The 48974-nt window shown below is 68.2% G+C and carries 48 protein-coding genes and 1 pseudogene; 44 read left to right on the forward strand and 5 right to left on the reverse strand.

The annotated features are described in order from the left end of the window. From ACIPRS_RS18405 to ACIPRS_RS18525, 25 genes are all read left to right on the forward strand, one after another. Positions 1 to 820 (forward strand): flagellin (locus ACIPRS_RS18405; RefSeq protein ID WP_446539599.1); only part of this gene is annotated, 820 nt, incomplete at its 5' end. Between the two features lie 394 nt (positions 821 to 1214). Further along, positions 1215 to 2579, forward strand: a complete 1365-nt coding sequence (fliD, locus tag ACIPRS_RS18410) for a flagellar filament capping protein FliD (protein WP_446539600.1) — start codon at positions 1215 to 1217, stop codon at positions 2577 to 2579. 54 nt (positions 2580 to 2633) lie between these two features. After that, a complete protein-coding gene (gene fliS, locus ACIPRS_RS18415) occupies positions 2634 to 3050 on the forward strand; it encodes a flagellar export chaperone FliS (protein WP_142124890.1) in 417 nt (138 codons plus the stop codon). Then, positions 3047 to 3352, forward strand: a complete 306-nt coding sequence (locus ACIPRS_RS18420; protein WP_142124891.1) for a hypothetical protein — start codon at positions 3047 to 3049, stop codon at positions 3350 to 3352. The genes fliS and ACIPRS_RS18420 overlap by 4 nt, the downstream gene beginning before the upstream one ends. A gap of 3 nt (positions 3353 to 3355) precedes the next feature. Then, positions 3356 to 3946 carry a PilZ domain-containing protein gene (locus tag ACIPRS_RS18425; protein WP_446539601.1) on the forward strand — a complete coding sequence of 197 codons (591 nt, stop codon included), beginning with the start codon at positions 3356 to 3358 and terminating at the stop codon, positions 3944 to 3946. Between the two features lie 216 nt (positions 3947 to 4162). Further along, positions 4163 to 4795 (forward strand): response regulator, encoded by a 633-nt coding sequence (locus tag ACIPRS_RS18430; protein WP_142124893.1) that lies wholly within the window; start codon positions 4163 to 4165, stop codon positions 4793 to 4795. A 238-nt stretch (positions 4796 to 5033) separates the two neighbouring features. Next, on the forward strand, positions 5034 to 6458 hold the full coding sequence (rpoN, locus tag ACIPRS_RS18435; protein ID WP_446539602.1) for an RNA polymerase factor sigma-54: 1425 nt from the start codon (positions 5034 to 5036) through the stop codon (positions 6456 to 6458). An 18-nt stretch (positions 6459 to 6476) separates the two neighbouring features. Beyond that, a complete protein-coding gene (locus tag ACIPRS_RS18440; protein WP_142124895.1) occupies positions 6477 to 6857 on the forward strand; it encodes a response regulator in 381 nt (126 codons plus the stop codon). After that, the gene (locus tag ACIPRS_RS18445; protein WP_446539603.1) at positions 6850 to 8310 is read left to right on the forward strand and encodes a sigma-54 dependent transcriptional regulator; all 1461 of its coding nucleotides are present in this window, start codon (positions 6850 to 6852) and stop codon (positions 8308 to 8310) included. The genes ACIPRS_RS18440 and ACIPRS_RS18445 overlap by 8 nt, the downstream gene beginning before the upstream one ends. Positions 8311 to 8387: 77 nt before the next feature. Continuing rightward, entirely contained in the window at positions 8388 to 8747 is a 360-nt protein-coding gene (gene fliE / locus ACIPRS_RS18450; protein WP_142124897.1) for a flagellar hook-basal body complex protein FliE, read from the forward strand. 87 nt (positions 8748 to 8834) lie between these two features. Continuing rightward, a complete protein-coding gene (gene fliF, locus ACIPRS_RS18455; RefSeq protein WP_446539604.1) occupies positions 8835 to 10508 on the forward strand; it encodes a flagellar basal-body MS-ring/collar protein FliF in 1674 nt (557 codons plus the stop codon). Next, a complete protein-coding gene (gene fliG / locus ACIPRS_RS18460) occupies positions 10501 to 11511 on the forward strand; it encodes a flagellar motor switch protein FliG (protein WP_446539605.1) in 1011 nt (336 codons plus the stop codon). Before fliF ends, fliG begins: the two co-directional genes overlap by 8 nt. After that, positions 11508 to 12125 carry a FliH/SctL family protein gene (locus ACIPRS_RS18465; RefSeq protein WP_446539606.1) on the forward strand — a complete coding sequence of 206 codons (618 nt, stop codon included), beginning with the start codon at positions 11508 to 11510 and terminating at the stop codon, positions 12123 to 12125. Before fliG ends, ACIPRS_RS18465 begins: the two co-directional genes overlap by 4 nt. Next, positions 12122 to 13519, forward strand: a complete 1398-nt coding sequence (fliI, locus tag ACIPRS_RS18470) for a flagellar protein export ATPase FliI (RefSeq protein WP_192202644.1) — start codon at positions 12122 to 12124, stop codon at positions 13517 to 13519. The genes ACIPRS_RS18465 and fliI overlap by 4 nt, the downstream gene beginning before the upstream one ends. A gap of 18 nt (positions 13520 to 13537) precedes the next feature. Beyond that, positions 13538 to 13990: a flagellar export protein FliJ gene (gene fliJ, locus ACIPRS_RS18475; RefSeq protein ID WP_298119955.1), complete on the forward strand. Its 453-nt coding sequence runs from the start codon at positions 13538 to 13540 to the stop codon at positions 13988 to 13990. Then, positions 13990 to 15252 (forward strand): flagellar hook-length control protein FliK, encoded by a 1263-nt coding sequence (locus ACIPRS_RS18480; RefSeq protein ID WP_446539607.1) that lies wholly within the window; start codon positions 13990 to 13992, stop codon positions 15250 to 15252. Before fliJ ends, ACIPRS_RS18480 begins: the two co-directional genes overlap by 1 nt. 205 nt (positions 15253 to 15457) lie before the next feature. Beyond that, entirely contained in the window at positions 15458 to 16015 is a 558-nt protein-coding gene (locus ACIPRS_RS18485) for a flagellar basal body-associated FliL family protein (protein WP_446539621.1), read from the forward strand. 15 nt (positions 16016 to 16030) lie between these two features. Then, positions 16031 to 17074, forward strand: coding sequence for a flagellar motor switch protein FliM (gene fliM, locus ACIPRS_RS18490; RefSeq protein WP_192202647.1), 1044 nt, complete (start codon positions 16031 to 16033; stop codon positions 17072 to 17074). Beyond that, positions 17071 to 17415: a flagellar motor switch protein FliN gene (gene fliN / locus ACIPRS_RS18495; protein WP_192202648.1), complete on the forward strand. Its 345-nt coding sequence runs from the start codon at positions 17071 to 17073 to the stop codon at positions 17413 to 17415. Before fliM ends, fliN begins: the two co-directional genes overlap by 4 nt. A 4-nt stretch (positions 17416 to 17419) precedes the next feature. Continuing rightward, positions 17420 to 17818, forward strand: coding sequence for a flagellar biosynthetic protein FliO (gene fliO, locus ACIPRS_RS18500; RefSeq protein WP_446539608.1), 399 nt, complete (start codon positions 17420 to 17422; stop codon positions 17816 to 17818). A 1-nt stretch (position 17819) separates the two neighbouring features. Continuing rightward, positions 17820 to 18638, forward strand: coding sequence for a flagellar type III secretion system pore protein FliP (gene fliP / locus ACIPRS_RS18505; RefSeq protein WP_446539609.1), 819 nt, complete (start codon positions 17820 to 17822; stop codon positions 18636 to 18638). A 10-nt stretch (positions 18639 to 18648) separates the two neighbouring features. Further along, a complete protein-coding gene (locus ACIPRS_RS18510) occupies positions 18649 to 18918 on the forward strand; it encodes a flagellar biosynthetic protein FliQ (RefSeq protein WP_192202651.1) in 270 nt (89 codons plus the stop codon). 18 nt (positions 18919 to 18936) lie between these two features. Next, positions 18937 to 19728 (forward strand): flagellar biosynthetic protein FliR, encoded by a 792-nt coding sequence (gene fliR / locus ACIPRS_RS18515; RefSeq protein ID WP_192202652.1) that lies wholly within the window; start codon positions 18937 to 18939, stop codon positions 19726 to 19728. Positions 19729 to 19940: 212 nt separating this feature from the next. Continuing rightward, positions 19941 to 20531 carry a TetR family transcriptional regulator gene (locus tag ACIPRS_RS18520; RefSeq protein WP_192202653.1) on the forward strand — a complete coding sequence of 197 codons (591 nt, stop codon included), beginning with the start codon at positions 19941 to 19943 and terminating at the stop codon, positions 20529 to 20531. A 119-nt stretch (positions 20532 to 20650) separates the two neighbouring features. Continuing rightward, a complete protein-coding gene (locus tag ACIPRS_RS18525) occupies positions 20651 to 20923 on the forward strand; it encodes a hypothetical protein (RefSeq protein WP_192202654.1) in 273 nt (90 codons plus the stop codon). Positions 20924 to 21005: 82 nt separating this feature from the next. Here ACIPRS_RS18525 and ACIPRS_RS18530 read toward each other — a convergent pair whose 3' ends face one another. Further along, a complete protein-coding gene (locus ACIPRS_RS18530; protein ID WP_337732104.1) occupies positions 21006 to 21635 on the reverse strand; it encodes a hypothetical protein in 630 nt (209 codons plus the stop codon). Between the two features lie 270 nt (positions 21636 to 21905). Here ACIPRS_RS18530 and ACIPRS_RS18535 point away from each other — a divergent pair, with 270 nt between their 5' ends. Then, the gene (locus tag ACIPRS_RS18535) at positions 21906 to 22889 is read left to right on the forward strand and encodes a diguanylate cyclase (protein ID WP_446539610.1); all 984 of its coding nucleotides are present in this window, start codon (positions 21906 to 21908) and stop codon (positions 22887 to 22889) included. A gap of 187 nt (positions 22890 to 23076) precedes the next feature. Here the strand turns inward: ACIPRS_RS18535 and ACIPRS_RS18540 are convergent, their stop codons facing one another. The 4 genes from ACIPRS_RS18540 to ACIPRS_RS18555 all read right to left on the reverse strand — a co-directional run bounded on the left by ACIPRS_RS18540 (position 23077) and on the right by ACIPRS_RS18555 (position 29255). Beyond that, positions 23077 to 26232: an efflux RND transporter permease subunit gene (locus tag ACIPRS_RS18540; protein WP_446539622.1), complete on the reverse strand. Its 3156-nt coding sequence runs from the start codon at positions 26230 to 26232 to the stop codon at positions 23077 to 23079. A gap of 25 nt (positions 26233 to 26257) precedes the next feature. Beyond that, entirely contained in the window at positions 26258 to 27520 is a 1263-nt protein-coding gene (locus ACIPRS_RS18545; RefSeq protein ID WP_446539611.1) for an efflux RND transporter periplasmic adaptor subunit, read from the reverse strand. Continuing rightward, positions 27517 to 28800: a TolC family protein gene (locus ACIPRS_RS18550; RefSeq protein ID WP_446539612.1), complete on the reverse strand. Its 1284-nt coding sequence runs from the start codon at positions 28798 to 28800 to the stop codon at positions 27517 to 27519. The genes ACIPRS_RS18545 and ACIPRS_RS18550 overlap by 4 nt, the downstream gene beginning before the upstream one ends. Before the next feature lie 62 nt (positions 28801 to 28862). Continuing rightward, entirely contained in the window at positions 28863 to 29255 is a 393-nt protein-coding gene (locus tag ACIPRS_RS18555; protein WP_337732109.1) for a hypothetical protein, read from the reverse strand. 111 nt (positions 29256 to 29366) lie between these two features. On the opposite strand from ACIPRS_RS18555, the gene flhB reads away from it, so the two are divergent. The 18 genes and pseudogenes from flhB to ACIPRS_RS18645 all read left to right on the forward strand — a co-directional run. Further along, complete coding sequence (gene flhB, locus ACIPRS_RS18560; RefSeq protein ID WP_446539613.1) at positions 29367 to 30497, forward strand: flagellar biosynthesis protein FlhB; 1131 nt, start codon at positions 29367 to 29369, stop codon at positions 30495 to 30497. Beyond that, complete coding sequence (gene flhA, locus ACIPRS_RS18565) at positions 30494 to 32575, forward strand: flagellar biosynthesis protein FlhA (RefSeq protein WP_446539614.1); 2082 nt, start codon at positions 30494 to 30496, stop codon at positions 32573 to 32575. The genes flhB and flhA overlap by 4 nt, the downstream gene beginning before the upstream one ends. A gap of 48 nt (positions 32576 to 32623) precedes the next feature. Then, positions 32624 to 34321, forward strand: coding sequence for a flagellar biosynthesis protein FlhF (gene flhF, locus ACIPRS_RS18570; protein ID WP_446539615.1), 1698 nt, complete (start codon positions 32624 to 32626; stop codon positions 34319 to 34321). A gap of 55 nt (positions 34322 to 34376) precedes the next feature. Continuing rightward, positions 34377 to 35189 (forward strand): annotated as a pseudogene (locus ACIPRS_RS18575) (MinD/ParA family protein); the annotation flags it as partial. Further along, positions 35186 to 35938, forward strand: a complete 753-nt coding sequence (locus ACIPRS_RS18580) for an RNA polymerase sigma factor FliA (protein WP_192202664.1) — start codon at positions 35186 to 35188, stop codon at positions 35936 to 35938. The pseudogene ACIPRS_RS18575 and the gene ACIPRS_RS18580, both read left to right, overlap by 4 nt. Before the next feature lie 117 nt (positions 35939 to 36055). Then, positions 36056 to 36436, forward strand: coding sequence for a chemotaxis response regulator CheY (locus ACIPRS_RS18585; RefSeq protein WP_192202794.1), 381 nt, complete (start codon positions 36056 to 36058; stop codon positions 36434 to 36436). Then, complete coding sequence (locus tag ACIPRS_RS18590; protein ID WP_142124922.1) at positions 36436 to 37047, forward strand: protein phosphatase CheZ; 612 nt, start codon at positions 36436 to 36438, stop codon at positions 37045 to 37047. The genes ACIPRS_RS18585 and ACIPRS_RS18590 overlap by 1 nt, the downstream gene beginning before the upstream one ends. 36 nt (positions 37048 to 37083) lie before the next feature. Further along, on the forward strand, positions 37084 to 37227 hold the full coding sequence (locus ACIPRS_RS18595) for a hypothetical protein (RefSeq protein WP_337732114.1): 144 nt from the start codon (positions 37084 to 37086) through the stop codon (positions 37225 to 37227). A 27-nt stretch (positions 37228 to 37254) separates the two neighbouring features. Then, positions 37255 to 39003: a chemotaxis protein CheA gene (locus ACIPRS_RS18600; protein WP_192202666.1), complete on the forward strand. Its 1749-nt coding sequence runs from the start codon at positions 37255 to 37257 to the stop codon at positions 39001 to 39003. Positions 39004 to 39247: 244 nt separating this feature from the next. Beyond that, positions 39248 to 39988, forward strand: coding sequence for a flagellar motor protein (locus ACIPRS_RS18605; RefSeq protein WP_192202667.1), 741 nt, complete (start codon positions 39248 to 39250; stop codon positions 39986 to 39988). A gap of 19 nt (positions 39989 to 40007) precedes the next feature. Beyond that, complete coding sequence (motD, locus tag ACIPRS_RS18610; protein ID WP_192202668.1) at positions 40008 to 40970, forward strand: flagellar motor protein MotD; 963 nt, start codon at positions 40008 to 40010, stop codon at positions 40968 to 40970. Then, complete coding sequence (locus ACIPRS_RS18615) at positions 40970 to 41752, forward strand: ParA family protein (protein ID WP_446539616.1); 783 nt, start codon at positions 40970 to 40972, stop codon at positions 41750 to 41752. Before motD ends, ACIPRS_RS18615 begins: the two co-directional genes overlap by 1 nt. Further along, a complete protein-coding gene (locus ACIPRS_RS18620) occupies positions 41749 to 42759 on the forward strand; it encodes a chemotaxis protein CheW (protein WP_446539617.1) in 1011 nt (336 codons plus the stop codon). The genes ACIPRS_RS18615 and ACIPRS_RS18620 overlap by 4 nt, the downstream gene beginning before the upstream one ends. A gap of 104 nt (positions 42760 to 42863) precedes the next feature. Then, complete coding sequence (locus ACIPRS_RS18625; protein WP_142124928.1) at positions 42864 to 43178, forward strand: STAS domain-containing protein; 315 nt, start codon at positions 42864 to 42866, stop codon at positions 43176 to 43178. Further along, positions 43175 to 43540: a response regulator gene (locus ACIPRS_RS18630; protein WP_192202671.1), complete on the forward strand. Its 366-nt coding sequence runs from the start codon at positions 43175 to 43177 to the stop codon at positions 43538 to 43540. Before ACIPRS_RS18625 ends, ACIPRS_RS18630 begins: the two co-directional genes overlap by 4 nt. A gap of 49 nt (positions 43541 to 43589) precedes the next feature. Beyond that, positions 43590 to 45581, forward strand: coding sequence for a chemotaxis protein CheA (locus ACIPRS_RS18635; RefSeq protein WP_446539618.1), 1992 nt, complete (start codon positions 43590 to 43592; stop codon positions 45579 to 45581). 98 nt (positions 45582 to 45679) lie between these two features. Then, the gene (locus ACIPRS_RS18640; protein WP_446539619.1) at positions 45680 to 46870 is read left to right on the forward strand and encodes an OprO/OprP family phosphate-selective porin; all 1191 of its coding nucleotides are present in this window, start codon (positions 45680 to 45682) and stop codon (positions 46868 to 46870) included. Positions 46871 to 47125: 255 nt separating this feature from the next. After that, a partial coding sequence (locus tag ACIPRS_RS18645) for a methyl-accepting chemotaxis protein (protein ID WP_446539620.1) occupies positions 47126 to 48974 on the forward strand: 1849 nt, incomplete at its 3' end.

The following is a 48974-nucleotide window of genomic DNA, read 5'->3' on the forward strand; positions in this document are numbered from 1 at the left end:
GGCCGATTTCAACGGCACCAAGCTGCTGGACGGTTCGTTCACCAGCCAGCTGTTTCAGGTCGGTGCCAATGCGTCGCAGGCCATCGCGATCGACAAGGTTGTCGATGCACAGGCCGATGCACTGGGCGGTGCGATGTTCGCCACCGCCACGTTCACCACGGCCACCCCGGCCGACGGCACCACCGATCTGAAGATCGAAGGCCTGCAGCTGACGAACGCCGACGGCACCGCCGTCACCATCGACACCGTCGAAGTGGCAGCGCAGGGCACGGCCGCGGGTACGCGTGACGCCGCCGCCACCGCGCTGGTCGGCGCGATCAACGCCAAGATCGGCGAGACCGGCGTGCTGGCCGAGCTGGGTGCCAACGGCGCCGTCAACCTGACCTCGGTCAAGGACAGCGTGGATTCGGATGGCGACTTCCTGGGCATCGCCGTGGAAACCGGCACCTGGACCGGCGGTACCGCTCCGGCCGACGTCGCCGCCAGCACCGTCGCGACGACCAAGCAGTACGCCAGCAACCTGGACATCTCGACCTTCAAGGGCGCGCAGCAGGCCCTGGAAATCGTCGACAAGGCACTGACGGCCGTCAACAGCGCGCGCGCCGACCTGGGTGCGGTGCAGAACCGCTTCACCTCGGTGGTCGCCAACCTGCAGACCAGCTCGGAAAACCTGGCCGCTTCGCGCAGCCGCATCCGCGACACCGACTTCGCCAAGGAAACCGCCGAACTGACCCGCACCCAGATCCTGCAGCAGGCCGGTACGGCCATGCTGGCCCAGGCCAACCAGGTGCCCCAGAACGTGCTGTCCCTGCTGCGCTGATACGCGGCACGCTTCATCCACAGTTCCTCCTAGTTACCTGTCGTCACGGACGGATTCGTCTCCCTCCGTTTGGCAGTACCCCAACCCCCTCCGGCGACGGAGGGGGTATTTTTTTGTGGGTGATCGGTGATTGGTGATTGATGGCGGGATTCTGCGAGTTACCGCCTCACCAATCACCAATCACCGCTTTCTGGCACAAACCCTGCATCAGCTCCTGCGCCCGCATTTCTCACCAGTCGCCGGACCCACGGTGGCGGTGGGAGACGGAGAGATGCGGGCTAAAGAACGGCCGCGGCAGGCCGCTACTGAAACTGCACGGGCGGGCCCCATCCGGTACCGGATGCCAGGCCCGCCCGGCCACCCTTTTTCGGAAGGGCACTGACAGGAGACGGCAATGGCAGACTATTCGCTGGGTTATGGCGGCATCGGCACCGGGATGGACATCAACGGCATGGTGTCCCAGCTGGTGGCGGCCGATCGCGCGCCTGCGGAGAACCGCCTGACCCGCATCGAAAGCCAGGCCAAGTTCAAGCTGTCCGCACTGGGCACGGTCAGTTCCGCCTTCAGCAACCTGGACAAGGCCCTGACCGCGCTGAAGGCCGCCACCGCCTTCGATACCCGCACCGTCAAGTCCGCCACCGACACGGTCGTTGGCGCCACGGTGGGCAGCGGGACGCCCAACGGCACGTATGCGGTCGAAGTGGTCGAACTGGCCACCGCCAACAAATGGATCACCAACCAGCCGGTGACCGCCGGCACGACCTTCGGCGCCGGCCAATTGACGCTGACGGTGGGCGGCGAGGCGCTGGCCATCGACATCGCCGCGGACAGCACGCTGCAGGATGTCCGCAGCGCGATCAACGACGCCGCCCGCAGCAAGGGCGTGCAGGCCAGCGTGTTGACGTCCAACGACGGGCTCTACCTGTCCGTGTCGTCCGACAAGACCGGCGCGGCCAACGGCATCTCGCTCGCGTTCACCTCCGGTGGCAGCGACCTGCAGGCGCTGGCCGCCAGCCTGCAGGAACGCGTCCCCGCCGCCGATGCCGAAGTGAAGATCGACGGCCTGACCGTCACCGCCAGCGGCAACAAGATCACCGACGCCGTGCCCGGCCTGACCCTGGACGTGAAGACGAAGGGCACCAGCACCGTCACCGTGTCCACCGACACAGCTGCCGCCAGCAAGCTGATCCAGGATTTCGTGACCGCGTACAACGCGGCCATCGGCGCCATCAACACGTCCACCAAGTACAACGCCGAAAGCGACGAACCTTCGGCCCTGACCGGCGATGCGCAGATGCGCAGCGCTTCGGGCCAGTTGAGGAATGTGCTCAGCGGCGTGCTGGGCGACCTCGCCTCGCAGGGCCTGGACGCCAAGACGCTGGGCCTGCAGACCAAGGGCTATCCATCTTCCGACGGCACCCTGGTATTCGACAGCAGCAAGTTCACCGCCGCGCTGGTCAGCAACCCGGAGAAGATCCGCAGCGCCTTCACCGGCGACAGCGGCTTCGCGGGCAAGCTGCAGGCGGCCGTGGGCAGCTACATCGGCACCAATGGGGCTTTCACCCAGCGCACCAGCGGCCTGAATGCCCAGATCAAGGACGTCGCCACGCAGCGCCTGGCCCTGGATGCGCGCATGGAAGCCGTCGGCAACCGCTACAAGGCCCAGTTCGTGGCGATGGATTCGATGGTCGCCCAGATGAGCAGCACCAGCAGCTACCTGGCCCAGCAACTCGCCTCGCTCGCCAACCAGACCGGATAACCGCCGATCCGAACCGCCGTCGGGTGACGCGCGGGGATCGCAGGAGAAAATGGAATGTCATCGCATTCGTACGCCGCCCAGTACCGCAACACCGGCCTCAGCAGCGCCGTCATGGACGCCGATCCGCACCGCCTGGTGGCCCTGCTGCTCTCGGGCGCCTGCGAACGCCTGCGACTGGCGGACGCATGCATGGAACGTGGCGACCTGGCACGCAAGGGCAAGGCGATCGGCGAAGCGTGCGCGATCATCGGGCACCTCAATGGCTCGCTGGACCATGAGGCGGGCGGCGAAATCGCAGGCAGTCTCTCCGCGCTGTACGACTACGTGCAGACGCGCCTGATCGATGCCAACCTGCACAACGATGCCGCCGCACTGCGCGAATCGCTCGACCTGCTGGGCGAGATCGAGTCCGCCTGGAACGCCATTCCCTCCGAGCAACGTCAGCCCCCGGCCATGGCTGCCGCGCGATGAACGCCACACCGGCCCTCGACGACCTCTTCGCCCAGCTCGACGGCATGCGCCATGCCTTGCACGCGGGCGAACTGGAGGACGTCGAGCGCCTGCTCAACCGTCACGACCACGACGTGCGGGCCTTCCTGCATGCCGATGGTGGCCGCTCGGCCGGCTACGACGCGCTGGCCGTGTTGCTGCGTGCGCAACTGGAACTCCAGAAGTCGATGCAGGATGCGCGCGAACAGGTGCGTATCCGCATGCATGTCAACCAGAGCGCCGACCGCGCCGCGCGCGCCTATCTTTCCGTTGTCGAGGGGTGAGCCATGACCGCTTCGATCATCCTCGTGGAGCACCCTGCCGAGCACGCGCTGTTCGATGGCGCGCTCACCTGCGAGGTGGTGCTGCCTGCGCGCTTTGACGCGGGTGCACGGGTCCTGATGCAGGCCCCGTCGGAGGCCTTGCTGAAAGGATTGGCGGTCGCCGAGGACGTGCGCGGCGAAGACCCGGACGACCGCAAGGAAGCCACCCCCACGCAGCAGCGCATCGAAGCCAAGCTGGACCTGGTGCTGTCGCTGCTCGGCCGGCTGGCGCGCAGCCAGCACGAAACCCTGCCCGCCACCCCGTTGCGCTGGTCGCACCGAGGCCTGCGCCTGGATGTCGTGTCGCCGCAGGAACTGGCCGTCGGCGTCGCCGGCGTGGTGACCGTGCAGCCCGCCACCTGGTTGAGCGACCACATCGAACTGCCCGCCACGCTGCTGGCCCAGGCCGAAGGCTCGCAAGGCATGCAGCATCTCTGGCTGCAGTTCGACACCCTGGGCGCCGGCCTTGCCGAGGCCATGGACCGCCACCTGTTCCGCCTGCATCGCCGCCAGATCGCCGAAGCCCGCCAGTCCCAGCACGCGGCTCGTCCGTAGCCCGCTTTTCGCGCATCCGCGCCCACTGCGGCATCCGCGATGTGCACGCATCACACGCCGCGATTGCGGTATTCGCCCTTTTCACGCGAACACGGTCATCACAAGTGTGACTGATGTCGTGGTTTCACTTTCCCATCGCGATTCTGAATTGGCGCACGGGGACGGCGCGGCTATCGTGACATCACTAAGCAACGCGATATCGACTGGTTCTTCCCTGTGCGTGTACTCATCGTCGACGACCACACCCTGGTCCGCGCCGGCATCGGCCGGCTGCTGCAGTCATTGCCCGACGTGGATGTCGTGGCCGAAGCCTGCAACGCGCAACAGGCGCTGGACATGGCGGCGATCCACCGCCCGGACCTGATCCTGCTCGACCTCTCCCTGCCCGACCGCAGCGGGCTCGACCTGCTTCCGCTGCTGCGCGAATCGCTGCCGCAGACCCGCGTGGTGATCATGTCCATGCACAACGATCCCACCCAGGTGCGCGTGGCGCTGGACCGCGGCTGCGCCGGTTTCGTGGTGAAGGAAGCCGCGCCGATGGAACTGGAACTCGCCCTGCGCGCCGCCGCCAGCGGCCAGGTGTTCCTGAGTCCGCAGGTGTCCTCGAAGATGCTGGCGCCGATGCTCAACCCGCAGCGTCCCACCGGCATCGCCGCGCTGTCGCCACGGCAGCGCGAGATCCTGCGCCAGTTGGGCAGCGGCATGAGCAGCAAGGAAATCGCGGCCCAACTCGGCATCAGCGTGAAGACGGTGGAAACCCACCGTGCGCGGATGATGGAATCGCTGGGCTGCCGTCGCGCCAACGATCTGCTGTTGCTGGCCGCACGCCACCAGAACGAACTGGCCTGAGCCTTGCAGGTACGGCGTGGATGCCCCCCGCCGGCGACGGATTCCCGTTGCCGCACCGCCCTGACGGGCACTTCCCATCGACGATAACCCGACGCTGTAGGGGAAACCCTGACGGCCAGTGGGGCGTGCCCGCAGCACAACCAGAAACGCCCTGATTTTTTTTCCGTCACCGGGCGCCCAAAGTGTTCACACGATGTGAAACCGACCTCGGCACGCCATCGAATCGGGGACAACGGGAATGAAGACGGGACTTTCCACCCAGCTCGGCCAGCAACTCCACCTGACGCCGCAACTGCTGCAGTCGATCCGGCTGCTGCAACTGGACGGCCTGCAGCTGGAGATGGAAGTGCGCCGCGCACTGGACCTCAATCCGCTGCTGGAAGTCGAAGAAGCCCAGGATGCCGAGACGGTCGCCGAGATCGACGTGCTGCCGGCGCAGGACGCCGCCGCCCTCGATGCCGCCGCGTTCGACGAACTGCCCGAATCCAGCCTGTGGGACGTGGCCGGCGCCAACTGGCAGGACGGCGACGACGACCGCATGCAGCGTGTCGAAGCCGGCGAATCCAGCGACCCGCACGTGCGCGTGCTCGACCGCCTGGCGCTGGAACTGGATGGCCGCGCACTGGACGTGGTCGCCTTCTGGCTTGAGCACACCAACGACGCGGGCTACCTGGAGCAGGCGCCCGACACCCTGGCGCTGCTGGCCTCGGCCCGCTTCGACCTGACCACCGACGCCGCGCTGCTGCTGCGCGAGCGCCTGCTGCGCGGGGAATTTCCCGGCCTGGCCGCCGCCGATGTGCGCGAATGCCTGCAGGTCCAGCTGGACTGCCTGCAGGGCCGCGTGCCCGGCCGCCACGTCGCCCGCCGCATCGTCGCCGAAGGCCTGGCGCTGCTGGCCGCACACGAATACGACGCCCTCGCCCGCCTGCTGGACCTGGAACTCGATCAGGTGATGGAAGGCGTACGCCTGGTGCTGTCGCTGGATGCCCGCCCCGGCGCGTCGCTGGCGCCGGCACCGACCGGCTACATCGTCCCGGACGTGGTCGCCTGGCACGCCGACTGCGCCTGGCGCGTGGCCCTGAACCCGGCGACCACGCCGCGCGTGCGGGTCAACCCGATGCAGGAGCGCGCACTGGACCAGGCCGAAGCCTCCGAGGGCGCCGGCAAGCTGCGCGAGCTGCTGCTGGAAGCGCGTTGGCTGACCCGTGGCCTCTCGATCCGTTACGACACCCTGCTGCGGACGGCACGCGCCATCGTCGAGCGCCAGGCCGGTTTCCTGGCCCAGGGCGATGAAGCGATGGCCCCGCTGACGCTGAAGGAAATCGCCGATGCCATCGGCATGCACGAATCCACGATTTCGCGCATCACCACCGGCAAGTACATGCAGACGCCGCGCGGCACGTTCGAGCTCAAGCACTTCTTCGCGGTGCGCCTGGAAGGCGCCAACGTGTCCGGCCCGGCCGTGCGCGCCATGGTGCGCCGCCTGATCGATTCCGAACCGGCCGGCAAGCCGCTGGCCGACGAAGCCATCGCCGGCCTGCTGGCCCGCCAGGGCATCCACATTGCCCGCAGAACTGTGGCGAAGTACCGGGAACAGCTCGATATCGCTCCCGCCCGGGAACGCCGACGCGCTACCGTACCGGTCTTGGCCAAGGCCGGATAAGAACGGAGCACGACCGCAATGAGCAAGATCACCGTATTGCTGGTGGACGATCACGAAGGTTTCATCAACGCCGCCCTGCGCCACCTGCGCAAGGTGGAGTGGCTGGACATCGTGGGCCGCGCCAGCAACGGCCTGGAAGCCATCGAACGCTCGGAGACCCTGCGTCCGGACGTGGTGCTGATGGACCTGGCCATGCCGGAGATGGGGGGCCTGCAGGCTACCCGCCTCATCAAGACGCAGGACGCACCGCCCTTCATCGTGATCGCCAGCCATTTCGACGACGCCGAGCACCGCGAACATGCGATGCGCGCCGGTGCCGACGAATTCGTCAGCAAGCTTTCCTACATCCAGGAAGTCTTGCCCATCCTCGAAAGGTTCAAAGACAGCCGCCATGAGTGAATCCCGCATCCTCGTCATCGACGCCGACGCCACGCGTGCCGAACGCCTGGCCGGCCTGCTCGAATTCATGGACCTGACACCCCGCTGGGTCGCCAGCGCCGGTGACGTGGATGTGCGCCGCCAGCGCCCGCACGACTGGCTGGCGATCGTCGTCGGCACCCTCGACGATGGCAAGGCCGCCGACGCGTTCTTCGCCTGGCTGGGCAAGGCGCAACTGCCGCCGCCGGTGCTGCTGATGGAAGGCGACACCGCCGCCTTCGCCGCCGCGCACGGCTTGCACCACGCCGGTGTATGGACGCTGGAAAGCCCCATCCGCCACGCGCAGCTGGAAGCCTGCCTGCGCCGCGCCAGCCTGAAGCGGCTGGATACCGAACACCAGGCGCAGCAGGTCAGCACCAGCGGGCCGACCGGCAACAGCCCGGCCGTCACGCGCCTGCGCCGCATGATCGAACAGGTCGCCAGCTTCGACACCACCGTGCTGGTGCTGGGCGAATCCGGCACCGGCAAGGAAGTGGTGGCGCGTGCCATCCACGACCAGTCGCCGCGCCGCGACGGGCCGTTCGTCGCCATCAACTGCGGCGCCATTCCGCCGGACCTGCTGGAAAGCGAACTGTTCGGCCACGAGAAGGGCGCCTTCACCGGCGCGCTCAGCGCCCGCAAGGGCCGTTTCGAGATGGCCGAGGGCGGCACGCTGCTGCTGGACGAGATCGGCGACATGAGCCTGCCGATGCAGGTCAAGCTGCTGCGCGTGCTGCAGGAGCGCAGCTTCGAACGCGTGGGCGGCAACCAGACCATCCGCTGCAATGTGCGCGTGATCGCCGCGACCCATCGCAACCTGGAAGCGCGCATCGCCGACGGCCACTTCCGCGAAGACCTGTTCTACCGCCTCAATGTGTTCCCCATCGAGATGCCGGCGCTGCGCGAGCGCGCCGACGACCTGCCCGACCTGGTCACCACCATCGCCGCGCAGCTGGCACGCACCGGCCGCGGGGAAGTGCGCTTCGCCAACGAGACGCTGCAGGCGCTGCGCCTGTACGCGTGGCCGGGCAACGTGCGCGAGCTGACCAACCTGGTCGAACGGCTGGCGGTGCTGCATCCGGGCGGACTGGTGCGCGTGGCCGACCTGCCCAAGCGCTACCAGCCGGAAGGCGTGGAGGCGCTGGTCGCCCAGGCGCCGGCACCTGCACCGGTGACCGCTGCACCGGCCCCGCTGCCGACCGCCGTCGTGGCCGCTGCCGTGTCGCCGGCCGACCGCCTGCCCGAATCCGGCATCGATCTGCGCGAACACATCGCGCAGATCGAGCTGAACCTGATCCGCGATGCACTGGACCGCGCCGGTGGCGTGGTCGCGCACGCCGCGCAACTGCTGGGCCTGCGCCGCACCACGCTGGTGGAGAAGCTGCGCAAGTACGGCATCGAGCGCGAAGAGGTCGCCCTGGCGACGGAAAACTGACTGGCGACGGACGGCGTTTTCGGCACGGGTCTTGCAACTGATCTGACAAGACACCCCGACGACCGAAGCACCCGCCCATGTCCGACGTCTCCTCCATCCTCTCGCAGATCCGCAGTTACCAGCACCAGGTCGGTACGCGTGCCCTCGAGCCGATGCCGAACCCGGGTGCGTTCACCCCGAACCGGGTGGGGCTCGAGCAGCCGGGCGTCAAGGCGCCGAGTTTCGGCGACACGCTGCAGAACGCGCTGCAAGGCGTGAACGAAGCGCAGAAGACGTCCGGTGCACTCGCGCAGGCCTTCGAACTGGGCGACCCGCGCGCGGACCTGGCACGGGTGATGGTGGCCGCGCAGCAGTCGCAGGTGGCCTTCCGCGCCACGGTGGAAGTCCGCAACCGCCTGGTGCAGGCGTACCAGGACGTCATGAACATGCCTTTGTAGGTCCCGACGTTGTAAAGCCCGCCGCCGCAATGCCCGACCGCTGACCGCCCCACTCCACCGAGCCGACCGCGCAGGAACCGCACCACCATGGCCCTGACCCTTTCCAAGGAAGCCCTGAAGGAATCGCTGACCGCCGACAAGGCAGGCGCGGCGCTGACCAGGATCCAGGACGCGCGCGTGTTCAAGCAGATGGGTACGCTGCTGCTGATCGCCGGTGCGGTCGCCGTGGGCATGATGGTGTTCTTCTGGTCGCAGAAACCCGCCTACACACCGCTGTATACCGGCCTGGACGCGAAGGCCACGGCCGAAGCCACCGACATGCTGCGCGCGGCGCAGATCCCGTTCCAGCTGGACCAGGGCACCGGTGCCATCTCCGTGCCGGAAGAAAACCTGCACGACGCCCGCCTGAAGCTGGCCGGCGCCGGCCTGGCCGAAAGCGGTCGCCTCGGCTTCGAGATGATGGAGCGCGATCCGGGCTTCGGCGTCAGCCAGTTCGTCGAGAACGCACGCTACCAGCACGCGCTGGAAACCGAACTGGTCCGCACCATCACCACCCTGCGCCCGGTCCGCGACGCTCGCGTGCATCTCGCCATCCCCAAGCCCAGCGCCTTCACCCGCCAGCGCGAAGTCGCCAGTGCGTCGGTGGTGCTGGACCTGCGCTCGGGCGCCCTGCTGGAACGCAACCAGGTGGATGCCATCGTGCACCTGGTGTCGTCGTCCATCCCCGACCTCGCCCCCGAACGCGTCACCGTGGTCGACCAGAGCGGCCGCATGCTCACCATCAGCGACCCGAACAGCGAGGCCGCGCTCAACGCCGCCCAGTTCGAGCGCGTGCGCAAGCTCGAGACCTCGTTCAACGACCGCATCCGCGAACTGCTGGAACCGCTGACCGGCGCCGGCCGCGTCAACGCCGAAGTCGCGGTGGACATGGACTTCTCGGTCACCGAGGAGGCGCGCGAGACCTTCGCCAATGATCCGGCCAAGATCCGCAGCGAGCAGGTCAGCCAGAACTCCGTCGCCGGCACCGGCCCGGAGGGCGTGCCCGGCGCCACCAGCAACACACCGCCCGGCCCCAACGCGGCCGCCGCACCCAATCCCGCTGCGCCGGTCGAGACCAGCAGCAGCGCCACCCGCAATTTCGAAATGGACCGCACGCTGCAGCACACGCGCCAGCCGGCCGGCCGGGTGCGCCGCGTCACCGCCGCCGTGCTGGTCGACCACGTGCCGCGTACCGGCGAGAACGGCAAGGTGGTGATGACCGCACTGGACGCCGCCACGCTGACCCGCATCGAAGCGCTGGTGAAGGAAGCCGTGGGCTTCGACGCGGCGCGCGGCGATTCGGTGTCGGTGATGAACGCACCGTTCGTGCGCGAAACCGAGGCACCGCAGGACGTGCCGTTCTGGGAAAGCCCGTGGCTGCACAACCCCATGCTGCGCGACATCGCGCGCTACGGCCTGGGCGCGCTGGTGGTGATCGCGCTGCTGTTCGGCGTGCTGCGTCCGGCCATGCGCCAGATCATCCACCCCGCCGCCCGGCGGAAGGTGGAGGACGAGGACGACGGCATCGACGTCACCGTGATGGACGATGACGACATGCAGGCCGGCGCCGTGGCCACGCTGTCGCACGACGCGCTGCCCCCGATGCGCGCCCTGCCCTCCGACGCCTACGAAGACCGCCTGCGCCAGGCGCGCGAGGCGGTGAAGACCGATTCCAAGCAGGTGGCGCAGGTAGTGAAGGACTGGGTGGCCAGCGATGAATAACGTACAGGAACCGGCACTCAACGGCGTGCAGCGCGCAGCCGTGCTGCTGCTCTCCCTCGGCGAGGAAGATGCCGCCGAAGTGCTCAAGCACATGAACGCCAAGGAGGTGCAGAAGCTCGGCATCGCCATGGCCACGATCTCCGGCGTCAGCCGCGAGCAGGTGATGCAGGTCATGGCCACGTTCGGCGAATCGCTGGACAAGCAGACCTCGCTGGGCATGGGCGCCGACGACTACGTGCGCAAGGTGCTGGTGCAGGCACTGGGCGAAGACAAGGCCGGCAGCCTGATCGACCGCATCCTGCTGGGCCGCAACACCACCGGCCTGGACACGCTGAAGTGGATGGACCCGCGCGCGATCTCGGACCTGGTGCGCAACGAACACCCGCAGATCATCGCCATCGTGCTGGCCCACCTGGACAGCGACCAGGCCGCCGACACCCTCAAGCTGCTGCCCGAGCGTACCCGCACCGACGTGCTGCTGCGCATCGCCACACTGGACGGCATCCCGCCGAACGCACTGAACGAACTCAACGAGATCATGGAGCGCCAGTTCGCCGGCAACCAGAACCTCAAGGCCTCCAGCATCGGTGGCGTGAAGGTCGCGGCGAACATCCTCAACTTCATGGACTCCGGCCAGGACCAGGCCATCCTCGGCAACATCACCCAGGTCGACGCCGAGCTAGGCGCACGCATCCAGGACCTGATGTTCGTGTTCGACAACCTGGCCGAGCTGGGCGATCGCGAACTGCAGGCGCTGCTGCGCGAAGTCCCGAACGACCGCCTGGGCCTGGCGCTGCGCGGCGCCGACGCCAAGGTGAAGGAAAAGATCACCCGCAACATGTCCCAGCGCGCCGCGCAGATCCTGGTCGAAGACATGGAAGCCCGCGGCCCGGTGCGCCTGTCCGATGTGGAAGGCGCGCAGAAGGAAATCCTCGCCATCGTGCGCCGCCTGGCTGACCAGGGCGTGATCTCGCTGATGGCCGGTGCCGAGGAAATGGTATGAGCACGCCGTCGCCGCTGCGCTGGATGCCCGCGCCGCTCGATGTCGTCGTCGCGGCACCCGCCCCCGAGCAGGAAGCCCCGCCGCTGGTACCGCCGACGATCGAAGAGATCCAGGCCATCCAGGATGCCGCGTACCGCGAAGGGCTCGAACGCGGGCTGGCAGAAGGCCATGCCGAAGGCTTCGCGACCGGCCAGACCGAAGTCCGCCGGCTGGCCGCACAGATGGAAGGCATCCTCGACAACTTCTCGCGCCCGCTGGACCGGCTCGAGAACGAAGTCGTCGCTGCACTGTCCGAACTCTCCGTCCGCATTGCCGGTGCCCTGGTAGGCCGCGCCTACCAGACCGACCCGGTCCTGCTGCAGGAGTTGGCCACCAGCGCACTGGATGCCGTCGGCGGCGCGCAGCGCGAAGTGGAACTGCGGCTGCATCCCGACGACATCGCGGCCCTGACCCCGGTACTGGCGATGGCCCCGGGTACGCGACTGACGGCGGACACCTCGCTCAGCCGCGGCGACCTGCGCGTGCATGCCGAAAGCGTACGCATCGACGGGACGCTGGAGGCCCGCCTGCGCGGCGCGCTGGAAACCGTGCTCAACCGGAGCACACGCGCATGAGCGCCCAACCGCTGGAATGGCTGACCGCCCGCGACCTGCGCCTGTCCGCGCGCCTGTCGCAGATCAATCCCGAGCTCGGTGGCCGCGGCCTGATCCGCGAAGGCATCCTGCGCCGTGCCGTCGGCCTCACCCTGGAAGCCATCGGCTGCGAAGCGCCGATGGGCGCCACCTGCAAGGTCGAAGTGGTCGACGGCGGCTGGGTGGATGCCGAAGTCGTCGGCTTCTCGGGCGAACGCACCTACCTGATGCCCAGCGCCGAACTGCACGGCCTGCTGCCGAACGCACGCGTGGTGCCCTCGCGGCGGCGCGGCGGCGTCGAGGTGGGCGAAGGGCTGCTGGGGCGCGTGATCGACAGCGATGGCGTTCCGCTGGACGGCCGTGGCCCGATCCGTGCCGAAGGCAGCGTCAGCCTCGCAGGCATGGCGATCAACCCGCTGTCGCGCGAACCGATCACCCAACCCCTCGATGTCGGCGTGCGCGCGATCAACGCGCTGCTGCCCATCGGCCGTGGCCAGCGCGTGGGCCTGTTCGCCGGTTCCGGCGTGGGCAAATCCACACTGTTGGGGATGATGACCCGCTATACCGCCGCCGACGTGATCGTCGTCGGCCTGATCGGCGAACGTGGCCGCGAAGTGCGCGACTTCGTCGAAAGCACGCTCGGCCCGGTGGGCCTGGCACGTGCGGTGGTGGTGGCCAGTCCCGCCGACCGGCCGCCGCTGGCCCGCCTGCAAGGTGCGTATCGTGCCACCGCCATCGCCGAGTGGTTCCGCGACCAGGGCCTCAACGTATTGCTGCTGATGGACTCGCTGACCCGCTTCGCGCAGGCCCAGCGCGAGATCGGCCTGTCGGTCGGCGAGCCCCCCACCACGCGCGGTTATCCGCCGTCGGTGTTCGCGCGACTGCCCGCCTTGGTGGAACGTGCCGGCAATGGTGCGAAGGGGCGTGGTTCCATCACCGCGTTCTATACCGTGCTGACCGAAGGCGACGATCCGCAGGATCCGATCGCCGATGCCGCGCGCGCCATCCTCGACGGCCACATCCTGCTCTCGCGCCGCGTGGCCGACAGCGGCCTGTATCCGGCCATCGATGTGGAATCCTCGGTCAGCCGCGTGGTCACCGAGATCGCCGACGAAACCTGGCGCGACCGCATCCGCAAGCTCAAGCGCCTGCTGTCGGCCTACACCAGCAACCGCGACCTGATCGCCATCGGCGCCTACCAGCGCGGCAACGATCCCACCGTGGATGAAGCGCTGGAACGCTGGCCCGAGATCGTCGAATTCCTGGGCCAGGACGTAGCGCACGCCGCCGACCTGCCCAGCAGCCGTGCCGCCCTCGAATCGCTGGTCCAACGCAACGTCGCTGCCGGTGCCCCCGCACCCCGCAGCCCGCAGTAACGCCAAGGAATCCCCGCCATGATGCAGTCCCGCCGAATCGATCCCCTGCTGCGCCGCGCGCAGGAACACGAGGATTCCGTTGCCCGCGACCTGGCCGAACGCCAGAACACGCTGGCGCAGCACGAGTCGCGCCTGGAGGAACTGCGGCAGTACGCCGAGGACTACGCCAACAGCCAGATGGCCGCCACCAGTCCGGCGCAGCTGGCCAATCGCCGTGCCTTCCTGGAACGCATCGACCAGGCGCTGGCGCAGCAGCTGCAGAACGTCGACCGCAGCCGCAGCAGCGTGGACATCGAGCGCGACCGCCTGCTGCTGGCCAGCCGCGACAAGCAGGTGCTCGAACAGCTCGCCGCCAGCTACCGCGCCCAGGAGCGACAGGTGGTGGAACGGCGCGACCAGCGCGAGATGGATGACCTCGGCGCGCGCCGTGCGCGACTGGCCGCCACCGCACAGGAAAGCGAGGAAGCCTGATGCCATCCCCGATGGCGTCGCTGCCTCCCGCGGGCAAGACCGTGTTCCCCGCTGCCGCAGGCGGTGTCGCACAGGCACGGGAAAGCACACCGGACCCGTCGAAGCCCAGCTTCGACGAGATGGTGCGTCACCCGGCGACGCGTGACGAAGCCCCGGCCCGAAAGCCCGCGCCCCGGCGCGACGAGGGGCAGGAGACCACCGCCCTGCAACAACCGCACGCCGCCAACCGCCACCCCGACGACGCGGCGCGCACGACGGACGATCAGGACATCAAGGAGGCTGGCGTTGCGACGCTGGTGCTGCCGGAGGTTCCGCTACCGGCGGCTGCCATCCCGCAGGCTGATCCCCGCATCACCGTGCCGACCGATCCCCTGGGCAATCCGCTGTTGGGCAATCCACTGCTCGGCGACGTGATCCCTGCAGAAGCCGTCTCTTCCCCCGACGCCGTGTTGGCCGGCGGTCGCGCCACGACGCCGGCTTCTCCGGCGGGCGCCTTGGCTGCCCCGGTCGCCGCAGACACCGGCAACGCGGTTCCGCCCGACCTCCAGAACGCTGCCTCCCCCAACGCAACCGACGCACCTGCGACGGCGTCGCCGACGGCCACCGCCGCGATGGGCCATGTGGCCCGGGCGCCGCTGCAGAACCTGCTCTCCTTCACCGCCCACCTTGCCACCGGCCAGGCCGCCGCCGCGATACCGGACGTGATCAACCTCGGCCGCGACTTCATCGATGCCCTGCGCAGCGACGACGCGGAAACCCCCACGTCGCCCACCGGCACGCTCCTCGCCGGCGTCGGCGCGTCGAACGCCCCGCTCGGCCTCTCGCGCACGGAGACCGTCAATGCGATGGAAGCACCGAGCGCCGACCTGCATGGCGGCCATTTCGACGAGGACGTCGCCGATGCGGTGCGCTGGATGGCCGACCAGAAGATCGGCCACGCGCACATCAAGGTGACCCCGAACGACCTCGGCACCGTGGAGATCCGCCTGCGACTGGACGGCGACCGCGTGCATGCCGACTTCACCAGCGCCCAGGCGGACGTCAGGCAGGCGCTGGAAAACAGCCTGCCCAAGCTGCGCGACATGCTGGGCCAGCATGGCTTCCAGCTCGCCCACGCCGATGTCGGCCAGCAGCATGCCCCGCCGTCGCACGGCGGCACGGCGCAGCACGGTGAAAGCGCCGCAGACACCAGCGACGCCGCAGCCGAGACACCGCGTACCGTCCGCATGACGGCGCGGGGACTGGTGGACGCGTACGCCTGACGGATCGCTGTTCCTGTAGAGCGACGTGAGTCGCGACCGCGGAAATCCGGCGCCATGGGTGCCTGATCATGCGCGCATCCCTGCCTGAACGCGGTTACCGGACCCACGTGACGTGCGGTCGCGACTCACGTCGCTCCTACAGAAGGTACCCCCGTCAAAACCCCGTCGGGCCCTCCTGCCCACCACGGCACGCCGCTTGCATCACCTGGGCAGACCCCTCAGGAGATCCACCGCCGTGGCAGCTGTCGACAAGACCGCAAGCAAATCCAAGGCCGACAAGGCCGACAAGCCCAAGGGCGGCAAGTCGCTGCTGACGATCGGGCTGGTGGCGCTGGTTGCGGCCGGTGCCGCCGGCGGTGGCGCGTGGTACTTCGCCAGCCATGCCGGCAAGGAAGTGAAGGCCGACGCACCCAAGGCCAAGAGCCCGGGCGAAGTACCCGCGCCGGCCCAGTACTTCGCGCTGGAGCCGCCGTTCGTCGTCAATCTCGTCGGCGAAACGGGCGGCGCACGCTACCTGCAGGTCGAAGTGCAGCTGATGACGCGCGATCCCGAAGCGCTCAAGGCCATCGAACTGCATGCCCCCGCCATCCGCGCGCGCCTGCTGATGCTGTTCGCACAGCAGGACGCCGCCGGCCTGATGAGCCGCGAAGGCAAGGAACGCCTGCAGAACACCGCACTCAATGAAGTGAAAGCGCTGCTGGTCGCCGAAACCGGCAAGCCCTCCGCCGACGCCCTGTTGTTCACCAGCTTCGTGATGCAGTGACGGAACCGCGACGCCATGATGACCAGTGACCTGCTGTCGCAAGACGAGATCGACGCCCTGCTCAATGGCGTGGATACCGGCGCGATCGAGACCGAGGAACCGCCGGTCGATCCCACCATCGCGCGCACCTACGACTTCGCCAGCCAGGACCGCATCGTGCGCGGCCGGCTGCCGACGCTGGAGATGATCAACGAGCGCTTCGTGCGCACCTGGCGCATCGGCCTGTTCAACCTGCTGCGGCGATCGGCCGAACTCTCGGTGCGTGGCATCGAGACGATCAAGTTCGGCGATTACCTGCACTCGCTGTACGTGCCCACCAACCTCAACCTGGTCAAGTTCAAACCGCTGCGCGGCGTGGGCCTGATCGTGTTCGAACCCAAGCTGGTGTTCACCATGGTGGACAACTTCTTCGGCGGCGACGGCCGCTACCCGGCCAAGATCGAGGGGCGCGAGTTCACCGCCACCGAGATGCGGGTGATCCAACTGCTGCTGAAGCAGACCTTCACCGACCTGATCGACGCCTGGGCGCCGGTGATGCCGGTGGACTTCGAGTACATCACCAGCGAGGTCAATCCGCACTTCGCCAACATCGTCAGCCCGCGCGAATACGTGGTGGTCAGCCGCTTCCACGTGGAGCTCGACGGCGGCGGCGGCGACCTGCACGTGACGCTGCCGTATTCCATGCTGGAACCGATCCGCGAGCTGCTCGATGCGGGCATCCAGTCCGACCGCGTGCACGACGACGACAGCTTCCGCGTCACCCTGCACGAACAGTTGCGTGGCGCCGAAGTCACCGTCTCCAGCGTACTGGCGGAGAAGCGCATCAACCTGCGCCAGCTGACCCGGCTGAAGGTGGGCGACATCCTGCCCATCGACCTGCCCAAGTCGGTGCCGGTATGCGTCGAACAGGTGCCGGTATTCACCGGCGAGTTCGGCATCTCCAACGGCAACAACGCGGTGAAGATCACCGCCAAGCATCCTCCCGGCAGCCACCACAAGCACACGGCGCCGCCCCGCCATGCCCTGACACCCGTCGCCTTCCAGGACGCCACTCCATGATTCCCGAGAACGAAGACACCCTCGCCGCCTTCGGCGACACCCGCCCGGATGCCTCCGTGCAGGACAACGACAACGACAGCGACATGAGCCTGGACGTGATCCTGGACGTGCCGGTCACGCTGTCGCTGGAAGTGGGCCGCACGCGCATGCCGATCCGCAACCTGCTGCAGCTCAATCAGGGCTCGGTGGTGGAACTGGAACGCGGCGCCGGTGAACCGCTGGACGTATTCGTCAACGGCACGCTGATCGCGCACGGCGAAGTCGTGGTGGTGAACGACCGTTTCGGCGTGCGCCTGACCGACGTGGTCAGCCCCAGCGAACGCATCCGCCGCCTGCGCTGAGTCGATGTCCATGCACGCCTTCGCCCTGCTCGCCACCGCCGCGGCACCCGCACAGAAGATCGGCCAGCACGCGCCGTCCACGCCCGGCATCGGCGGCGCGCTGGTCGGCCTGATCCTGGTGCTCGGCCTGATCCTGGGCATGGCCTGGCTGCTCAAGCGCATGCCGGGCGCCGGCCTGGGCATCCGGCCCAGCGACCAGCTCCGCGTGGTCTCGATGCTGTCGGTGGGTACCAAGGAGCGCGTGATGGTGATCGAGGTGGGCAAGCAGCAGTTGCTGATCGGCGTGACCGCTGGCGGCATCACGGCATTGCACACGCTGCCCGAACCCCTGGTCGTCGCGCCCGCGCCGACGATGCCGAATTTCGCCGAGCTGCTGGCCAAGCGCCTGCGCAGAGAGAGCTGAGATGCGCCGTTTCGTTCTTTCCCTGATCTGCCTGCTGTGGCTGTGCGCGCCTGTCCTGGCGCTGGCGCAGACGGCCCCCGCCACCACACCGGCACAGAACCCCGCGCCTGCGGCGACGCCCGCCGCGCCGACCGCCCCGACCCTGCCTGCCCTGCCCAAGGTCAACGTGGGCCAGATCGGCGACAACACCGTCAGCCTGCCGTTGCAGACGCTGCTGCTGATGACGGCGATCACGCTGATTCCGTCCGCGCTGCTGGCGATGACCGCGTTCACCCGCATCATCATCGTGCTCGGCCTGCTGCGCCAGGCGCTGGGGACCGGACAGACGCCGTCCAACCAGGTGCTGGTGGGCCTGGCGCTGTTCCTGACCATGCTGGTGATGATGCCGGTGGGCGAAAAGGCCTGGGCGCAGGGCATGGCGCCGTACCTCAACGGCCAGATCGATTTCTCCACTGCGTGGACGATGACCACCGGGCCGCTGCGCGACTTCATGCTGGCACAGGTGCGCGAAACCGACCTGATGACGTTCGCCGGTCTTGCCGGCCACGGCAGCTATGCCAGCCCGGCGGACGTGCCGTTCCCGATCGTGGTGGCCTCGTTCATCACCAGCGAACTGAAGACCGCGTTCGAGATCGGCTTCCTGATCTTCATTCCCTTCGTGATCATCGACCTGGTGGTCGCCAGCGTGCTGATGTCGATGGGCATGATGATGCTGTCGCCGATGCTGGTGTCCGCGCCGTTCAAGATCCTGCTGTTCGTGCTGGTGGACGGCTGGGTACTGATCGTCGGCTCGCTGGCCGCCAGCTTCAACGGCGTCTGAGGAACACGCGATGAGTCCCGAACTTGCCCTTACCGAACTGCGTGACGGCCTGGAGATCGCCCTGTGGGTCGGTGGCCCGCTGTTGCTCGTGGTGCTGATCGTCGGCGTGGTGGTCGGCGTGATCCAGGCGGCGACACAACTCAATGAGCCCACCATCGCCTTCGTCGCCAAGGCGATCGCGCTGACTGCGGCGCTGTTCGCCACCGGCAGCTACCTGCTCGGCGTGCTGGTCGAATACACGACCAACCTGTTCCAGCGGTTGCCCCACCTGATCGGCTGACGACGCGGACGCGACGCGATGGATCCCGCGACCCAGATGGTCATCGACGGCCAGCAGGCCTTCGGCATGGTCAACGCCATCCTGTGGACGATGCTGCGCACCGGCGCGCTGCTGATGGCGGCACCGTTGATCGGCACGCGTGCCGTGTCGGTGCGGGTGCGGGTCATCATCGCCGGCGCACTGGCGATGGCGCTGGCACCACTGCTTCCGGGCACGCCGGACCGGATCGCCTTCGACGCCAGCACCGTGCTGAACGTGGCGCGCGAGTTGGCCGTCGGCGCGAGCATGGGCTTCATGCTGCGACTGGCGTTCGAAGCCGGGGCGATGGCGGGCGAACTGATTTCGCAGGGCACAGGCCTGGCCTTCGCCCAGATGTCCGATCCGTTGCGCGGGGTGAACTCCGGTGTCGTCGGCCAATGGTTCTATCTGGCGTTCGGCCTGCTGTTCTTCACCGCCAACGGCCATCTGGCGCTGGTGTCGCTGCTCGTGGACAGTTATCGCTCGCTGCCGATCGGCACCGCGTTGCCGGATGTGCAGCAGATGCTCGAAGTCGCGCCGATGCTGTTCAGCCACATCCTGCGTGCGGCGGTCGGGCTGGCGCTGCCGGTGATGGTCGCGATGCTTGCGGTGAACCTGGCGTTCGGCGTGCTGGGCCGCGCCGCGCCGGCCCTCAATCCCATCCAGTTGGGCCTGCCGACGGCGCTGTTGCTGGGATTGTTCCTGCTGGCGCTGCTGGCAGGCGAGCTGGGGCCGCCGGTACAGCGCATCTTCGATCTCACATTTGATGCAGCGCGGCAAATCAGCGCTTAACGAAACTGCGGTTATCCTCTGACGGGCCACGCGGCGCCTGCCATTCAGGCCCCTGCGTGCGGGTTTCACATGATGTATGCGCCTCCTGTTCCACTAACTGCATGAATTTGTGCAGAATGGGCCAGAGGGAGGCGCCACATACGCCAGCGCACGGAATGGACCCAGGTCCAGGCCGACGCAGGAGAGCTTCCCCCGCGAACCGGAGAATGCCTGTGAGTCCAAGCCCTACCCACAAGCGCCGTACCAGCCAGGAGACCCGGGAAGCCGTGCTCATCGCTGCGCGCAGGCTGTTTTTCACCAAGGGGTTCGACCAGACCACCCTGATGGACCTGGGCGAAGAAACCGGACTCAGTGCCCGCGGCGTGATCCTGCACTTCGAGACGAAGGCGGACATCATCGCCACCCTGCTGATCCGCGACTACACCGCGCGCAAGGCGCCCATGGTGGAACGCCCGCAGGGTTCGACGCATGCCCAGCGCATCCTCGATTTCTATTTCTGGACGGCGCGCGAGGACGCCGCCAACTTCATCGCGTTCCCCGCGCTTTGGAGCGTGTCGGCGCGCTGGTCGCCGAGCGTCGAGGCGGAAATGAACACCGCGCTGCGCCGCATGCGCGAGCCGGTGCGCCAGGAACTCAGCCGCGGCATGGCCGCAGGCGAATTCCGGGGCGTGGACATCCAGCACGCGGACGAGATGATCTGGCAAAGCTACCAGCACGGCCTGCGTGCCGTCTCGGTCAATGGCGGCACCCCGGCCATGGCCGTGCCACAGGTATTCAAGACGCTGGAAGCGCTGACGGCCTGAGCCGCGGCGCGCCTAGGCGCCGTATATCGGAAGCCCGCCCGACATGTCCGGCCACGGGCCATCCCGGGGTGGTTCCAGGTGTCATGCTGCTCGCGCCCGCTCCTGCGCAAGGAACCGCCATGCGCGCCACCTCCTGCGCCCTGCTCGCTTTCTACCTGCTGTGCTGCGTTGGCGCGCTGGGACTGATCCATGTCTCCGAGCATCAACTGCTGGGGCTGCAGCCCGATCCCCTCGCGCACGCATTCGCCTGGTTGCTGGCCTTGCCATGGTCACTGTTGACCCTGCTGCCCATCGCGGGCAGCCCCACGGTGGCCTACGCGTTGACCATCGCCGGCATGCTGCTGAATCTGGCGCTGGGCGTGGTGTGGGTGGTGCGCTGGAAAGCCGGGTGATGCCCGCACGCGCAGGGACAGACGCGACAACGGCCGCGTCGGCGGCCGTTGTCGTGGGTGGGATGGGGCAACGCCGGTGCGATTACTTGTCGCGGCCGTTGCCCTTGTTGCCTTGAGCCTTCCCGCTGTTGCCCTTGCCTGGATGGTCGGCGTGGGCGGGCTTGCCGCCCTGGCTCGCCTGCGCCGGCTTCCGGCCGCCTGCACCCTTGCCCTGGCCGGGACCATGCTTGGACCAGTCCACGCTGGTGCGCTGGTCGATGCGGATGGGGTAGCCCCAGCGGTCATAGGTGCCCACCGCTCCGTTCTTCAAGGCATGGAAGGCCGGCGAACCGGGCTTGATGCCCATCTGCTTGGCGAGGTTGCCCCAACCCTGGCCCGGATTGCGTTCGTAACGTTGCACGACATCCAGGCAGGGAATGCCGAGCGCACGCGCGATGGCGCAGGCGAAGTACACATCGGCGGGGGCCCACCCGCGACGGTCGAGCAGATCCAGGACCAGCGAGCGCGGCGCGCCGTAGTGCCCGGTCATCTCGGAAACGAACGGGTCCCGGTACCGGCGCCCGTAGTCGTTGATCTCTCCCAGGCGGGTGTCGACCCATACATCGCCGGTGCGGATGTTGTAGCCCACGGTCTGCGCATGGACAGGTTCGGCGCCCGCCCAGGCGGAAGCGCATACCGCAAAGATCACGGCCCAGCGTGCGAATGCTCTCATGCCACTTCTCCTGTTTCGGGAGGCCGGAGTGTTGATGCTCCGCACTGAATGCGCAATGACGTACCGAACGCCGTGCCATGCGGAATCCGGCACACGCTGCCGAGCGCTCGCGCACGCCGATGCCAACGCCCAAGCGTGACTCTCATCACGCCCGCCCACGGGCAACCGCATACACTGCGCGGTGGTCCATCTCCGCCTACTTGCCTGCGATCGCGTGAACGTTTGAACGACGAAGAAGCATCCCGCCCCCGGGCGCATCCGGCCCTTGCCATGAAGCCGACCCGCCGCGACTTCCGCCTCGACATCATCGTCCTGCTGGGTTCGATCACGGGCGTCACCATCACCGTCTTCGGCATCTATCGCTGGCTCAGCGGGCAACATGCCCTCGCCTGGCTCGACTTCGCGATCGTCGCCTGCGTCATGCTGCCCGTGCTGTATGCGTGGCGAACCGGCGACAGCACCCGGGCCGGCGCAGCGCTGTGCGTGTTGAACTCGGCAGGCACCCTGGCGGCGTGCCTGCTGGCGGGACACACCGCACTGACATGGATCTACCTGGTGCTGCTGACCAACTTCTTCATCGCGAACCGCTGGCTGGCGGCCTCCGCCAACCTCGTCATCCTGGTCGGCGTGCAATTGCTGCCCGGCTTCTTCCACGACGGGTTCCACGCCACGTCCGTGGCGGTCAGCGTGCTGCTGATCACCGGTTTCTCGTACATCTTCGCCAAGCGCACGCAGGGAGACCGGGCGCGGCTGGAGAAGCTGGCCGCGATCGATGCCCTGACCGGCGTCCCCAACCGGCGCAGCATGGAGCGCGCGCTTGCGGATGCGGTGGACACGTTCCAGCGGACCGGACACAACTACGGGCTGGTCGTGCTCGACCTGGACCGTTTCAAGGACGTCAACGACCAGTACGGACATGCCGCCGGGGATGCCGCCATCGCCGACCTCGCCTCGATCCTGCGCTTCGAGATGCGCCGCAACGACCACGTGTTCCGCTTCGGCGGCGAAGAGTTCGTCGCCTTGCTGGACCTCGACAACAGCCAGGACCTGGAAGCCGCCACGGAGCGCCTGCGCAAGGCCGTGCGCAGCGCCCTGCGCGGCCCCGGCGGGCGCATCACCATCTCGCTCGGCGCAGCGCTGCTGCGCGAGCAGGAAAAGACCTGGCACGACTGGTTTTCGCGCGCCGACGCCGCGCTCTACCGCGCGAAGTCGGCCGGACGCGACAGCTACGTGATCGCCGACGACCTGTTCTAGGCGTGCGTTGAATCGCGTGGCCAATGGGCTGCATCGCACTCATCACCGCCCCGGTTCTTTTGCCGTCGTCCCAGCGAAAGCTGGGACCCATCTGCTCTTGCCCCGAAAGCCCCGCCACTCACAGGCAATGGATTCCAGCCTTCGCTGGAATGACGGGATCGGGATCAGCCCGCCGAGATCGATCCACTCATTGCCTGCTCCACCACCACCGGTAAAGCAGCGGCAGCACCAGCAACGTCAACAGCGTGGACGAGACGATGCCGCCGATCACCACCGTGGCCAGCGGACGCTGCACCTCCGATCCCGCCCCGACATTGAGCGCCATCGGCAGGAAGCCCAGCGATGCCACCAGTGCGGTCATCAGCACCGGACGCAGGCGACCGAGCGCCCCTTCGACGACGGCGGTATCAAGCAGGGTGCCCTGCTCGCGCAGCTTGCGGATGAAGGCGATCATCACCAGCCCGTTCAACACCGCCACGCCCGACAGCGCGATGAAGCCGACACCGGCCGAAATGGAGAGCGGCAAGCCACGCAACGCCAGCGCCACGACGCCCCCGGTCAGCGCCAGCGGCACACCGGTGAACACGATGGCGGCGTCCTTGGCCGAGCCGAACGCCCAGAACAGCAGCGCGAAGATGACCACCAGCGTCGTCGGCACCACGAGGCTCAGCCGCCGGCTGGCCGAGATCAATTGCTCGAACGTGCCGCCGTACTCCACCCAGTAGCCGGCCGGCACCTCCACCCCGGCGCCGATCTTCTCCCGCAGCTCCGCCACGAAGCCGCCCAGGTCACGGCCGCGCACGTTCGCGGTCACCACCACGCGGCGCTTGCCGTTCTCGCGGTTGATCTGGTTCGGTCCCAGCGTGGTCTCGATCTTCGCGACCTCGCGCAGTGGCACGGTACGCGGCGTGCCGGAATCCCACGCAGCGGAGCGCGTGGATTCGTCCTCGTTGTCGCTGCGCCCCAGCGGGATGGGCAGGTCCTGAAGCGCGGACGGATCCTGGCGCAGCGCCTCCGGCAGGCGCACGACGATGTCGAAGCGGCGATCGCCTTCGAACAACTGCCCTGCCACTTCACCGCCCACCGCGGTCGCCACCGTGTGCTGCACGTCGCCGGGGTTCAGCCCGTAGCGGATCAGCGCCTGGCGGTCCGGCGTGATCGTCAGCAGTGGCAGTCCCGTCGCCTGTTCCAGTCGCACGTCGGCCGCGCCGTCGACGGTTTTCGCCACGCGTTCGATCTGCTCACCCAATTCCACCAGTGCATCCAGGTCATCGCCATAGACCTTGATGGCGACGTCCGCGCGCACGCCCGAGATCAGCTCGTTCATGCGCATCTGGATGGGCTGGGTGAACTCGTAGTTGTTGCCGGGAATCTGCTGGACGGCGCGTTCGATCTCCGCCACCAGCGTGGCCTTGGGCTTGCGCGGGTCCGGCCATTCGGCGCGCGGCCTGAGCATGATGAACGTATCGGCGACCGAGGGCGGCATCGGATCGGTCGCCACTTCGGCCGTGCCGAGCTTGCCGAACACGCGGTGCACTTCCGGAAACTGCTTGATGCGTGCCTCCAGCGTCGCCTGCATGCGCACCGCCTGGTCCAGGCTGGTGCCGGGAATACGCATGGCGTGCATGGCGATGTCGCCTTCGTCCAGGCTGGGCACGAACTCGGTGCCCAGGCGCGTGGCGAGTACGCCGCACACCACGACCAGAGACGCCGCACCCGCGCCGACCAGCACGCGGCGGCGCAGCGCCCATGCGAGCGCCGGCGCGTACGCACGCCGCGCCCATTGCATCAGGCGGGTCTCCTTCTCCTGCACGCGACCGCGCATGAACAATGCGACGGCCGCGGGCACGAAGGTCAGCGACAGCACCATCGCACCGGTCAGCGCCAGCACCACCGTGATCGCCATGGGATGGAACATCTTTCCCTCCACGCCGGTGAGGGCGAAGATCGGCAGATACACGGCGGTGATGATGCCCAGGCCGAACAGGCTGGGGCGGATGACCTCCGCCGTTGCCGAGGCAGTGGCATCGAGGCGCTCCTCCTCCGTCAGCAGGCGACCCAGCGCGTGCTGCAGGTCGCCGAAGCGGCGCAGGCAGTTCTCGATGATGATCACGGCGCCATCCACGATCAGGCCGAAGTCCAGCGCACCCAGGCTCATCAGGTTGCCCGACACGCCGCCGCGCACCATGCCCGTCAGCGTGAACAGCATGGCCAGCGGAATCACCGCGGCGGTGATCAGCGCCGCGCGCACGTTGCCCAGCAGCAGGAACAGCACCACGATCACCAGCACCGCGCCTTCCACCAGGTTCTTCGCCACGGTGCGGATGGTGCGGTCCACCAGCGAGGTGCGGTCGTACATGGGTTCGGCGTGCACGCCCGCGGGCAGGCTGCGGTTGGCCTCGGCCAGTCGTGCGGCCACGGCGCGCGCCACGTCGCGGCTGTTGGCGCCGATCAGCATGAAGGTCGTTCCCAGCACGACTTCCTTGCCGTCCATCGTGGCCGCGCCGGTGCGCAGCTCCGGTCCCTCGCCCACCTGCGCCACGTCGCGCACACGGATGGGCACGCCTTCGCGGCGGTCCAGCACGATGTCGCGGATGCCGTCCAGGTCGGCCACCTGGCCCGGCGCACGCACCAGGAACTGCTGGCCGTTGCGCTCGATGTAGCCCGCGCCGACGTTCTGGTTGTTGCTCGCGACAGCCTCCACCACGTCGTGCAGGGTGAACCCCAGCGCGACCAGTCGTGCCGGATCCGGCGTGATGTGGATCTGCCGCGCGAAGCCGCCGATCGTGTTCACTTCGGTCACGCCCGGCACGTTGCGCAGTTGCGGCCGCACCACCCAGTCCTGCAGCGTGCGCAGGTCGGTGGCGGTGTACGGCGTGCCGTCGGCCTTCAGCGCATCGGGTTTTGCTTCCACCGTGTACATGAAGATCTCGCCCATGCCGGTGGCGATGGGTCCCATTCCGGGTTCCAGCCCGGCGGGGAGCTGCGACTTGGCCTGCTGGATGCGCTCGCCGACCTGCTGGCGGGCGAAGTAGAGGTCGGTGCCGTCCTTGAAGACCACGGTCACCTGCGACAGGCCATAGCGGGAAATCGAGCGCGTATGGTCCAGCCCCGGCAGGCCGGCGAGCGCGGTCTCGATGGGATAGGTCACGCGCTGTTCCGCTTCCAGCGGCGAGTAGCCGTCCACCTGCGTGTTGATCTGCACCTGCACGTTGGTGATGTCGGGCGTGACATCGATCGGCAGCCTGCTGAAACTCCAGGCGCCGACCACGACCAGCGCCAACGTCAGTGCCATCATCAGCCAGCGGTGCGCGATGGCGAAGCGCAGGATGCGTTCCAGCAAGCCGTGCGATGCCGGAAGGGAGCGGTCAGTGGTCATGCGATGCCCCCGACTTCTCGATGTCGGCCTTCACCAGGTAACTCTGCTCCACCACCACCTGGTCGCCGGCGTTCAGACCGGACAGCACTTCCACCTGTCGCGCATCGCGCTTGCCGAGTTCGACGGGCCGCACTTCATACGTGTCGCCCACGCGCACGAACACCACCTCCCAGTCGCGGAATGTCTGCAGCGCGGCTACCGGCACCACCAGCGCGGCAGGTTGCTGCTCCACCGTGATGCGTGCCTTGACCGCGGAGCCGGGACGCCACAGTCCATCCGCATTCTCCAGCGTGGCCCGGGCAACCGTACTCTGGCTGGCCGTGGCGGTTCCGGGCAGCACGCGTTCGAGCGTGGTGTGTACGGTGGCGCCGTCGCTCAGCCGGGTCACCGTCACCGGTACGCCGGGCACGATGTGCTGCGCATCCGCGCCGAAGATGTGCAGGTCCACCCACAAGGTGGACAGGTCCGCCACTTCGAACAACGTGGCGCCCTCGCCCACCACGCTGCCCACGGTCGCATGCCGCGCCAGCACGACGCCCGTGATCGGCGAGGTGACGGCATACGTGGTCAGGCTGAGATTGCTTTCCACGCTGGCCATCGTCTGGCCGGCCTGCACGCGGTCGCCCACGTTGGCGGCCAGTCGGCGGATGGGGCCGGGGAAGCGTGCGGCGATGTTGGCCACGCGTCCTTCGACCGGCGTCAGCAGTCCCTGCACTTCATGCTCGTCGGCGATGGTGCCCGCCTGTGCCGGTGCCACGCGGATGCCGGATTCATCGGCGATCTTCGCGGCGATGGTGGTGCGGCCTTCGTGGCTGTCGTAGGTCCAGCGCAACGTGCGTCCTTCGATCTTCGCAACCACCTCGACGTCGAAGGAATGCGGTTCGCCCACCACGGTCTTCGCCAGCAGGCTGCCGTCCGGTTGCGGTGTCAGCGCATGCGTTTCGCGCACGCCGCCCAGGCGGACGAGGCGGACTTCCACGCTGCCCGCGCTTGCGGGCAAGGGCGTGCCGTCACGGTAGAGCCAGGCCTGGTACCTGGGTGGCGTGCCGGTTTCAGCGATCGCCAGCTCGACGGTGAAACCGTCCTGGCTCAGCAGTCGGCCACCGTGTCCACCCCGTGCGGCATCGGCGTCGTCATGCGCGCCGCCTTCTTCGTGGCCGTGGTCGTCCGTGGACGCGCTGTCGGCCGCGCCGCCGCAGCCTGCCAGCATCAGGGAGAGCGCGAGCGCGCGCAGGAGGGGGTGCAGGGTCATGGCGTGCTTCCTTGTTCGGCAGTTGCGGTCCCGGCCACGAGCGCCTGGCCGGTGAGGCGTTGGAGTTCGATCAGCGCGCGGTGTGCTTCGAGCGCTGCCTCGAGTTGCTGGCGGCGGGTCGACGTGGTGTCCGACTGCAACTGCGCCCACTCCAGGTAGCTGATGGCGCCGGCCCGGTAGGCACGCTCGGCCGCCTGTTCGGCGCGCACCAGGCGCGGCAGCACGTCGTCGCGCATGCGCTGCACTTCGAGCTGCGAAACGCGATAGCGGCCGTGGGCGTCGGTGAGCGTCGAGTACAGCGCGATGTCACGCGATTCGCGCTCGATGTCCAGCGCCGCCAGGTCGGCTTCCGCAGCCCTCGCCTCGGGGCCGACGCGGCGCGCGCTTCCCAAGGGCAGCGACACGCTGCCGACCAGTGCCGTGTCGCCGCTTTCCTGCAGCCGGCGCACGCCGACCTGCCAATCGAGGTCTGCCGTCCCGCTGCTGCGCGCCAGGCGCAGGCGCGCCTCGCGCAGGCGGCGCTCGTCGGCGAACTGGGCAAGTTCCGGCGCGCCTTGCAGCAGCGCGGCCAGGGCCTGCGTGTCTTCGATGGCGGGCAGCGCCAGAGGATCGCCTGGCGCCACTGCGAACCCGGGATCGCGCTCGCCCCACAACGCGGCCAGATGCTGGCGCGCGGCGTCCTGCTGCTGCTTCGCACGTGCCGCCGCCATCTCTGCACGCGCCAGTGCGGCCTGCGCGGTGAGGAGCACCGACTCCGGGGACGCGCCCGCCTGCAGCCGCTGTCGTGCGGCCGCCACGGTGCGGCGGCGCTGCGCGATGTCCTGTTCGGCGATCTCGTGTTGCGCGTGCGCGGCGGTGACGGCCAGATAGCGGCGCGCCACCTCCGCCAGCAGGTCAAGGCGTTGCGCTTCGCGCTGCACGGCCAGGGCATCGATGCGTGCCTGTGCCAGCGTGCGGCGGGCATCCAGCTTGCCGCCCCGTTCCAGCACGCCGGCCAATGTCAGCGTGAGTTCGGCCCCGGAAAAACCACGGGCGCCGCCCGTGCCCAGCATGTTCTCCACCTGCATGCCGGCGCTCAACGGCGGGCGCAGGATCGCGGCATCGCGCTCGGCGAGCAGTGCGTCGGTGCGGGCGCCGAACAGGCGCAGGTCGGGATGGACACGGGCAACGCGCGCGATGGCGTCGTCCAGCGTCAGGGATTCAACAGCGGGCGATGGCGCCTGTGCATGCACGCACGGCGCGATCGCGAAGGCGGCCAATGCCGCCAGTCGCAACCACATGGGAATTCTCCGGAAAGTCGGTGATGGAGCGCGGGCGACAGGACGTCAGCCCGGCATGGACATCACGCGCTGATCGGAGGACGCAGCAGGGAGGTGGCCGGCGCGCGTGGCACCGCCATCGTGGCCGCGACGGGCGCAGCGGAAAGCAGCTTCATGGCAGGCACGCGCATCGCCGCGGGCACGATGGCGGTCAGGTGGCCGCAGCAGTGGCTGGCGTGCATCAGGGCGTGCAGAAGATCCCCCTCGCCCGCCTCCCCATCCGCGTGACCATGGTCGTTGCCTGCGGATTCACCCGCATGTTCGCTGACCGCATGCAGATGGTCGCCGCCGCTGCCCAACTCGTGCAGGTCGCCCAGCGAGGCCAGTACCGGGTTCGCCAGCACGGCCAGCAACAGCACCGCCAGCGCGGGCAGGCGCAGCAGCCGGAAGCAATGGCGGCGGAGAAGACGGAGCATCGGCCCGCATCGTAGCGGCTGCCATCGACGTTAGACAATTCCACGTCGCACCGCGGTCGCGAACTGGAACAGGTCTTGCAGTGCCCCCTCCGACCCCGTCGGAAACGCGCCATGTCTGAGCAGGACGAAAGCGGCGAACGCACAGAACTTCCTACCGAAAAACGACGCCGCGAAGCCCGCGAGCAGGGCAACATCCCGCGTTCGCGCGAGCTGGCGACGGCGGCTGTCTTCGGGGCCGGCGTGCTGGCGATCATCGCGATGGGCCCGGGCCTGGCACGCGACACGCTGGGCTGGATGAAGATCGCGCTGACGCCCGACCCCGCGCTGATGCGCCAGCCGGACCAGCTGTTCGGGCATGTCGGCCTACTGCTGCTGAAGCTGCTGGCGGTGGTCGCGCCGGTGGCCGGCATCTGCGTGCTGGCCGGCCTGGCCGCACCGATCGCGATGAGCGGCTTCCAGTTCTCGCAGAAGGCGCTGATGCCGGATTTCAAGCGGCTCAGCCCCGCCGCCGGCCTCAAGCGGCTGTATGGCGCCGAGAGCGTGGCCGAACTGCTGAAGTCGCTGCTGCGCGTGGCCCTGATCGGCGGTGCGGCGGCGATCTGCGTGAAGCTGGGCCTGAACCCGCTGCGGGAACTGCTGACCATGCCGCTGGAACAGGCTGTGCGCAGCGGCCTGACGTTCACCAGCACCCTGCTGCTGGCGACCACCGGCGGCCTGATCCTGCTGGCCGCCATCGACGCGCCGTACCAGAAATGGAACTGGCTGCGGAAACTGAAGATGACGCGCCAGCAACTCCGCGAAGAGATGAAGGAAAGCGAGGGCAGCCCCGAGGTCAAGGGCCGCATCCGCCAGATGCAGCACCAGCTGTCGCAGCGCCGGATGATGGAAGACGTGCCCACCGCCGACGTGATCGTGGTCAATCCGACCCATTACGCGGTGGCGCTGAAATACCAGGCCGGTCAGATGGGCGCACCCACGGTGGTCGCCAAGGGCGTGGACGAACTGGCCATGCGGATCCGCGAAGTGGCCGATGCCCACCGCATCGCCATCGTCTCGGCGCCCCCTTTGGCACGCGCCTTGTATCGCGAAGGTCAACTTGGCCGGGAAATCCCCGTGAGACTCTACGCCGCCGTCGCCCAGATCCTGTCCTACGTGTACCAGCTGCGTGCCTGGCGCGTCGGCGAGGCCCCGCTGCCCGACCTGCCAGCGGTGGACGTGGATGAGCACGGGGGCAAGGCATGAGCGCGCAACCGGTCGGCGGCATGCGCTGGATGGAGATGCTGAAGAACGGCCTCGGCGCACCCCTGGTCGTGCTGGCGCTGCTGGCCATGATCGTGGTGCCCCTGGCACCGCCGGTGCTGGATGCCCTCTTCAGTTTCAACATCGCCATCTCGCTGGTGGTGCTGCTGGCCGTGGTGTACGTGAAGCGGCCACTCGACTTCACCATCTTCCCGATCATCCTGCTGATGACCACGATGCTGCGGCTGGCGCTGAACGTGGCGTCCACCCGCGTGATCCTGCTCAATGGCCAGAACGGCCATGACGCCGCCGGCAAGGTCATCGCCGCGTTCGGCGAATTCGTGGTGGGCGGCAACTACGCGGTCGGCATCGTCGTGTTCGCCATCCTGACCATCATCAACTTCGTGGTGATCACCAAGGGCGCGGGGCGCATCTCGGAAGTGTCGGCGCGCTTCATCCTGGACGCGATGCCCGGCAAGCAGATGGCCATCGACGCCGACCTCAATGCCGGCATCCTGACCCGCGAGGAAGCCAAGGCCCGCCGCGAGGAAGTGCGCGAGGAAGCCGATTTCTACGGCGCGATGGACGGTGCCAACAAGTTCATCCGCGGCGACGCCATCGCCGGCATCCTGATCCTGTTCATCAACCTGGTCGGCGGCTTTGCCGTGGGCATGTTCCAGCACGGCATGGCGGCGGCGGACGCGGCCTCCACCTACACCCTGCTGTCGATCGGCGACGGCCTGGTCGCGCAGCTGCCTGCGTTGCTGGTGTCGTCTTCGGTTGCCATGCTGGTGACGCGCGCCTCGCGCTCGCAGGACATGGGCCAGGCGGTGATGGGCCAGGCCTTCGGCCAGCACAAGGCGCTGGCGGTGTCGGCGGGCGTACTGGGCCTGGTCGGGCTGGTGCCCGGCATGCCCAACGTCGCCTTTTTGACGCTGGCGGCCGGCCTGGGCTACCTGGCCTGGAAAATGTGGAAGCGGACCCAGGAAAGCCCAGAAGCCGCTGCCGGCGACCTGGCGGCCCTGCCCGCACCCGGTGCCCCCGACCGCAACGCCGAACTGACCTGGGACGAGCTGCGCCCGGTCGACCCACTTGGCCTGGAGGTCGGCTACCGGCTGATCCCGCTGGTGGACAAGAACCAGGGCGGCGAACTGATGTCGCGGATCAAGGCCGTGCGCCGCAAGCTGACCCAGGACCTCGGCTTCCTGGTGCCGCCGGTGCACATCCGCGACAACCTCGAACTGCCGTCCAACGGCTACCGCCTGCTGGTGCATGGCGTGCCGGTGGCGTCGGCCGAGATCCATCCCGACCGCGAGCTGGCCCTCGATCCGGGCGGCGCGTTCGGCGCCATCGACGGCATCCCCGGCAAGGACCCGGCGTTCGGGCTGGACGCGGTGTGGATCCAGTCGCACCAGAAAGCCACCGCCGAATCGCTGGGCTATACCGTGGTCGATCCGGCCACCGTGATGGCCACCCACCTCTCGCACCTGGTGCGCGAACACGCGCCGGAGTTGCTGGGCCACGAGGAAGTGCAGCAGCTGCTGTCCCAGCTGGGCCGCAGCGCGCCGAAGCTGGTCGAGGACCTCACCCCGAAGGCGCTGCCGCTGGCCACCGTGGTGCGCGTGCTGCAGAACCTGCTGATCGAGCGCGTGCCGATCCGCCAGCTGCGCCGCATCGTCGAGGCGCTGGTCGAGTTCGCCCCGCAGAACAGCGATCCCGCCGCGCTCACCGCTGCGGTACGCACCTCGCTGGGCCGCTTCATCGTGCAGGAAATCTCCGGCATGGCGCCGGAACTGCCCGTCTATACCTTGGCGCCGAATCTGGAACGCGTCTTGCAGGACAGTACCCAGGGAACCGGCGCGGCGCTGGAACCGGGACTGGCGGAACGCCTGCACCAGAGCCTCGCCGACGTGGTGAACAAGCAGGAAGCCCGCAGCGAGCCTGCGGTGGTGCTGGTACCGGGTTCGGTCCGCGCCGCCCTCGCCCGCCTGGTCCGCCACAGCGTCCCCTCGCTGTCGGTGCTGGCCTACAGCGAGGTTCCCGAGGACAAGCGGTTGAAGCTGGTCGGCACGATCAGCTGAGACCGGAAGCAGCAGAACCCGACGCGACATCGAACCGGATAGCACGCCATGAAAATCAAACGCTTCGTCGCCCCCGACATGCGCACCGCCTTCGCGATGGTCCGGCAGGAACACGGCCCGGACGCGGTGATCCTGTCCAACCGGGTGACCGAGGATGGCATCGAGATCGTTGCTGCCAGCAATTACGACGAAGCGCTGGTGCAGCGCACGCTGGAAGCGATGCGCCCGGCCACGCCCCCTGCGCCGCTGCATCCGCTGCTCGACCCGGCGCCGCAGGCACCGACCGCGAACGCTCCGGCCCTGTCACCGGCCGAAGCCGCCGCCAGCTACTTCGCCCGCCGCCAGCCGGCTGTCCCCGCTGCCCCGCGTGCCGGGACCGCCAAGCCGGCCGTCGCCGCACCCGCGTCGATCGCACCGCCGGCAGCGCCCGTCGCAGCGCCACGCGCGCCGGTGGCCGCCACGCCCGCGCCGATCACCGGCGAGATTCCGGCGCCGGTCGTCCGCGACATCGCGCCGCTGCTGATCGAACCCGAATCCTTCGCCGCCAAGCTGGCCGCCTGCCTGCCGGCCGCTCCCGCCAACGAGCCGGTCGCCGCGAGCGAACCCGCAGCACCGCCGCGCCGTCAGCCCGCGCCGCGCGCCGACGCCGATGACACGCTCGATCTGGATGCGCTGCTGCCCTCGATCGCGCCGCCGGTGTCGCTGCCGGAACCCGAGCCTGCGCCGGTCGTCGCGCTGCACGCCACGCGTGCACCGGTGATCGCACCGGTACCGGCGCCCGCTGCCGTCACCGTACCGACGCTGACCGTCGTCACCGACAACGCCACGCACGCCCGCGAGAGCGACGAGCAGCTGGTGCAGATGCGCGGCGAACTGTCCGCCATGCGCGAGATGATCGAGCGCGAGATGCACCGCCTCACCGACGAACGCCTGCGCGGTTCGCCGGTGCGGATGCAGGCGATGGAACTGATGGAAGACTACGGCTTCGACGCCGGCATCACCCGCGACATCGCCCTGCAGATTCCCGCCGACACCGAATTGCACCGCGGCCGTGGCCTGATGCTGGGCCTGCTGTCGAAGAAGCTGCCGGTGGTCGACACCGACCTGCTGGAAACCGGCGGCGTCATCGCGCTGGTGGGCCCCACCGGCGCGGGCAAGACCACCACCATCGCCAAGCTCGCCGCCTGCTTCGCGCAGCGCTACAACGCACGCGACGTGGCGCTGATCACCACCGACACCGTGCGGGTCGGCGGTCGCGAGCAACTGCACGGCTACGGCCGCCAGCTCGGCATCGCCGTGCACGAGGCCGACAGCGCACAGGCCCTCGCACTGCTGCTGGAGCGCCTGCGCGACTACAAGCTGGTACTGATCGATACCGCCGGCCTGGGCCAGCGCGACCGCAACCTGGTGGGCCAGCTCAACTGGCTGCGCGCATCGGGCCAGGTGAAGACCCTGCTGTGCCTGCCGGCCAACTCGCACTTCTCCGACCTGGACGAGGTCGTCCGCCGCTTCAGCAGCGTGCAGCCGCAAGGCGTGGTGCTGACCAAGCTGGACGAGACAGGCCGCCTGGGCAGCGCCCTGTCGGTAGTCGTGGACCACCAGCTGCCGATGACCTGGGTAACCGACGGCCAGCGCGTTCCCCACGATCTCCACCGCGCCAACAGCGCCCACCTCGTGCTGCGGCTGGACCAGCTGCGCCGCGAAGCCGACGAACCCTGCTCGACCGAGGCCACCCATGTCGCCTGACCACCTGCTGCAGACCAATCCCCGCAGCACGCCGCCGGCCGCCGGCGCATTCCATCCCGTGCGCGTCATCGCCATCACCGGTGGCAAGGGCGGCGTGGGCAAGACCAACGTGTCGGTCAACCTGGCCGTGTCGCTGGCCGAAATGGGCAAGCGCACGCTGCTGATGGACGCCGACCTGGGCCTGGCCAACGTGGACGTGCTGCTCGGGTTGTCGCCGAAGTTCACCCTCGCCGACCTGGTCGCAGGACGTTGCGGACTGGAAGACGTACTGCTGGAAGGCCCCGAGGGCGTGCTGGTGGTTCCCGCCTCGTCGGGTTTCCGCCACATGGCCGAACTGGCGCCGGCCGAGCACGTGGGCCTGGTCAACGTGTTCTCCGAACTGCAGCGGGCGCTGGATTTCATGGTGGTCGACACCGCCGCCGGCATCACCGACAGCGTGCTGACCTTCTGCCAGGCCGCGCAGGACACCGTGGTGGTGGTCTGCGACGAGCCGGCCTCGATCACCGACGCCTACGCGCTGATCAAGGTGCTCGCGCGCGAGCGCGGCCTGGACCGCGTGCACGTCATCGCCAACATGGTCCGCGACCCCAACGAGGGCCGGAAGCTGTATGAAAAACTCGCCCGCGTCTGCGAGCGTTTCCTCGGCGATGTCGCCCTGCACTACCTCGGCGCGGTGCCGCAGGACGACTGGCTGCGCCGTGCGGTGCAGCGCCAGCAGCCCGTCGTGAAAGCCTATCCGGGCAGCCCATCGGCCCGCGCCATCGCCGAGATCGCGCGCATGACCGCACGCTGGCAGCCGCCGCTGGGAGCGCGCGGCAACGTCGAGTTCTTCGTCGAACGCCTGATCCAGCGGGGAGTCGCCGCATGAACACCGCCGCCGCCCAATACCGCGCCGTACAACGCAGCAGTGCGAACGATTTCGTCACCCAGCATGCCGACCTGGTCCGCCGCATCGCCCATCACCTGGCCGCGCGCCTGCCGGCCAGCGTGGAGATCGACGACCTGGTGCAGGCCGGCATGATCGGCCTGCTGGAAGCCTCGCGCAGCTACGATGCCGAGCAGGGCGCCTCGTTCGAGACCTACGCCTCCATCCGCATCCGCGGGTCGATGATCGACGAGATCCGCCGCGGCGACTGGGTACCGCGCTCGGTCCACCGTCGCGCCCGCCAGGCGGCCGCCACCGTGCGCGAGATCGAACAGCGCACCGGCCGTGCCGCCATCGCCACCGAAGTGGCGAGCGCGATGGAAATGCCGCTGCCCGAATACCTGCGCCTGATGGAAGATGCCGCGCGTGGCCAGGTGCTGAGCCTGGAATCGCACATCGACGACCATGGCGAACCCAACACCGCGCGTACCGGCGGCCCCTCGCCGCAGCAGCACTTGGAGCGCAGCGAGTTCCGCCAGCAACTGGTCAAGGCCATCGGCCACCTGCCCGAACGGGAGCAGCTGGTGCTGTCCATGTACTACGAGCAGGAGCTCAACCTGAAGGAGATCGGCGCCGTCCTCGGCGTCAGCGAGTCGCGCGTCTGCCAGATCCACGGCCAGGCCATGGTGCGGCTGCGCGGACGCCTGCAGGTGTTCGAGAAGGCCGACGCCGGCCTGGAAGACAACGACTGAAGAATCCCCACGGCCTGCCGATAAGGCTCCGGTAGGCCGCCGCGTGCAGCCCCTGCCTTGCCGTAGCCCCTGACCGGGCACGCTTTACTGGAGTTCGATGTGACCGCCAACAAGAACATGCGCATCCTCATCGTGGACGACTTTTCCACCATGCGCCGCATCATCAAGAATCTGCTCAATGACCTGGGCTATACCAATACCGCCGAGGCCGAAGACGGCAACAGCGCGTTGACCGCACTGTCCCAGGGCAGCTTCGAGTTCGTGGTCACCGACTGGAACATGCCCGGCATGACCGGCATCGAGCTGCTGAAGGCCATCCGCGCCGACGACCGCTACAAGACCCTGCCGGTGCTGATGGTCACCGCCGAGGCCAAGCGCGAGCAGATCATCGAGGCGGCGCAGAACGGCGTGAACGGCTACATCATCAAGCCGTTCACCGCGCAGACGCTGGAAGAGAAGCTGGGCAAGATCTTCGAACGCCTGGGAGCCGCTGCCTGATGAGCGCCGTGGCCGATGTCGCCGGCGCACGCGCCGCGCTGGTGGAAAAACTGCAGCACGCGCTGGATGCCCTGGAACAGGGCGACGAAGCCGGCTGGCGCCGCGAACTGGATGCCATCGCCGCCTGGCGCACGCAGCCGATGATGCAGGGCCTGGGCCGCCTGGCGCGCGAGCTGGCGCAGACGCTGGGCGAACTGCCGCCCACCGGACCGGGCGAGCTGGACGACGCCTGCGCGCGCCTGGACCATGTGGTGGAAATGACCGAACAGGCCAGCCACACCACGCTGGACCTGGCCGAACAGTGCCGTGGCTACGCCACCCAACTGAAGGGCACCGCGCTGTCGCCCGAGCAGGCGGCGCTGGTGGACAGCATCGGCAAGGGGCTGTCGGAGATGGCCCTGGCGCAGAGCTACCAGGACCTCACCGGCCAGATCATCCGTCGCGTCGCGGGCATCGTCCGTCGCGTGCACGAGGGCTTCGGCGCGCTGGGCCTGCCGCCGCCGGAGAAGAAGAACCCTTCAGATCTGGCCGGTCCGGCCGTTGCTGGTCTGGACCGCAACGCGTTTTCACAGAACGACGCAGACGACCTGCTCTCCGGACTGGGGCTGTAGGCACCCGCGAACGCGCAGCGGAACCGGAGACCTGCCATGCCCGACGCTTCCGCCCGCCGTTCCTGCCATCCCCTCGTCCTGCTGTTCGTGGGATCGCTGCTGGTCTGCGATGTTCTGGTCGGCCGCTTCCTGCGGCGTCGCCACGCGCACGCCCTGCACCTGCTCGATTCCTCCCGCTGATCACCCGTCCCGGTACCTGCCCCGCCCATGTCCGCCGTCACCCCTGAAATCGCCGCCGACTTCCTGATCGAAGCGCAGGAAATCCTCGACCGGCTGGGCGAGCAACTGGTCACGCTGGAACAGGACCCCTCCGACAGCGAGCAGCTGAACGCGGTATTCCGCGGCTTCCACACCCTGAAGGGCGGCGCCGGCTTCCTCGGCATCCAGCCGATGGTCAACCTGTGCCATGCGGCCGAAGAGACGCTGGGCCTGGTGCGCGCCGGCCAGGCGACGCTGGAACCGCAACACTTCGATGCCGCCCAGCAATCGCTGGACTGGCTGCAACAGATGCTGGATGCGATCGGTGCCGGCGAAGACCCGCCACACGCCCCGCAGATGCTGATCGACCAGTTCGATACCCGGGGGGATGCCGCACCCGCCGCGCCGAAACCCACCGCCGCGACAAGCGCCGCGCCCGCTGCGGCCGGCGCGGACCTGATCAGCGACGACGAGTTCGAGGCCTTGCTGGACCAGTTGCACGGTGATGGCGCACCCACCCGCGCCGCTGCGCCCGCACCCGTCGCGCGACCGGCACCTTCGCCCGCGAAACCGGCCGCGCCGAAGCCGGCCGCGAAAACCGGTGGCGAAACCGAACAGACCATCCGCGTGGACACCAAGCGGCTGGACGCCATCGTCAACCTGGTGGGCGAACTGGTGCTGTCGCGCAACCGCCTGAAGACATTGCGCGCGCGCATCCGCGACGAAGAACTGGACCGCGCCGTCAGCAGCCTCGACATCGCCACCGCGCGCCTGCAGACGGCGGTGATGCGCACGCGCATGCAGCCGGTGGGCAAGGTGTTCTCGCGCTTTCCCAAGGTCGCGCGCGACGTTGCCCGCCAGTTGCAGAAGGAAGTGGACCTGGAACTGGTCGGCGCCGAGACGGAGCTGGACCGCAACCTGGTGGAAGCGCTGGCCGATCCGCTGGTGCACCTGGTCCGCAACGCCATCGACCACGGTGTCGAAGTGCCCAGCCTGCGCGAAGCCTGCAGCAAGCCGCGTGCCGGCCACGTACGCCTGTCGGCGCAGCAGGAAGGCGACTTCGTCACCATCGAAATCCGCGACGACGGCGCCGGCATCGATCCCGAACGCCTGCGGGCCAAGGCGCTCGAAAAGGGCCTGATCGATCCCGAAGCCGCCGCGCGTCTGACCCACGACGAATGCCTGCAGCTGGTCTTCCTGCCCGGCTTCTCCACCAAGGCCGAGGTCACCGACATCTCAGGCCGCGGTGTGGGCATGGACGTGGTGCAATCGCGCATCCGCGAACTCAGCGGGCAGATCACCATCCATTCCGACATCGGGCGCGGCAGCCGTTTCGTCATCCGCGTGCCGCTGACCCTGGCGATCCTGCCCACCCTGCTGGTGCAGGCCGGCGACCCCGTCTATGCACTGCCGCTCGCGCGCGTGATGGAAGTGCTGCACGCACCGTCCGAAAGCCTGCGCTGGTTCGATGGCCAGGCCGTGCTGGATCGCCAGAGCCATACCTTGCCCCTGGTCGACCTGCGCCACTGGCTGCAGGTGGACCCGGTGATGACGCCCCTGCTCACCATCGTGGTGCTGCAGATGGGCGAACAACGCTTCGGCCTGATCGTCGATCAGGTGCGCGGCCGCGAAGAAGTCGTCATCAAGCCCCTGCCACGCGCCGTGCGCGGCCTGCCCGGCTACGCAGGCGCCACCCTGATCGGCGACGGCCGCATGGCCCTGATCCTCGACGTGGACGGCCTGCGCGCGACGGCGTGACGCATTGTGCTCCCTGTAGGAGCGACGCAAGTCGCGACCGCACGCCCTGCACAACATGACGCCTGGATGGCGGTGTGACCCGGTCGCAAATAACGTCGCTGCTGCAATCGCCAGGCGACAGCTCGCGATTCCAGATCACGCGCGGCATGACAACCCGGTGTCTGTGTGATCACGGTCGCGACTTGCGTCGCTCCTACAGGACTCACGACTCAAGTCCACCTGAACCGGGCCGATAGATCTGCACATGGACATCTTCAGCCTCATCGGACTCATCCTGGCGCTGGTCGCCCTGGTAGGCGGCAGCATCCTCAAGGGCGCGGGCCTGTCCTCGCTGTGGTCGTCGGCGGCCTTCGTCATCGTGATCCTGGGCACCATCGCCGCGATCCTGGTGCATACGCCGCCGCCGGTATTCAAGCGCGCGCTGTCCATCGTGCGCTGGGTGATCCGGCCACCGGGCACCGATGGCGATGCGCTGATCGCCGAGATCGTCGACTGGAGCAACATCGCCCGCAAGCAGGGCCTGCTGGGGCTGGAGCCGCTGGTCAACCAGCAGGACGACCCGTTCCTGAAGAAGGGCCTGCAGATGCTGGTGGACGGCGTGGAGCCCGAATCGATCCGCCACATGATGGAGATCGACCTCAACGGCCAGGAACACCAGGATCTCGCGGCCGCCAAGGTCTTCGAGGCCATGGGCATCTACGCCCCCACCCTGGGCATCATCGGCGCCGTCTTCGGCCTGATCGCGGTGATGAAGAACCTTGCCGACCCCAGCAAGCTGGGCCATGGCATCGCCGCCGCGTTCACCGCGACGATCTACGGCATCGCCTCGGCCAACCTGTTCTTCCTGCCCATCGCCAGCAAGCTCAAGAGCGTGATCGGTGGGCGCAGCCGCGAACAGGAAATGATCATCGAAGGCCTGATCGCGATCGCGCAGGGCGAGAACCCGCGCAACATCGAGGCCAAGTTGGCCGGTTTCCTGCACTGATCCCTGCGGAACGACGGCGATGGCGCGCAGGAAGAAACACGAGGAGCACGCGAACCACGAGGCCTGGGCGATCCCCTACGCCGACCTGATGACGCTGCTGCTCGCCTTCTTCGTGGTGATGTACGCCATCTCCACCATCAACGAGGGCAAGTACCGCGTGATGGCCGATGCGCTCACGGCGGCCTTCGGCGGTGCCCCGCGCACCATCAACCCGGTGCAGGTGGGCAACCACCAGCTGCAGGGTGCCGACTTCGACCGGCCCTCGCCGATCAAGTCCGGTGCCAAACAGGGACCCTCCGCACCCTCGCCTTCGCCCAACGTCACTCTGCTGGCGGCGATGGCCTCGCAGATGAACCTCTCGCTGGACGCCAAGGGCCTGCAGAGCGCACAGGGCGAGCTCAAGCGCATCGCCGATGACCTGGAGCGCGCGCTGGCACCGCTGATCGACGAGAAGCTGGTCGTCATCAAGCGCTCCGAGTTGTGGCTGGAAGTGCAGATCAACAGCGACATCCTGTTCGCCACCGGCTCGGCGGCGCTGGATCCGCAGGCGCAGCAGACCGTCGGCAAGCTGGCGGAAGTGCTGGGCAACGTACCCAACTCGGTGCGCGTGGAAGGCTATACCGACGACCGCCCGATCCGCACCGCGCAGTTCCCGTCCAACTGGGAACTGTCTTCGGCCCGTGCGGCGAGCGTGGTGCACCTGTTCGTCCGCGACGGAATTCCGCCGGAGCGGCTGGCGATGATCGGCTACGGCGAGTTCCGGCCGATCGGCGACAACGCCACCCTCGAAGGCCGCAACGCCAACCGCCGCGTGCTGCTGATCATCCTGGCCAGCCCGGCCGGCCCGGCACCGAACTTGCATGCCCAGGAACAGGCCGTCGAAGCGCCGTCAGTGATCGCACTGCCGTCGCTGCCGACCCACGCCGCGTCGCCCATGCCCGGAGCGCCGCCGGCGCCCCAGGTCCATGAAGGAGTCCAGTGATGCGCGTGTGGGCAATCGCCAACCAGAAAGGCGGCGTCGGCAAGACCACCACCACCCTCGCCCTCGGGCGCGCCCTGGCCATGCGTGGCCGTCGCGTGCTGCTGGTCGACCTGGATCCGCATGCGTCGCTGACGCGCGCGTTCGGCGTGCCCGCCGAGCCGCAGCCTGCCGGCGTGCTGGACCTGTTCGACGAGCAGCCGCCGCTGCTCGCCAGCGTGGCGCGCGCCACCGAGATCGAGAACCTCGCCTTCGTTCCGGCACAGACACCACTGGCCACGCTGGAGCGCCGCAGCGCCACCCAGCCAGGTCTGGGCCTGGCCCTGTCCAATGCGCTCGCGCGCGGCGGCCAGACCTGGGACCACGTGCTGTTCGACTGCCCGCCCACGCTGGGCCTGCTGATGGTCAATGCGCTGGCTGCCGCCGACCACGTCATCATTCCGACCCAGACCGAACCGCTGGCGCTGCACGGCCTGAAAGGCATGTGCCGCACCGCCGACATGATCCAGCGCTCGCGCCATCGCGAACTGCCGGTCTCGATCCTGCCCACGCTCTACGACAAGCGCACCCGCACCGGTGCCGAGACGTTGAAGGCGATGCAGGACGAGTACGGCGGACGCGTCTGGAACGACGCCATCCCCAATGACACGCGCATCTGCAGCGTCGATGCACTGACCCGTTCCAGCCCCGCCGCGCAGTATCCCGGCCGCGGCCTGTCGGCGTACCGCCGCGCCCTGGACTGGCTGTTGCTGACGGAAGCACGCGCCACCGAGCAAGCCGCATGACCACGCCCGCCGTCCTCGACGACTACCTGCACGACCTGCTGGGCGACGTGGGCACGGCGACCGCCGCCGCCCCGTCCCTGACCGCGGTCGCCGCGGAAACAGCCGCCACCGGGACATCGCCCGATGCGGCCGACACACCGGCATCGCCCGCCGCGAACGTCAAAGCTCCCCCTGCGCTGGCGATCGCACCGGTACGTGCAGGCAGCGACGCCGACATGATCGGCGACGACGAATTCGAAGCGCTGCTGGACCAGTTGCACGGCAGCGGCGCGCCCACCGCCGTAACCAGTCCTCCCAGCGAACCCGTCGTCACCGCCCCGCCCGCGCCTGCGCTCGCCGTCGCACCTGCGCGCGCAGGCAGCGCCAGCGACATGATCAGCGACGACGAGTTCGAGGCCCTGCTGGATGACCTGCACGGAAGCGCGGCGCCTACCGCGCGGGTTTCCGAACCCGCGCCGGTCGCCGCTCCGGTCGCTGCACCCGCTGCACGCCCCGTGCAGGCGCCGCGCGCGCTGCCGCCGCTGCCGAGCAAGCCCTACCTGCAGGAGGCATTGCCCGATACCGGCGAGCGCCGCCGCGCGACCGAACGCAAGACCCGCTGGCTGCGGCTGCGCTGCGACCAGCAGCATTACGCGCTGGAACTGCTGAAGGTGCAGGAGGTCGTGCGCCCCGCCACCCTGCTGCCCCTGCGTGGTGCCGCGCCGCACATGCTGGGCGTGATGAACCTGCGCGGGCAGGTGGTGCCGGTCATCGACATGGGCCTGTACCTGGGCCGCAGTGCGATCGACACCGATGCCGCCACGCGCATCGTGGTGCTCGAGGAGCATGGCGAGACCCTCGGCCTGCGCGTCAGCGCGGTGGAGGACGTCGCCAACCTGACCGACAACCAGATCGAATCCCCGGACAACGCCCGCGTCGGCCGCATCGCCAACCCGCTGTTCCGCGGCGTGGCGCGCCTCAACGAACGTGCGGTGATCCTGCTGGATGCCTCGCAGCTGCTCACCTAGGCCATGGCGATGGCAGGTCGACGCGCATCACATATTCACACCGGACGCTCAAGAGTGGCCCGCGTGCGCCGATACCCCACTAGAGCCGCCCTTCCGGAGACACGATGAGCGCAGTGCCCCTGGGTGATGACCTCGGCATCGAGGCCGCCACCGACCTCAAGCAACACCTGGCCATGCATGTCGCACAGCCTGGCCCGCTGGTGCTGGACGCCGGCACGGTGCAGCGCGTGCACACCGCCAGCCTGCAGGTGCTGTGCAGCTTCGTGCGCCAGCGCGAGCAGGCCGGGCTGGCCACCGACTTCAGCGCGGTCAGCCAGAACTTCCGCGACGCGGCACGCCTGCTCGGCCTCGCGCCGCAGCTTGGCCTGGCGACCACCAACAACGAAAACAACATGCAACAAGTGGAGAACGCCGCATGAGCGCACGCATTCTGGTAGTGGACGATTCGGCCTCGATGCGACAGATGGTCGCTTTCGCCCTGACTTCGGCGGGTTATTCGGTGGATGAAGCCGAAGATGGCCAGGTCGCGCTGGGACGTGCGCAGGGGCAGAAGTTCAACGCGGTGGTCACCGACGTCAACATGCCCAACATGGACGGCATCTCGCTGATCCGCGCCCTGCGCGGCATCCCCGACTACAAGTTCACGCCCATGCTGATGCTGACCACCGAATCGGCCGCCGACAAGAAGGCCGAAGGCAAGGCCGCTGGTGCCACCGGCTGGCTGGTCAAGCCGTTCAATCCGGAACAGCTGGTCGCCACCGTCCAGAAAGTCCTGGGCTGAGCCCCGCACTTCCTCCCCACTTCGCATACCGCCACAGGGCTCCACCGCAATGAACATGGACATGCAGCGCTTCCACGCCACGTTCTTCGAGGAAAGCCGCGAAGGGCTGGAAGCCATGGAAGCCGGCCTGCTGTCGCTGGAACAGGGCAGCCGCGACGGCGACCTGATCAACTCCATCTTCCGTGCGGCGCATTCCATCAAGGGCGGTTCGGCGACGTTCGGCTTCGACGCCATCGCCGGCATGACCCATGTACTGGAAACCCTGCTGGACGAACTGCGCGCCGGCCAGCGCGCCGTCAGCCCGCCGGCGGTCGACGCGATGCTGGCCTCGGTGGACGTGCTGCGTGCCCTGCTGGCCGAGGCCGAACACGGCACTCCGGCCGACCCCGCCGCCGTGCAGGCCATGAAGGACCGGCTCAACGCCGTCCTGTCCGGCCAGGATGCGCCTGCCGCCACGCCCGCCGCCGCCGCCGCCAAGGCCGACGAAACGCCGGAAGGCTGGAAGATCGGCTTCACCCCCGCGCCGTCACTGTTCATGAGCGGCAATGATCCGCTGCGCATCCTGCGCGAACTGGAACACCTCGGTCCGCTTGAGATCGCGTGCCGGATGGAGCGCCTGCCGGGCTTCGAGCAGATCGATCCGCTGGAAGCCTATCTCGCATGGGACCTGGGCCTGATCGGCAAGGTGCCGCGCAGCGCCGTCGACGACGTGTTTGCCTGGGTCGTGGATGACTGCGAACTCGACATCCAGCCGATGCAGCGCGATGCGCTGCCGGTGGACGCCGTGGCCGTGGCTGCGCAGCCGGTCGCCCCGGTTACCGCCAGCGGTGCGCAGGCACCGGCAGGCGCCGCGCCCGCCGCCAACGACACCGCAGAAACCTCCATCCGCGTCAGCGTCGACAAGATCGACGGCCTGATCAACCTCGTCGGCGAACTCGTCATCACCCAGGCCATGCTGAAGCAGGTCTCCGGCCTGCTCGACCAGGCCCAGTGCGAGCGCCTGTTCGCCGGTCTGGACCTGCTGGAACGCAACACGCGCGACCTGCAGGAAGCCGTCATCGGCGTGCGCATGCTGCCGGTGGATGCCGTGTTCCGCCGCTTCCCGCGCCTGGTTCGCGACCTGTCCGCACGCCTCGGCAAGCAGGTGCGCCTGCGCACCATCGGCGAAGGCACCGAACTGGACAAGGGCCTGATCGAACGCATCGCCGATCCGCTGGTGCACCTGGTCCGCAATTCCATCGACCATGGCCTCGAACTGCCCGATGCGCGCCGCGAGGCGGGCAAGGACGAAACCGGCACGATCACGCTGGCGGCGTCGCACCAGGGCGGCCATATCGTCATCGAAGTCAGCGACGACGGCCGCGGCCTGAATCGCGAGCGCATCCTGGCCAAGGCCGCCGAGCGCGGCCTGGCCGTGCCGGAGAATCCCAGCGATTCGCAGGTCTGGGACCTGATCTTCCAGCCGGGCTTCTCCACCGCCGAAGCCGTGACCGATCTCTCCGGTCGTGGTGTGGGCATGGACGTGGTCCGCCGCAACATCCAGGCACTGGGTGGCGAAGTGCAACTGGAAAGCGCGTCCGGCAGCGGCACGCGCGTGGTCATCCGGCTGCCACTGACCCTGGCCATCCTGGACGGCATGGGCGTGTCGGTCGGCGAGGAAACCCTGATCCTGCCGCTCGGCTACGTGCTCGAGGCCCTGCAGCCGCAGGCCGAGGACGTGCGCACGGTGGCCGGCGACGGCCGCGTGCTGCGCGTGCGCGGCGAATACCTGCCCATCGTGTCGTTGAACGACTACTACCGCTACGGCCAGAGCGAGGCGGAAGATCCGCTGGTGGTCGTGGTGGAAGCCGACGGCCAGAAGCTGGCGCTGGAAGTGGACGAGCTGATCGGCCAGCAGCAGGTCGTGGTCAAGAACATCGAAAACAACTACCGCCGCATCGACGGCATTTCCGGCGCCACCATCCTCGGTGACGGCCGCGTGGCCCTGATCGTCGATGTCGGCGGACTGGTCCGCGCACGCAAGACGCTGCAGGCGGCCTGACGCCGCCGCTCCACCTTTTCACGAATGCGCCGTCACCGGACGCGACCGTAGACTGGTCGCGGCAGGCGGGCGCTTGCCCACACCCAGCAGGTAAATCCATGAAGTACATCTCCACCCTCGCCCTGGCCCTGATGGCCATCCATGCCAGCGCCCGTGCCGAAGACGCCGGCACCCACGCCACCGCCTGGCCGCCGAAGATCACCTTCGCCAACGGCACCGAGCTGAGCCTGGGCGGCAACCTGCAGTACGACGCCAACCACTTCTCGGGCACCGGCTACAACGGCGCGGCGCTGGAAGATGACGACGCCTGGCGCCGGCAGGAAATCGGCGTGACGCTCAAGCGCAAGGGCGTGTACGACTTCGGCGCGACCTTCGATTTCGAAGCCAAGACCTGGAACGACGTCGCCCTGCGCGTCGAAACCAAGGCGCTGTTCGGGCACGATGCAGGCAAGCTGCGCGTCGGCCAGATGAAGCTGCCGCTGGGATTCGAAGGCAATACCGCCACGCGCAGCGCAGCCTTCGTGGAAGCCTCGCTGCCCACGCAGGCGTTCTACCAGGGGCGCCGCACCGGCATCGACTGGGCCTTCGAGCGTGAGGCCTACATCGTCAACGCCGGCTACTTCTTCGAATCCGACCTGCAGGGCAACAACAAGGGCGACACCGCCGCCGCGCGCGTGGCATGGACCCCCCTCAAGCAGGCCGGCAACGTGCTGCACCTGGGCATCTCGGCCGCACAGGAGCGACCGGACAGCGAAGTCAACGGACTGGGCGTGACCGTCTACCCGAGCGCGCGCTGGCGCGCCAAGCCGGAAGCCGCACTGACGGCGGTACGGCTGGTGGACTCGGGCACGCTGACGCGCGTGGACCGCATCGACCGCAACGGCCTGGAAGCCCTGTGGATCCATGGCGCGTGGTCGCTGCAGGGCGAATACCTGCGCCAGAAGACCACGCGCGAGCTCGGCCTGCCTTCGTATTCGGCGGATGGCGCCTACGTGTTCGGCAGCTGGATGGTGACCGGCGAGTCGCGCGCCTACAGCGCCGGAAACGTCGGCAATCCGAAGCCGAAGGGCAAGTACGGTGCGCTTGAACTGCTCGCACGCTACAGCCGCATCGACCTGGACAGCGATGGCATTGCAGGCGGCCGCGAAGACAACTGGACGCTCGGCGCCACGTGGTACCTCGCGCAGAACTTCAAGTTCCAGGCCAACTACGTGAAGGTGGATGCCGAGCGCGGCGCGTTCTCCGCCAGCCCCGACGTGTTCGAACTGCGCGCACAGATGCATTTCTGATCGCGCACTACGCCGGACGCGTCGCGCGCGTCACAGTTCGCGCGCGACGCAGGCCGGCAATCAGGTAAACACGATTACTTTCCCGCCGAACGGTCATAAAGAAGCCACCAGGGCCGCCGTTACCTCCTCTGCAGACGATGCAACGCCGGCAAGGCCGGATCGGGACGGGGAACCCCTCATCGATACCGCGACGTCCACATACCCGTGGGCGCTGGCTGGCTGCACGCCTTCCATGCTCAACCGGAGATGCATCACATGAAATGGTTCCAGAACCTGTCCATCGGCCGGAAGCTGGCCGTCGCTTTCGCCCTCACCGCCCTGATGACCGTCATCCTGGGCGTGTTCTCGCTGCTGCGCCTCGGCGCGTTGAACGACAAGCTGCAGGCCGTCAGCGGCGTCGACATGCCGTCCGTCCAGTACATGGGCGAAGTACGTTCGCAGCTGGGCGAATTCCGGACCTTCGAGATCGCCCAGCTGACCCGCCTGGACGAACCCGACGCGATCATCGACTACAACAAGCGCATGGCCGCCAGCAAGAAGATCGTCGAAGAGCAGCAGGCGCTGTTCGAGGCGCTGCCGACCGATGACAAAGAGAAGCAGCTGTACACGGACGTCACCACGAAGCTGACCGCCTATTTCGACGCGCGCAAGGAAATCGATGCCGCGCTTGAAGCAGGTGACTACGTGCTTGCGCAGTCCGTCTCGGACGAAAAGTCGCGTCCGCGCCGCCGCGACCTGTTCGCTGCGCTGAAGACGCTCAACGAGCACAGCGTCGACGTACTGAACGAAGAGATCGCCAATGCCGACGCCGGCTACCGCGCCAGTGCGCGCGCCATCGTCGCCGGCATGATCGGCCTGACGCTGCTGGCGATCGGCCTGGGCTGGGTCATCGCGCGTGCCATCGTCAAACCGGTCGACGAAGCCGTGCGCGTCGCCAACGACGTGTCCGCCGGCAAGCTCGACGGCCGCATCGACACGTCGCGCAAGGATGAGGTCGGCCAGTTGCTGTCCGCCATGCAGCGCATGCAGATGCAGGTGGTATCGGTGATCGGCGCGCAGGGCGAGATGGCGCGCCGCCACGACGAAGGCCAGATCAGCTACCGCATCGACGACGGCGATTTCCCCGGCGAGTACGGCCGCATGGTGCGCGACACCAATGCGCTGGTGGCACAGCACATCGGTGTGAAGATGCGGCTGGTCGAGGTGATGCAGCGTTACGCCATCGGCGACCTGTCAATGGACATGGACCGCCTGCCCGGCGAGAAGGCGAAGATCACCGAAGCCATGGATGCCACCAAGGCGAACCTGTCGGCCATCAATGGCGAGATCAAGCGTCTGGCCAGTGCCGCTGCTTCAGGCGACTTCACCCACCGCGGTGACGCCGAAAAGTACCAGTACGACTTCCGCGACATGATCGACGGCCTGAACCGGCTGATGGAAACCACCGACAGCAACCTGGCCGATGTGTCCTCGCTGCTGCGTGCGATCGCCGATGGCGACCTGACAGCCCGCATGGAAGGCGACTTCCACGGCGTCTTCGCCACCATGCGCGACGATGCCAACGCCACCGTCGCCCAGCTGACCGAGATCGTCGGCGGCATCCAGATGGCGGCCACCAGCATCAACACCGCTGCCGGTGAGATCGCCTCCGGCAACAATGACCTGTCGCGCCGCACCGAACAGCAGGCCGCCAACCTGGAAGAGACCGCCGCTTCGATGGAGGAACTGACCTCCACCGTGCGCCAGAACGCCGAGTCCGCCCGCCAGGCCAACCAGTTGGCCATCGGTGCCGCCGGCGTGGCTTCACTCGGTGGCGATGTCGTCGGCCAGGTGGTCACCACGATGCGCGACATCGAGCAGTCCTCCAAGAAGATCGCCGAGATCATTTCGGTCATCGACGGCATCGCCTTCCAGACCAACATCCTGGCCTTGAACGCGGCGGTGGAAGCCGCCCGTGCCGGCGAGCAGGGTCGCGGCTTCGCGGTGGTCGCTTCCGAAGTGCGCACCCTCGCCCAACGTTCGGCCAATGCCGCCAAGGAGATCAAGGGTCTGATCGAGAACTCGGTGGATCGCGTGGCCGACGGCTCGGCGCTGGTGAACCAAG

The sequence above is a fragment of the Pseudoxanthomonas sp. LARHCG66 genome (genome assembly GCF_052871755.1).

Coding starts and splice junctions, on each gene's coding strand:
- fliD (WP_446539600.1), top strand. CDS start 1,215: ATGGCAGACTATTCGCTGGGTTATGGCGGCATCGGCACCGGGATGGAC.
- fliS (WP_142124890.1), top strand. CDS start 2,634: ATGTCATCGCATTCGTACGCCGCCCAGTACCGCAACACCGGCCTCAGC.
- ACIPRS_RS18420 (WP_142124891.1), top strand. CDS start 3,047: ATGAACGCCACACCGGCCCTCGACGACCTCTTCGCCCAGCTCGACGGC.
- ACIPRS_RS18425 (WP_446539601.1), top strand. CDS start 3,356: ATGACCGCTTCGATCATCCTCGTGGAGCACCCTGCCGAGCACGCGCTG.
- rpoN (WP_446539602.1), top strand. CDS start 5,034: ATGAAGACGGGACTTTCCACCCAGCTCGGCCAGCAACTCCACCTGACG.
- ACIPRS_RS18440 (WP_142124895.1), top strand. CDS start 6,477: ATGAGCAAGATCACCGTATTGCTGGTGGACGATCACGAAGGTTTCATC.
- ACIPRS_RS18445 (WP_446539603.1), top strand. CDS start 6,850: ATGAGTGAATCCCGCATCCTCGTCATCGACGCCGACGCCACGCGTGCC.
- fliE (WP_142124897.1), top strand. CDS start 8,388: ATGTCCGACGTCTCCTCCATCCTCTCGCAGATCCGCAGTTACCAGCAC.
- fliF (WP_446539604.1), top strand. CDS start 8,835: ATGGCCCTGACCCTTTCCAAGGAAGCCCTGAAGGAATCGCTGACCGCC.
- fliG (WP_446539605.1), top strand. CDS start 10,501: ATGAATAACGTACAGGAACCGGCACTCAACGGCGTGCAGCGCGCAGCC.
- ACIPRS_RS18465 (WP_446539606.1), top strand. CDS start 11,508: ATGAGCACGCCGTCGCCGCTGCGCTGGATGCCCGCGCCGCTCGATGTC.
- fliI (WP_192202644.1), top strand. CDS start 12,122: ATGAGCGCCCAACCGCTGGAATGGCTGACCGCCCGCGACCTGCGCCTG.
- fliJ (WP_298119955.1), top strand. CDS start 13,538: ATGATGCAGTCCCGCCGAATCGATCCCCTGCTGCGCCGCGCGCAGGAA.
- ACIPRS_RS18480 (WP_446539607.1), top strand. CDS start 13,990: ATGCCATCCCCGATGGCGTCGCTGCCTCCCGCGGGCAAGACCGTGTTC.
- fliM (WP_192202647.1), top strand. CDS start 16,031: ATGATGACCAGTGACCTGCTGTCGCAAGACGAGATCGACGCCCTGCTC.
- fliN (WP_192202648.1), top strand. CDS start 17,071: ATGATTCCCGAGAACGAAGACACCCTCGCCGCCTTCGGCGACACCCGC.
- fliO (WP_446539608.1), top strand. CDS start 17,420: ATGTCCATGCACGCCTTCGCCCTGCTCGCCACCGCCGCGGCACCCGCA.
- fliP (WP_446539609.1), top strand. CDS start 17,820: ATGCGCCGTTTCGTTCTTTCCCTGATCTGCCTGCTGTGGCTGTGCGCG.
- ACIPRS_RS18510 (WP_192202651.1), top strand. CDS start 18,649: ATGAGTCCCGAACTTGCCCTTACCGAACTGCGTGACGGCCTGGAGATC.
- fliR (WP_192202652.1), top strand. CDS start 18,937: ATGGATCCCGCGACCCAGATGGTCATCGACGGCCAGCAGGCCTTCGGC.
- ACIPRS_RS18525 (WP_192202654.1), top strand. CDS start 20,651: ATGCGCGCCACCTCCTGCGCCCTGCTCGCTTTCTACCTGCTGTGCTGC.
- ACIPRS_RS18530 (WP_337732104.1), bottom strand. CDS start 21,635: ATGAGAGCATTCGCACGCTGGGCCGTGATCTTTGCGGTATGCGCTTCC.
- ACIPRS_RS18535 (WP_446539610.1), top strand. CDS start 21,906: ATGAAGCCGACCCGCCGCGACTTCCGCCTCGACATCATCGTCCTGCTG.
- ACIPRS_RS18545 (WP_446539611.1), bottom strand. CDS start 27,520: ATGACCCTGCACCCCCTCCTGCGCGCGCTCGCGCTCTCCCTGATGCTG.
- ACIPRS_RS18550 (WP_446539612.1), bottom strand. CDS start 28,800: ATGTGGTTGCGACTGGCGGCATTGGCCGCCTTCGCGATCGCGCCGTGC.
- ACIPRS_RS18555 (WP_337732109.1), bottom strand. CDS start 29,255: ATGCTCCGTCTTCTCCGCCGCCATTGCTTCCGGCTGCTGCGCCTGCCC.
- flhB (WP_446539613.1), top strand. CDS start 29,367: ATGTCTGAGCAGGACGAAAGCGGCGAACGCACAGAACTTCCTACCGAA.
- flhA (WP_446539614.1), top strand. CDS start 30,494: ATGAGCGCGCAACCGGTCGGCGGCATGCGCTGGATGGAGATGCTGAAG.
- flhF (WP_446539615.1), top strand. CDS start 32,624: ATGAAAATCAAACGCTTCGTCGCCCCCGACATGCGCACCGCCTTCGCG.
- ACIPRS_RS18580 (WP_192202664.1), top strand. CDS start 35,186: ATGAACACCGCCGCCGCCCAATACCGCGCCGTACAACGCAGCAGTGCG.
- ACIPRS_RS18585 (WP_192202794.1), top strand. CDS start 36,056: ATGCGCATCCTCATCGTGGACGACTTTTCCACCATGCGCCGCATCATC.
- ACIPRS_RS18590 (WP_142124922.1), top strand. CDS start 36,436: ATGAGCGCCGTGGCCGATGTCGCCGGCGCACGCGCCGCGCTGGTGGAA.
- ACIPRS_RS18595 (WP_337732114.1), top strand. CDS start 37,084: ATGCCCGACGCTTCCGCCCGCCGTTCCTGCCATCCCCTCGTCCTGCTG.
- ACIPRS_RS18600 (WP_192202666.1), top strand. CDS start 37,255: ATGTCCGCCGTCACCCCTGAAATCGCCGCCGACTTCCTGATCGAAGCG.
- ACIPRS_RS18605 (WP_192202667.1), top strand. CDS start 39,248: ATGGACATCTTCAGCCTCATCGGACTCATCCTGGCGCTGGTCGCCCTG.
- motD (WP_192202668.1), top strand. CDS start 40,008: ATGGCGCGCAGGAAGAAACACGAGGAGCACGCGAACCACGAGGCCTGG.
- ACIPRS_RS18615 (WP_446539616.1), top strand. CDS start 40,970: ATGCGCGTGTGGGCAATCGCCAACCAGAAAGGCGGCGTCGGCAAGACC.
- ACIPRS_RS18620 (WP_446539617.1), top strand. CDS start 41,749: ATGACCACGCCCGCCGTCCTCGACGACTACCTGCACGACCTGCTGGGC.
- ACIPRS_RS18625 (WP_142124928.1), top strand. CDS start 42,864: ATGAGCGCAGTGCCCCTGGGTGATGACCTCGGCATCGAGGCCGCCACC.
- ACIPRS_RS18630 (WP_192202671.1), top strand. CDS start 43,175: ATGAGCGCACGCATTCTGGTAGTGGACGATTCGGCCTCGATGCGACAG.
- ACIPRS_RS18635 (WP_446539618.1), top strand. CDS start 43,590: ATGAACATGGACATGCAGCGCTTCCACGCCACGTTCTTCGAGGAAAGC.
- ACIPRS_RS18640 (WP_446539619.1), top strand. CDS start 45,680: ATGAAGTACATCTCCACCCTCGCCCTGGCCCTGATGGCCATCCATGCC.